The 57,223-nt window shown below is 63.0% G+C and carries 49 protein-coding genes (2 of these 49 cut by a window edge); 26 read left to right on the top strand and 23 right to left on the bottom strand.

The window, feature by feature from the left end; all coding sequences use genetic code 11:
* Positions 1–1,350 carry the 3' portion of a xanthine dehydrogenase family protein molybdopterin-binding subunit gene (locus ABEH28_RS01230; RefSeq protein WP_346628852.1) on the top strand. Its footprint begins 843 nt before the window's first position, so only the last 1,350 of its 2,193 coding nucleotides appear in the window; its start codon lies off the left edge, out of view; it ends in the stop codon at positions 1,348–1,350.
* Positions 1,351–1,360: 10 nt separating this feature from the next.
* On the top strand, positions 1,361–2,578 hold the full coding sequence (locus ABEH28_RS01225) for a cytochrome c (RefSeq protein ID WP_346628851.1): 1,218 nt from the start codon (positions 1,361–1,363) through the stop codon (positions 2,576–2,578).
* Between the two features lie 61 nt (positions 2,579–2,639).
* Here ABEH28_RS01225 and ABEH28_RS01220 read toward each other — a convergent pair whose 3' ends face one another.
* Complete coding sequence (locus ABEH28_RS01220; protein ID WP_346628850.1) at positions 2,640–3,041, bottom strand: ester cyclase; 402 nt, start codon at positions 3,039–3,041, stop codon at positions 2,640–2,642.
* Positions 3,042–3,292: 251 nt separating this feature from the next.
* On the opposite strand from ABEH28_RS01220, the gene ABEH28_RS01215 reads away from it, so the two are divergent.
* Together ABEH28_RS01215 and ABEH28_RS01210 are read left to right on the top strand one after the other, a co-directional pair.
* A complete protein-coding gene (locus ABEH28_RS01215; RefSeq protein WP_346628849.1) occupies positions 3,293–3,712 on the top strand; it encodes an NUDIX hydrolase in 420 nt (139 codons plus the stop codon).
* Positions 3,713–3,943: 231 nt separating this feature from the next.
* Complete coding sequence (locus tag ABEH28_RS01210; protein WP_346628848.1) at positions 3,944–6,367, top strand: glucose/quinate/shikimate family membrane-bound PQQ-dependent dehydrogenase; 2,424 nt, start codon at positions 3,944–3,946, stop codon at positions 6,365–6,367.
* A gap of 231 nt (positions 6,368–6,598) precedes the next feature.
* Here the strand turns inward: ABEH28_RS01210 and ABEH28_RS01205 are convergent, their stop codons facing one another.
* The gene (locus tag ABEH28_RS01205; RefSeq protein ID WP_346628847.1) at positions 6,599–7,288 is read right to left on the bottom strand and encodes an ATPase; all 690 of its coding nucleotides are present in this window, start codon (positions 7,286–7,288) and stop codon (positions 6,599–6,601) included.
* Positions 7,289–7,460: 172 nt separating this feature from the next.
* Positions 7,461–8,795 (bottom strand): PLP-dependent aminotransferase family protein, encoded by a 1,335-nt coding sequence (locus tag ABEH28_RS01200; protein ID WP_346628846.1) that lies wholly within the window; start codon positions 8,793–8,795, stop codon positions 7,461–7,463.
* A 147-nt stretch (positions 8,796–8,942) separates the two neighbouring features.
* On the opposite strand from ABEH28_RS01200, the gene ABEH28_RS01195 reads away from it, so the two are divergent.
* Positions 8,943–9,839 (top strand): DMT family transporter, encoded by an 897-nt coding sequence (locus ABEH28_RS01195; RefSeq protein ID WP_346628845.1) that lies wholly within the window; start codon positions 8,943–8,945, stop codon positions 9,837–9,839.
* A gap of 80 nt (positions 9,840–9,919) precedes the next feature.
* Here ABEH28_RS01195 and ABEH28_RS01190 read toward each other — a convergent pair whose 3' ends face one another.
* Positions 9,920–11,257, bottom strand: a complete 1,338-nt coding sequence (locus ABEH28_RS01190) for a sorbosone dehydrogenase family protein (protein WP_346628844.1) — start codon at positions 11,255–11,257, stop codon at positions 9,920–9,922.
* Between the two features lie 289 nt (positions 11,258–11,546).
* Between ABEH28_RS01190 and ABEH28_RS01185 the strand changes: the two genes are divergently transcribed.
* The 4 genes from ABEH28_RS01185 (at position 11,547) to ABEH28_RS01170 (ending at position 15,127) form a co-directional block, all read left to right on the top strand.
* Positions 11,547–12,737 carry a GAF domain-containing sensor histidine kinase gene (locus tag ABEH28_RS01185; RefSeq protein WP_346628843.1) on the top strand — a complete coding sequence of 397 codons (1,191 nt, stop codon included), beginning with the start codon at positions 11,547–11,549 and terminating at the stop codon, positions 12,735–12,737.
* Between the two features lie 109 nt (positions 12,738–12,846).
* The gene (locus ABEH28_RS01180) at positions 12,847–13,596 is read left to right on the top strand and encodes a creatininase family protein (RefSeq protein ID WP_282372686.1); all 750 of its coding nucleotides are present in this window, start codon (positions 12,847–12,849) and stop codon (positions 13,594–13,596) included.
* Positions 13,597–13,760: 164 nt separating this feature from the next.
* Entirely contained in the window at positions 13,761–14,126 is a 366-nt protein-coding gene (locus tag ABEH28_RS01175) for a hypothetical protein (protein ID WP_346628842.1), read from the top strand.
* Positions 14,127–14,761: 635 nt separating this feature from the next.
* The gene (locus ABEH28_RS01170) at positions 14,762–15,127 is read left to right on the top strand and encodes a glyoxalase superfamily protein (protein WP_346628841.1); all 366 of its coding nucleotides are present in this window, start codon (positions 14,762–14,764) and stop codon (positions 15,125–15,127) included.
* 12 nt (positions 15,128–15,139) lie between these two features.
* Here the strand turns inward: ABEH28_RS01170 and ABEH28_RS01165 are convergent, their stop codons facing one another.
* Positions 15,140–15,994 carry a LysR family transcriptional regulator gene (locus ABEH28_RS01165; protein WP_346628840.1) on the bottom strand — a complete coding sequence of 285 codons (855 nt, stop codon included), beginning with the start codon at positions 15,992–15,994 and terminating at the stop codon, positions 15,140–15,142.
* A gap of 74 nt (positions 15,995–16,068) precedes the next feature.
* On the opposite strand from ABEH28_RS01165, the gene ABEH28_RS01160 reads away from it, so the two are divergent.
* From ABEH28_RS01160 to ABEH28_RS01150, 3 genes are read left to right on the top strand one after another with little or no spacing between them, the layout of a single operon-like run.
* Positions 16,069–17,007 carry a DMT family transporter gene (locus ABEH28_RS01160; RefSeq protein WP_346628839.1) on the top strand — a complete coding sequence of 313 codons (939 nt, stop codon included), beginning with the start codon at positions 16,069–16,071 and terminating at the stop codon, positions 17,005–17,007.
* A 59-nt stretch (positions 17,008–17,066) separates the two neighbouring features.
* Positions 17,067–18,404, top strand: coding sequence for an ankyrin repeat domain-containing protein (locus tag ABEH28_RS01155; protein WP_346628838.1), 1,338 nt, complete (start codon positions 17,067–17,069; stop codon positions 18,402–18,404).
* 48 nt (positions 18,405–18,452) lie between these two features.
* On the top strand, positions 18,453–19,325 hold the full coding sequence (locus ABEH28_RS01150; protein ID WP_346628837.1) for an NAD(P)-dependent oxidoreductase: 873 nt from the start codon (positions 18,453–18,455) through the stop codon (positions 19,323–19,325).
* 42 nt (positions 19,326–19,367) lie between these two features.
* On the opposite strand, the gene ABEH28_RS01145 is transcribed toward ABEH28_RS01150, so the two are convergent.
* The 3 genes from ABEH28_RS01145 to yghX form a co-directional block, all read right to left on the bottom strand.
* Positions 19,368–20,018 (bottom strand): GntR family transcriptional regulator, encoded by a 651-nt coding sequence (locus ABEH28_RS01145; protein WP_346628836.1) that lies wholly within the window; start codon positions 20,016–20,018, stop codon positions 19,368–19,370.
* A gap of 111 nt (positions 20,019–20,129) precedes the next feature.
* Positions 20,130–21,959 (bottom strand): allophanate hydrolase, encoded by a 1,830-nt coding sequence (gene atzF / locus ABEH28_RS01140; RefSeq protein ID WP_346628835.1) that lies wholly within the window; start codon positions 21,957–21,959, stop codon positions 20,130–20,132.
* A 640-nt stretch (positions 21,960–22,599) separates the two neighbouring features.
* Positions 22,600–23,487, bottom strand: a complete 888-nt coding sequence (gene yghX, locus ABEH28_RS01135; RefSeq protein ID WP_192172306.1) for a YghX family hydrolase — start codon at positions 23,485–23,487, stop codon at positions 22,600–22,602.
* A 266-nt stretch (positions 23,488–23,753) separates the two neighbouring features.
* Here yghX and ABEH28_RS01130 point away from each other — a divergent pair, with 266 nt between their 5' ends.
* On the top strand, positions 23,754–24,185 hold the full coding sequence (locus tag ABEH28_RS01130) for a nuclear transport factor 2 family protein (RefSeq protein WP_346628834.1): 432 nt from the start codon (positions 23,754–23,756) through the stop codon (positions 24,183–24,185).
* A gap of 87 nt (positions 24,186–24,272) precedes the next feature.
* On the opposite strand, the gene ABEH28_RS01125 is transcribed toward ABEH28_RS01130, so the two are convergent.
* Positions 24,273–25,157, bottom strand: coding sequence for a LysR family transcriptional regulator (locus ABEH28_RS01125; RefSeq protein WP_346627865.1), 885 nt, complete (start codon positions 25,155–25,157; stop codon positions 24,273–24,275).
* Between the two features lie 117 nt (positions 25,158–25,274).
* Between ABEH28_RS01125 and argC the strand changes: the two genes are divergently transcribed.
* Complete coding sequence (argC, locus tag ABEH28_RS01120; protein WP_346628833.1) at positions 25,275–26,213, top strand: N-acetyl-gamma-glutamyl-phosphate reductase; 939 nt, start codon at positions 25,275–25,277, stop codon at positions 26,211–26,213.
* A gap of 6 nt (positions 26,214–26,219) precedes the next feature.
* Here the strand turns inward: argC and ABEH28_RS01115 are convergent, their stop codons facing one another.
* The 4 genes from ABEH28_RS01115 to eat form a co-directional block, all read right to left on the bottom strand.
* Positions 26,220–27,638 (bottom strand): CoA transferase, encoded by a 1,419-nt coding sequence (locus ABEH28_RS01115; protein ID WP_346628832.1) that lies wholly within the window; start codon positions 27,636–27,638, stop codon positions 26,220–26,222.
* 665 nt (positions 27,639–28,303) lie between these two features.
* Complete coding sequence (gene eutC, locus ABEH28_RS01110) at positions 28,304–29,122, bottom strand: ethanolamine ammonia-lyase subunit EutC (RefSeq protein ID WP_346628831.1); 819 nt, start codon at positions 29,120–29,122, stop codon at positions 28,304–28,306.
* Between the two features lie 35 nt (positions 29,123–29,157).
* On the bottom strand, positions 29,158–30,549 hold the full coding sequence (locus ABEH28_RS01105) for an ethanolamine ammonia-lyase subunit EutB (RefSeq protein WP_346628830.1): 1,392 nt from the start codon (positions 30,547–30,549) through the stop codon (positions 29,158–29,160).
* A 27-nt stretch (positions 30,550–30,576) separates the two neighbouring features.
* Complete coding sequence (eat, locus tag ABEH28_RS01100; RefSeq protein WP_346628829.1) at positions 30,577–31,929, bottom strand: ethanolamine permease; 1,353 nt, start codon at positions 31,927–31,929, stop codon at positions 30,577–30,579.
* A 487-nt stretch (positions 31,930–32,416) separates the two neighbouring features.
* On the opposite strand from eat, the gene ABEH28_RS01095 reads away from it, so the two are divergent.
* On the top strand, positions 32,417–33,493 hold the full coding sequence (locus tag ABEH28_RS01095; protein ID WP_346628828.1) for an AraC family transcriptional regulator: 1,077 nt from the start codon (positions 32,417–32,419) through the stop codon (positions 33,491–33,493).
* A 323-nt stretch (positions 33,494–33,816) separates the two neighbouring features.
* Here ABEH28_RS01095 and ABEH28_RS01090 read toward each other — a convergent pair whose 3' ends face one another.
* The 3 genes from ABEH28_RS01090 to ABEH28_RS01080 form a co-directional block, all read right to left on the bottom strand.
* A complete protein-coding gene (locus ABEH28_RS01090) occupies positions 33,817–35,766 on the bottom strand; it encodes a hypothetical protein (RefSeq protein WP_346628827.1) in 1,950 nt (649 codons plus the stop codon).
* Positions 35,767–35,905: 139 nt separating this feature from the next.
* Positions 35,906–36,160, bottom strand: a complete 255-nt coding sequence (locus ABEH28_RS01085; RefSeq protein ID WP_346628826.1) for a hypothetical protein — start codon at positions 36,158–36,160, stop codon at positions 35,906–35,908.
* Between the two features lie 78 nt (positions 36,161–36,238).
* Entirely contained in the window at positions 36,239–36,502 is a 264-nt protein-coding gene (locus tag ABEH28_RS01080; RefSeq protein ID WP_192175112.1) for a DUF2790 domain-containing protein, read from the bottom strand.
* A 303-nt stretch (positions 36,503–36,805) separates the two neighbouring features.
* Between ABEH28_RS01080 and ABEH28_RS01075 the strand changes: the two genes are divergently transcribed.
* Both ABEH28_RS01075 and ABEH28_RS01070 read left to right on the top strand, forming a co-directional pair.
* The gene (locus ABEH28_RS01075) at positions 36,806–37,546 is read left to right on the top strand and encodes a response regulator (protein ID WP_192175111.1); all 741 of its coding nucleotides are present in this window, start codon (positions 36,806–36,808) and stop codon (positions 37,544–37,546) included.
* Positions 37,543–38,883: an ATP-binding protein gene (locus ABEH28_RS01070; protein ID WP_346628825.1), complete on the top strand. Its 1,341-nt coding sequence runs from the start codon at positions 37,543–37,545 to the stop codon at positions 38,881–38,883. Before ABEH28_RS01075 ends, ABEH28_RS01070 begins: the two co-directional genes overlap by 4 nt.
* 192 nt (positions 38,884–39,075) lie before the next feature.
* Here ABEH28_RS01070 and ABEH28_RS01065 read toward each other — a convergent pair whose 3' ends face one another.
* From ABEH28_RS01065 to ABEH28_RS01055, 3 genes are read right to left on the bottom strand one after another with little or no spacing between them, the layout of a single operon-like run.
* On the bottom strand, positions 39,076–39,393 hold the full coding sequence (locus ABEH28_RS01065; RefSeq protein WP_282373232.1) for a hypothetical protein: 318 nt from the start codon (positions 39,391–39,393) through the stop codon (positions 39,076–39,078).
* On the bottom strand, positions 39,390–40,754 hold the full coding sequence (locus ABEH28_RS01060) for an acyclic terpene utilization AtuA family protein (RefSeq protein WP_346628824.1): 1,365 nt from the start codon (positions 40,752–40,754) through the stop codon (positions 39,390–39,392). Before ABEH28_RS01060 ends, ABEH28_RS01065 begins: the two co-directional genes overlap by 4 nt.
* Positions 40,755–42,224, bottom strand: coding sequence for a citrate:proton symporter (locus tag ABEH28_RS01055; protein WP_346628823.1), 1,470 nt, complete (start codon positions 42,222–42,224; stop codon positions 40,755–40,757). It abuts the gene before it with no gap.
* On the opposite strand from ABEH28_RS01055, the gene ABEH28_RS01050 reads away from it, so the two are divergent.
* The 5 genes from ABEH28_RS01050 to efeO (ABEH28_RS01030) all read left to right on the top strand — a co-directional run bounded on the left by ABEH28_RS01050 (position 42,223) and on the right by efeO (ABEH28_RS01030) (position 47,639).
* A complete protein-coding gene (locus ABEH28_RS01050) occupies positions 42,223–43,101 on the top strand; it encodes a LysR family transcriptional regulator (protein ID WP_346628822.1) in 879 nt (292 codons plus the stop codon). The two genes, ABEH28_RS01055 and ABEH28_RS01050, sit on opposite strands and share 2 nt — an antisense overlap.
* A gap of 202 nt (positions 43,102–43,303) precedes the next feature.
* The gene (gene efeU / locus ABEH28_RS01045) at positions 43,304–44,185 is read left to right on the top strand and encodes an iron uptake transporter permease EfeU (RefSeq protein ID WP_192175103.1); all 882 of its coding nucleotides are present in this window, start codon (positions 43,304–43,306) and stop codon (positions 44,183–44,185) included.
* A gap of 8 nt (positions 44,186–44,193) precedes the next feature.
* The gene (gene efeO / locus ABEH28_RS01040) at positions 44,194–45,405 is read left to right on the top strand and encodes an iron uptake system protein EfeO (protein WP_346628821.1); all 1,212 of its coding nucleotides are present in this window, start codon (positions 44,194–44,196) and stop codon (positions 45,403–45,405) included.
* Between the two features lie 65 nt (positions 45,406–45,470).
* Complete coding sequence (gene efeB / locus ABEH28_RS01035; RefSeq protein WP_346628820.1) at positions 45,471–46,787, top strand: iron uptake transporter deferrochelatase/peroxidase subunit; 1,317 nt, start codon at positions 45,471–45,473, stop codon at positions 46,785–46,787.
* Positions 46,788–46,814: 27 nt separating this feature from the next.
* The gene (gene efeO, locus ABEH28_RS01030) at positions 46,815–47,639 is read left to right on the top strand and encodes an iron uptake system protein EfeO (RefSeq protein WP_192175100.1); all 825 of its coding nucleotides are present in this window, start codon (positions 46,815–46,817) and stop codon (positions 47,637–47,639) included.
* Positions 47,640–48,848: 1,209 nt separating this feature from the next.
* On the opposite strand, the gene ABEH28_RS01025 is transcribed toward efeO (ABEH28_RS01030), so the two are convergent.
* The 3 genes from ABEH28_RS01025 to ABEH28_RS01015 are packed head-to-tail and all read right to left on the bottom strand — an operon-like array spanning position 48,849 to position 50,916.
* The gene (locus tag ABEH28_RS01025) at positions 48,849–49,619 is read right to left on the bottom strand and encodes a molybdopterin-dependent oxidoreductase (RefSeq protein WP_346628819.1); all 771 of its coding nucleotides are present in this window, start codon (positions 49,617–49,619) and stop codon (positions 48,849–48,851) included.
* Positions 49,612–50,235 carry a cytochrome b/b6 domain-containing protein gene (locus ABEH28_RS01020; protein WP_122622694.1) on the bottom strand — a complete coding sequence of 208 codons (624 nt, stop codon included), beginning with the start codon at positions 50,233–50,235 and terminating at the stop codon, positions 49,612–49,614. The genes ABEH28_RS01025 and ABEH28_RS01020 overlap by 8 nt, the downstream gene beginning before the upstream one ends.
* Positions 50,236–50,292: 57 nt before the next feature.
* Complete coding sequence (locus ABEH28_RS01015) at positions 50,293–50,916, bottom strand: hypothetical protein (RefSeq protein ID WP_346629179.1); 624 nt, start codon at positions 50,914–50,916, stop codon at positions 50,293–50,295.
* Between the two features lie 311 nt (positions 50,917–51,227).
* Here ABEH28_RS01015 and ABEH28_RS01010 point away from each other — a divergent pair, with 311 nt between their 5' ends.
* Positions 51,228–51,923: a heavy metal response regulator transcription factor gene (locus ABEH28_RS01010; RefSeq protein WP_346628818.1), complete on the top strand. Its 696-nt coding sequence runs from the start codon at positions 51,228–51,230 to the stop codon at positions 51,921–51,923.
* Complete coding sequence (locus ABEH28_RS01005; RefSeq protein ID WP_346628817.1) at positions 51,896–53,287, top strand: heavy metal sensor histidine kinase; 1,392 nt, start codon at positions 51,896–51,898, stop codon at positions 53,285–53,287. The genes ABEH28_RS01010 and ABEH28_RS01005 overlap by 28 nt, the downstream gene beginning before the upstream one ends.
* Positions 53,288–53,989: 702 nt before the next feature.
* On the opposite strand, the gene ABEH28_RS01000 is transcribed toward ABEH28_RS01005, so the two are convergent.
* On the bottom strand, positions 53,990–54,658 hold the full coding sequence (locus tag ABEH28_RS01000; protein WP_192174238.1) for a polysaccharide lyase family 7 protein: 669 nt from the start codon (positions 54,656–54,658) through the stop codon (positions 53,990–53,992).
* A gap of 567 nt (positions 54,659–55,225) precedes the next feature.
* Between ABEH28_RS01000 and ABEH28_RS00995 the strand changes: the two genes are divergently transcribed.
* The gene (locus ABEH28_RS00995; RefSeq protein ID WP_192174237.1) at positions 55,226–55,678 is read left to right on the top strand and encodes a MarR family transcriptional regulator; all 453 of its coding nucleotides are present in this window, start codon (positions 55,226–55,228) and stop codon (positions 55,676–55,678) included.
* Between the two features lie 5 nt (positions 55,679–55,683).
* Positions 55,684–57,223, top strand: partial view of an FUSC family protein gene (locus tag ABEH28_RS00990; protein WP_346629178.1) — the 5' portion only. 551 nt of this gene lie beyond the right edge of the window; the window shows 1,540 of its 2,091 coding nt (coding positions 1–1,540); the start codon lies at positions 55,684–55,686; the stop codon falls past the right edge of the window.

The raw sequence follows: 57,223 nt of genomic DNA, 5'->3' as shown, positions 1-57,223 counted from the left end.
TTCTGGTCCTGCCAGCAAGCGCTCAAGGCGCTGGACATCGACTGGGACCTCGGCCCCCATGCCGGTCTTGATTCGGCCCAGCTGGACAAATCGCTGTTCGAGGCGAGCGCTGGCGACGGTGTGTTCGCGCACCAGTCCGGTGACATCGCCGGGGCGTTGAAAAACGCCTCGAGCCGCTTCGAAGCGATCTACGAACAACCCTTCCTGTCTCACTCCCCTCTGGAGCCGATGACCTGCGTCGCCCATGTGCGCGCCGACGCGTGCGAGTTGTGGGTCGGCTGTCAGGCGCCGGGGATGGCCCAGGCGGGCGCCGCCAAAGTCTGCGGCATGCCGGTGGAAAAGGTGGTGATCCACAACCAGTTGATCGGCGGTGGTTTCGGCCGCCGCCTGGAGTCTGACTTCATCTTCCAGGCCGTGGACATCGCGCGCCAGTTGAGCTACCCGATCAAGCTGATCTGGAGCCGTGAAGAGGACATGACCCACGACCGTTATCGTCCGCACTACGTCGACCGCCTCAATGCGGCGCTGGACAAAGACCTGCGTCCGGTGGGCTGGGAGCATCGCATCGCCGGTGCCTCGGTGGTCGCGGCCTATATCGGCGCATTGCCGGCTGACGGCGTCGATGGCGATGCCGTGGAAGTGGCGAAGGACCCGATCTACACCCTGCCCAACCTGCAGGTGCGCTACATCCGTCACGACCCGGAAGTGATTCCGGTTTCGTGGTGGCGCGGCGTCGGACCGCTGCGCAGCACCTACGCCATCGAGTGCTTCATCGACGAGCTGGCGCACAACGCCAAGGTCGATCCGGTGAAATACCGCCTGGCGCTGATGCAGTCGCAACCCCGCGCCCAGGCAGTGCTGACCAAAGCGGCGCAACTGGTGGAGTGGGACAAGCCGCTGCCTGCCGGTTCCGGCCGTGGCGTGGCAGTGACGGCGGTGTTCGGCAGCTTTGTTGCGACCATCGTCGAGCTGGAGAAGCAAGGCGACAAAGGCCTGCGCATCAAGCGGCTGGTGACGGTCATCGACTGCGGCTTCGCAACCAACCCGACCTCCGTAGCGTCGCAGATGGAAGGCGGCACGCTGTTCGGTCTGTCGGCCGCGCTCTTCAACGAAATCCTTGTCGAGAAAGGCCAAGTGCAGCAGACCAACTTCCACGAGTACCGGCAGATCCGCATGAGCGACGCGCCACCGGTGGAGGTGCACATCGTCGACAGCGTCGAGACCCCTGGCGGTGTTGGTGAAACCGGGGCCGTGCCCGCTGCGGCCGCGCTGGTCAATGCGGTGTACGCCGCGACCGGTGTGCGTGAGCGTCGTTTGCCGTTGAGCCGCTTTGGCTATTTCACTGTTTGAGGAGCGCGTCATGAACGTTTTCAACACTGCGCTCGGACTTGTGGCCGGTTTGCTGGCTAGCACTGTTTACGCGAGCGACGCCCCAGCGATGAGCAAGGGCGAATACCTGACCCGCGCCGCTGATTGCGTGGCCTGCCACGTCGTGCCGGGCGGCAAGCCGTACGCCGGCGGGCTGGAATTCAAGTTGCCGTTCGGCAGCCTGTATTCGCCCAACATCACCCCGGACAAAGAAACCGGGATCGGCAACTGGACCGACGACGAATTCGTCGACGCCCTGCAGAAAGGCGTGGGCAAGGACGGCAAGCATTACTACCCGGCCTTCCCTTACACCTCCTACACGCTGATGTCCCGGGAAGACATTCTGGCGATCAAGGGCTACCTGTTCAGCCTTGAGCCGGTGAAACAGATGCCGCCTGAGAACAAGATTTCGTTCCCGTTCAATCAGCGCTGGGGAATGATGTTCTGGAACGCGATTTTCGCCGGCAACGAACGCTTCGTCCCGGACAGCAAGCAGTCGGCTGAATGGAATCGTGGCGCGTATCTGGTGCAGGGCCCGGGCCACTGCGGCGAATGCCACACCCCACGCAACATCTTCCAGGCGATGAGCACCGGCAACTCTCTGGCGGGTGCGGAACTGGGCAACTGGATGGCCTACAACATCAGTTCCGACGCCAAATACGGCATCGGCGCCTGGCCGGAAGACGCCATCGTCAGCTACCTGTCGAAGGGCTACGCGGCCGGTTTCGGCGGCGCGGGCGGGCCAATGGGTGACGCGGTCGAGCACAGTCTGCGCTACCTCGATCCGGCGGACCTGAAAGCCATCGCGGTGTACCTCAAGAGCACGCCGGCCAGAAGCGAAGGCATCCCCCGCCCAACCATGGCAGTGAACGATGCCGCGCTGCAAAAGGGGCTCGGCCAGAAGCTGTTCAATGACACCTGCGTGGCCTGTCACCAGATCGACGGCAGCGGCCGGCAATCACCGGCGGGTGGGTTGGCCGGCTTGAAAACCGTCAACGACCCCAAAGGCCGTAACCTGATGGCGACGTTGCTGGAAGGTCACACGCCAACGGCGGCACGGGTCGACCAGCGCATGCCTGATTTCGCCCGCAGTTACAGCGACGCTGAACTGGCCGCCGTGAGCACCTTCGTGCTGCGTCGATTCGGTCAGAGCGACGGCGAGATCAAAGCCGAAGACGTCGCGAAGAACCGCGCCAGCGCGTTGCATTGATGGAGTGGTGGCGCCGCTGATTCTCCTCTGAGTCAGCCGCGCTGCCAGGCCATTCGGCGGTTCAGGGCTTCGGCTTTGGCACCTGCGCCGCCACCGCTGCCTTGTCGATCACCGACGCGACGTTGACGATACGCGCCGCCTCAAACGTGTAGAACACGTTCTCCGTAAACTGCACCCTCCTCCCGTTCACCGCCACCTCGAACAGCTCGCCCACCGGCGTGCAATCGAACGTCAGCCGCGCGGCAATGTGCGGTGGCTCGGCAATCAGCAGATCGATGACGAAACGCAGGTCAGGAATGGCGCGGAAATCCCGCTCCAGCATTTGCCGGTAGCCGGCCAGGCCGACGCGCTCGCCGTTGTAATGCACGTCCTCGCCGACGAAGTCTCCCAAGGCAGCCCAGTCCTGACGATTGAGGCAGGCGATATAGCCGGTGTAGGCGTCTTTGAGTGTCCGGTGGTCCATGGTGTCTCCCGGGGTGGGTAGGGCAAATGAATGTTAGTCCCACTGCAAACAGGCGATGCTTTTAGTGGGACTGGCTTTAGCCGGGAAAAGGCCAGTGTAAACACCATTAAATTTGCAGTGTGACGACTGATGCCTTCCCGGCTGAAGCGGTCCTACTGAATGACTGCGGTGTGTCAGTGCTACTGGCTGCAAGAAGATGCCTCAGCCAGGAAGTGCTAGGTTATCCGCACTGACTCCATGAAGGCGCAATCATGTCCTCTCACCCTCCCTTCTCCGGTGCGAAAGTTGCGATTCTGTGCAACGGTTCGCTGCTGACGTACCAACGCGATGACAAGCCGGAGATCCCTTGGCCGAATCTGTGGGACCTGCCCGGCGGCGGCCGCGAAGGCGACGAGACCCCGGAAGAGTGCGCCGTGCGGGAGACGATGGAAGAATTCGGCATCGTCCTCGACCCCGCTTCCTTCATCCACAAACGGGTCTACCCGGGTCAGGGCGTCAACGGGCTCGACACCTGGTTTTTCGTCGCTGAAGTGGCTGACAGCCTGTTCGATCAGGTGGTGTTCGGCGACGAAGGCCAGCGCTGGCAGGTGATGACGGTCGAGGCGTTTCTTGCGATGGACAATGCGGTTGACCGCCTGCAACACCGTTTACGCGCGTTCATGGATCAGTAGCGTTGACACGTCCAGCCCCGAAGAACGCCCGCCCCGACTCACCCAAGCAGAGACAAATTGACGCAGGCATGGCGTTTTTTTGCTATCGTCGCCGGAATTAACTAACCGGTTAATTACGCGACGGATAATGCCGGAAGAACCCCATCTGGCAGCCATCACGCTCTAAACCCTTGTCCTCACCTCACTTGATCGGTCATCCACGACCCTTCTTCGCGTCAGCAGGAATGCCTCATGAATCACTCACAACCTTCTGCAGCCGTCAGCCGCTGGCCCATTCGGGTCGTCGCGCTGGGCGTGCTGGTTTTCGGATTACTCTTCGCAGCGGGCGGCGGCTATCTCGTCACGCTAGGCGGCAGTGCGTATTTCCTGCTGGCCGGTCTGGGCCTGATTATCTCGGCCGTCCTGCTGTTCCGGCGTCGCCTGTCAGGCGCGTGGCTGTTTACGGCGGTGATGCTGCTGACGCTGATCTGGGCGCTGGTGGACGCCGGGCTGGTGTTCTGGCCGCTGGTTTCCCGCCTGTTTGCGCTGGGCGTCCTGAGCCTGCTGGTCGCACTGATCTACCCTTCCCTGCGCAAGGCCAATGGCCTCGCGGCCGGTCGCGGCGGTTACCTCGTTGGTGGTGTGCTGGCGGTGGCGCTGGTCGCCGGGTTCTGGGGGATGTTTCAGCCCCACGCCTCGGTGTCGCCGACGGGGGATGGCCCGGCGCTGACCAAGGTCGATCCGGCCCACGCGCAGAAAGACTGGGCCCATTACGGCAACGATGAAGGCGGCAGCCGTTTTGCGGCGCTGGACCAGATCAACCGCGACAACGTCAGCAAGCTGGTGCCGGCCTGGACCTACCACACCGGCGACGTCGCCATCAGCGACGGCAATGGCGCCGAAGACCAGATGACCCCGTTGCAGATCGGCGACAAGGTGTTCATCTGCACGCCCCACAACAATGTCATCGCGCTGGACGCCGATACCGGCAAGCAGCTGTGGAAAAACGAAATCAACGCCAAGTCCGCCGTGTGGCAACGCTGCCGCGGGCTGGCCTATTTCGATGCCAGCGCCGCCGTCGCGCCACCCACCGATGACAGCACCCCCGCCGCGCCGGTCGCAGTGCCGGCCGGCGCCAACTGCCAGCGTCGTTTGCTGACCAACACCATCGACGCGCGCCTGATTGCCGTGGACGCCGACACCGGCGAGTTCTGCCAGGGCTTCGGCAACAACGGCCAGGTCGACCTCAAGGCCGGTCTGGGCAACGTGCCCGATTCCTACTATCAACTGTCATCGGCGCCGCTGATGGCCGGGACCACCGTGGTCGTCGGCGGACGCGTGGCCGACAACGTACAGGCCGACATGCCGGGCGGCGTGATCCGTGGCTTTGACGTGGTCACCGGGCAGATGCGCTGGGCGTTCGATCCGGGCAATCCCGAAGACAAGCAGGCCCCTGCCGCCGACAAAACCTATGTGCGCAGCACGCCGAACAGTTGGGCACCGATGTCCTACGACCCGGCCATGAACACGCTGTTCCTGCCGATGGGCAGTTCGTCCACCGACATCTATGGCGTCAAGCGCACGGAGCTCGACCACACCTACGGCGCCTCGGTGCTGGCATTGAACGCCACCACCGGCGTGCAGAAGTGGGTGTACCAGACGGTCCACAACGACCTCTGGGATTTCGACCTGCCGATGCAGCCGAGCCTGATCGACTTCGCCAAGCCTGACGGCAGCAAGGTGCCGGCGCTGGTCATCGGCACCAAGGCCGGGCAGATTTTCGTCCTCGATCGCCACACGGGCCAGCCGCTGACCGAGGTCAAGGAAGTCCCGGTCAAGGCGTCGAACATCCCCAACGAACCTTACTCGCCGACCCAGCCAAAATCCGTGGGCATGCCGCAAATCGGCGCGCAGACCCTGACCGAATCGGACATGTGGGGTGCCACGCCGTTCGACCAGCTGCTGTGCCGGATTTCGTTCAAGAAGATGCGCTACGAGGGCCTGTTCACGGCGCCCGGCACCGATATTTCGCTGAGCTTTCCGGGCTCCCTGGGCGGGATGAACTGGGGCAGCCTGTCGACCGACCCGGTGCATGGCTTCATCTTCGTCAATGACATGCGCCTGGGCCTGTGGATTCAGATGGTGCCGCAACTGAAGGACGCCATTGCGGCGTCCGGCGGTGAAGCGCTGAACACCGGCATGGGCGCCGTGCCGCTGAAAGGCACCCCGTACGCCGTAAACAAAAACCGATTCCTGTCTGTGGCCGGCATTCCGTGCCAGGCGCCACCGTTCGGCACGCTGACCGCCATCGACATGAAGACCCAAAAGATTGCCTGGCAAGTGCCGGTGGGCACCGTGCAGGACACCGGCCCGATGGGCATCAAAATGCACCTGCCGCTGCCGATCGGCATGCCGACGCTGGGGGGCACGCTGTCGACCCAGGGCGGTCTGGTGTTCATCGCCGGCACCCAGGATTACTACCTGCGCGCGTTCAACAGCGCCAACGGCGAAGAAGCCTGGAAAGCCCGCTTGCCCGTTGGCAGTCAGGGCGGCCCGATGACGTATGTGTCACCGAAGACCGGCAAGCAGTACATCGTCATCACCGCAGGCGGCGCCCGTCAGTCGGCGGATCGCGGTGATTACGTGATTGCCTACGCGTTGCCTGACAGCAAGTAACCGCTCCCACAAAAAAACCGCTGACGCCTTGATGAGGGGCGCAGCGGTTTTTTTTGCATCAGGGGAAAGGCTCAGGCCGGATTCACCTCGGGAACTGCGTTTACCTTGTGGGACCGGCTTCAGCCGGGAAGGCGTCGGGCGTCACGCTGCAAAATCGAGGGCGATTACACCGGCCTCTTCCCGGCTAAAGCCGGTCCCACTATCGAGCCGCGTTCGCCTTGTAGGCAGCGATCAATTACTCGCCACTTCCGCCGAACTACCTGTGGTCACCAGCGCTTTGAGCGAAGCATCGAACTGCTTCAGGGCGTTGATCTGCAGATCGCGCTGCTGGTTGATCTGCGCGGCGATCTCCGGAGCGGCCTTGTCGTGGACCCACACCGAGGTCAGCTCTTTGGCGCCGAGGCCTTCAGCCTTGCCGATGTATTGCAGGTTCGAGTCGTAGAACTTCGCAATAAAGCGCGCTTCCACTTGAGAATTACGCTGGGACATCAGGCGGCTGTAGGTGTCGAGCATGACCACCACGTCCGGCCGCGCCTGCATCAGCGCGTCGAGATTGTCATACACGGTCACCGATGCGAACTGTTTCTCCAAAGAACCTTTCAGCCAGTCCATCGCCAGTTTCGGATCGGAGCTGCTCACGAACGCCTCACGAATACGCGAATCCAGCCCGCCATTCTTGACGCCTTTCAACGCCACCGCGTGATAACGCTCAAGGTATTCGAGGGTGCTGACGGTGTTTTCGCTGTAGAGCACACCAACGCTTTGAGAAGACTGCAACGCCACACGGCTTTCAACCACCGGCAGCAAATGGCACGCCTCGGCGTCTGCCGCCGAAACAGTGACCGCCGCTGCAGCAGAACCCGTAGCGACGAATCCGCTGGACAGCACGGCGACGAGGGTCAGCAGGGTTGAAATTTTCATCGCGTGGCGTCCTTCTCAAGCAAGTTCGGTATGGGGCCATCCTCCTCTCTTCCGAGAAAAAGAGAACTCGCCTACCGTGATGGTCACTATCGATTTCAGGAATGGTAGGCGGAGTGAGAAACACCTTTACCGATGCTTCAACAAAGCCCGCTGCCCTCTCCTCTTGAACCCTTCAATACACGTAACGCCCAACTGCCCGACGTACTGCCTGTAACGCTACCCGCAATGCATCCAGATCCAGAGAGCCCAACGCCAGGCGGATCCCGTGGGGTACAATGCTGGACGTGGCGAAGGGTTCGGCAGTCGAGACCGCCACCTTGTCCGCCAGCAACGCCATGGCCACCTGATCGGCCCTGGCATCCTCCGGCAGGTGCACCCATAAAAAATAGGACGCCGGGTGACTGATGACGTTCAACCCGATTAACAGCTCTCGGGCGAGCGTTTGTCGGGCCCGTGCGTCGAGGCGCTTTTCCGCCTCAAGGCGCGCGACGGTGCCGTCCTCGATCCAGCCGCAGACCAGCGACGTCATCACCCCCGGCGTGTTCCAGACCGTCGCCCGGATCGCCCGCTCGATGGCCGACACCCACTGCAGCGGCGCGACCACGTAGCCCACCCGCAGCCCGGTGGCGATGTTCTTCGAGAACCCCGAGACGTACACGGTCAGCTCCGGCGCTAACGCTTTCAACGGCGCGGGCGGCTCGTCGGCCAGAAATGCGTAGGCCGCGTCCTCGATCAACAGCAGGCCGTGCTGCCGAGCGATGCGCACCAAGTGCTCGCGCCACGACAGGTCCATCACCCAGCCCATGGGATTGTGCAGCGTCGGCATCGTGTAGACCGCCTTGACTCGCCGTCGCTGGCAGAGCTTTTCAAGGGCGTCCAGATCAGGACCATCATCAGCATGGGGGATCGCCACCAGCTCCAGCCGATGCGCATCAGCCACCACTTTGAACCCCGAATAGGTCAGCGCATCCACCGCGACCACATCACCCGGTTTGAGCAAGGCCATCACCGTGACCGCCAGGCCATGCTGCGCGCCGCTGACGATCACTACCCCCTCGGCCTCGACCGTTAATCCCCGAGCAGCAAGGTGCCGCGCCATGCAAGCGCGCTCATGGCTTCGGCCGGCATGGGGCTGATAGCGCAGCAGTGCCTCCAGATCACCCGACAACGCCAGCTGGCGAAGGCCGTTGCGCAGCAGCTCGGCCTGACCCGGCAGGGTCGGGTAGTTGAAATTGAGATCAAGTACGCCGGGCGCGCTGCTTTGTTGATCCACGCCGTGGCTCAGCGGCAGGGCGATTTCCCGGACAAAGGTGCCGCGCCCGGTTTCGCCGCTCACCAGGCCCATGGCTTCCAGCTCGGCATAGACCCGAGACGCCGTGACCAGCGCCAAGCCTTCAGCTGCCGCCAACTGACGATGGGTCGGCAGGCGCGTCCCGGGAGCCAGTTCGCCAGCTGAGATCTGCGCGGCGAATCGGTCGACAATAGGTTTGTAGCGGGCGCGGGGCATAAGCGCTGTATCCATGACAATTTTTTGATTGTGCTGATTCTGCTCTTTAGGCTGCTCCTTACGCCACCTCGGCGGCCACCACGGTGGGCAACACACCATCAACCGGCAACAGCGTTCTCACGCCTGCGCCCCAGGAGTCCGCATCGCATGGAAATCTCTTCAAAGGCCCAGCCCCTGACGGCAAAACCCTCCACTGCCGGATGGCTGAACGGCCTGATCGGCGTGATCATTTTCAGCGGTTCACTGCCTGCCACGCGCCTCGCAGTGCTGGAGTTCGCGCCGCTTTTCCTGACCGTCGCCAGAGCGTCCATTGCCGGCGCGGTTGCCCTGTGCCTGTTGCTGGTGCTGCGAGAGAAACGCCCCAACCGCCGTCAACTGATGCCGCTACTCATCGTCGCCAGTGGCGTGGTGATCGGCTTCCCGTTGCTCACCGCACTGGCGCTGCAATACGTTACGTCGGCGCACTCCATCGTTTTTGTCGGCCTGTTGCCGTTGGCGACTGCCGTGTTCGCCGTTCTGCGCGGCGGCGAGCGCCCGCGTCCGGTGTTCTGGGTGTTCTCGTTGCTGGGCAGTGCGCTGGTGGTGGGATTCGCCTGCGCTCAGGGGCTGTCGGCGTCACCAGCGGGGGATCTGCTGATGTTGCTGGCGATTGTCGTCTGCGGCCTGGGTTACGCCGAAGGCGCCACGCTGTCCCGAACCCTCGGCGGGTGGCAGGTCATCTGCTGGGCGCTGGTGCTGGCGTTGCCGCTCATGCTGATCCTGACCCTGCTCAGCGCGCCGCCAGCCCTGTCCACCATCAGCGCACCGGCGTGGGTGAGCCTGGGCTACGTGTCGCTGTTCAGCATGTTGATCGGCTTCGTGTTCTGGTACCGCGGTCTTGCCCAGGGCGGGATCGCTGCGGTGGGACAACTGCAGTTGCTGCAGCCCTTTTTTGGTCTGACGCTGGCCGCGACCCTCCTGCATGAACGCGTCAGCGTGGGCATGCTGGTCGTAACCGTCGGGGTGATTCTCTGCGTGGCCGGTGCGCGGCGATTTTCACGCTAGCTGCAGGCACGCCCAAGGGGCGGCCCAAACGAAAAATGCCGGTGATCATCACCGGCATTTTTCATTTCATCGCTGCGCCATCACTTGGCCTGACTGACGCGCCAGACCTTGTTGCCCACATCGTCTGCGACCAGCAACGCGCCCTGTTTGTCGAGGATCACGCCGACCGGACGGCCCTGCGCGTCGCCGTCGGCGTTGAGGAAGCCGGTCAGGACGTCCACCGGCAGGCCGGTTGGGCGGCCATCCTTGAAGCCGACGAAGACGACTTTGTAGCCGGCCTGGGGATTGCGGTTCCACGAACCGTGCTCGCCGACAAACACGCCGTCAGCAAATTTGGCCGGCATGCCGCGCGGGTCGGACCAGGTCAGGCCCAGCGGCGCGACGTGGGTGCCGAGGGCGTAATCCGGGGCGATGGCCTTGGCGACCATGTCCGGGCGCGGCGGCTGCAAACGGCTGTCGACGTGTTGGCCGTAGTAGCTCCAGGGCCAGCCGTAGAACGCGCCGTCCTTGACCGAGGTGAGGTAATCCGGCACCAGGTCGCTGCCGATTTCGTCACGCTCGTTGACCACCGTCCACAGCTCGTTGCTGCCCGGCTTCCAGGCCAGCCCGTTGGGGTTGCGCAGGCCGCTGGCGAACAGGCGTTTCTGCCCGGTCTTGACGTCGACTTCCCAGACCGCCGCGCGACCTTCTTCGGCTTCCAGACCGTTCTCGCCCACGTTGCTGTTCGAGCCAACGGTGACGTACAGCTTGGTGCCTTCGCGGTTGGCGATGATGTTCTTGGTCCAGTGGTGATTGATGCCCGCTGGCAGGTCGGTGACTTTCACCGGCTTGGCGGTGCTCTCAGTCTGGCCGTCGTTGTACGGGATTTTGACCACGGCGTCGGCATTGGCGATGAACAGCTCGTTGCCCACCAGCACCATGCCGAACGGCGAGGTCAGGCCGCTGATGAACACCTTCTTCATTTCCGCGCGGCCATCGCCGTCGGCATCACGCAGGATGCTGATGCGGTTGGCGCTCTCGGCTTCGGCGCCCACCCGGCTCATGACGATCCCGGTGGCGGTGCGCTTGATCCAGGCCATCACGCCCGGCCCGCCGTCCGTCGCGCCTTCAGGCTTGGGCGGTTTGTTGCTTTCGGCCACCAGGATGTCGCCGTTGGGCAGGCTGTACAGCCAGCGCGGGTGATCGAGGTTCTCGGCCAGCGCGCTGACCTTGAAGCCCTCGGCGGCCTTGGGCGTGTCGGTGCCCTTCCAACCGACGGCCTTGGACACCTTGACCGTCGGAATCAGCGTGCTGTTCGGCTCGGGCAGTTGCGGCTGCGCGCCTACACCCGCCTGGAACGGCAGCTTGGCGGTCTCGCCGCAGGCACTGAGCATCGCAGCAGTGGTCATCAGCAGTGCAAATCGGTGCATCGCAATCATCGTTCAACCTCGCGGCGGCCATCCATGGGCCCATTGTTTTGAGAATTAGAAGCTGGGAGAAGCAAACGCTTCAAGAGACATAAGGCTGACAAGTATCGCCACGTCGACCGACAGCAAACAGCTCATGGGACGCAAATGACATTTGCCCTTGGGGCATCAATAAAACGACCACTGCGCGAGGCTCAGGGTTCAATAATCTGCGCCGACACGTCCCGTACGGGGCCGAGGGGTTAGCCATATCGGCCGATTTTAGCTACGCTGCCCTCCCACCACCCCAGAGCCAGATCCGATGACCCGCCCAGAGTTTGCTTTGGATGTTGAGGCGATCAGTGCGATCCCTGCCGTGCCCGTCATTCTGAGCATGGTCAAGCACATCACCGGCATGCGCTTCGCGGCGATCGCCAGGGTCACGGAAAGCAACTGGGTGGCCTGCGCCGTCGATGACTCGATCAATTTCGGCCTCAAGCCGGGCGGCGAGTTGGTGCTGGAATCGACCATTTGCCACGAGATCAGGCAGCATCAGCAACCCGTGGTCTTCGGCCACGCCAGCGCCGACCCGCAGTTCGCCACCCATCACACGCCCAACATCTACGGGCTGGAAAGCTACATATCGATCCCCATCGTTCTGGCCGACGGCCGCTTCTTCGGCACGCTGTGCGCGATCGATTCAGTGCCGGCCAATCTGGGCGATCCTGCCATCGTCAAGACGCTGACCCTGTTCGCGCAGTTGATCGCCATGAGCCTGGACACCCAAGGTCACCTGGAGACCGCCCGCGCCGAGCTGACCGACGCCAACGAACACGGCCGGCTGCGCGAACAGTTCATGGCGGTGCTGGGCCACGACCTGCGTACGCCGTTGAGTGCGATCCGCATGAGCGCCGACCTGTTGGCGACCAAAACCGAAGACAAGCGCTCGCTGGGGCTGGTGGCGGCCATCCGGCAGAGCTCGATCCGCATGGGCGTACTGATCGAGAACGTGCTGGATTTTGCCCGGGGCCGAATGGGCGGCGGGATTCCGGTGAAACGCCACATCACCGACGAACTTCCCGAGGTGTTGACAGCGACTGTGGACGAGATCCGCGCGTCGCACCCGCAGGCGAGCTTCATCGAGGCCATCGACCTCAGCGGCACCGTCTACTGCGACCCGCTGCGCATCAGTCAGTTGCTGTCCAACCTGCTGGGCAACGCCGTCACCCACGGGTCGCCCACGACGCCGATCCATCTGCACGTCTGGCAGGAATGCGATCAAGTCATCATTTCCGTCATGAATTATGGCGCGCCCATTTCGCCACGGCTGATGCCGCTGCTGTTCGAGCCCTTCACCCGATCCGAAGCCGGTGGTCGCGGGGAAGGCTTGGGACTGGGGCTGTACATCGCCTCACAGATCGCCACTGCCCATGACGGGATCCTGACCGTGAGCTCATCGGCGGAACTGGGCACCTGTTTCATCGCGCGTTTTCCTTCTGAGCCGCCCGCCTGAGCGCCGATTGCCGATTTCGGCGAGGCCACCCGGCGGCGCTGCGCTGCACATTGATTTTTCGCCATCACCCGGTTTTCTGAAGCCCCCTTCCCTGAGGAGAGCACCTGACATGCTTCTGCACCAGTCCACGTGGATCGAGATCGAGCAGTTTCTCAAACGCAGCCGCACGATCGTCGTGCCCATCGGCTCGAACGAACAACATGGCCCCACCGGCCTGCTCGGCACTGACTGGATGTGCCCGCAGATCATCGCCCACGAAGCGCAGAAGAGCGCCGATATCCTGATCGCGCCGACCTTCAATATTGGTATGGCGCAGCACCATCTGGGCTTTCCCGGGACGATCTCGCTGCGCCCCTCGACGTTCATCGCCGCCATTGGTGACTGGGCGCGCTCGCTGGCGGGTCATGGCTTCGAAAAAATCCTCTTCCTCAATGGGCACGGCGGCAACGTCGCGTCGATCGAGGCAGCGTTTTCCGAGCTGTATGCCGAGGCCAGTTTCGCCGGGCGGTCTGCCGGCTTCGCCATGAAGCTGATCAACTGGTGGGACCTGGAAGGCGTTGGTGAACTCGCCCATCGGCAGTTCCCGGTGGGCCACGGCTCCCACGCGACGCCGTCCGAGATCGCGGTGACCCAGTGGGCCTACCCGGAGTCGATCAAATCAGCGGACTACTCGCCGCAGATTGCCCCGACCGGTCCGATCCGCGAAGCGAAGGATTTTCGCGCGCGCTTCCCCGATGGGCGCATGGGCTCCGACCCTGCGCTAGCCACGCCGGAAAAGGGCGGAGAACTGGTGGCGCTGGCCGCCAAAGGGCTGGTGCGCGCGGTTGACGCGTTCAGTCGCGAACCAGCGCTGCATTGATATCGCTGCGTTGACGTGGCTTGGCCGTGCGGCAATAGCGCGCGGCGTTGAACTCGTCCGCCAAACGGCGGCCATAGTGGTATGCGCTTTTTGAAACGGTATGGGACCTGGGGCAGTCTGCAGCGCAACGACCTCGCCCGGTCCCCTTGGCTGACAGGTGATATGTGAATACGTTTATCCCACTGGACAAAGTTGAAGAAATCGATCTGCAGGATTACTACGAGGTCTGGCTGACCACGTCAGAAACCTGGCCACAAGACCCGGCGACGGTCCACCGCAAGTGCCTGTGGCGCCAGGATCGCGAGATGACCTCCGATGTGGAAATCGACGGCGTGTACTTTGAAAACCTTCCGCACCTGTGGCTGCGGGTGGACGACCTTGATGATCAACAGGACATCGACCTGGTCATCGAAGAGCTCAAGACGCGCATTGCCGCACTGAATCTCAAAGGTGAGTTCTATCCTCCCGAGCTGCCGACAGCGGCGCCTCACAAAGACGAAGACGAAATCAAGAAAGACCTGCGCAGCTAATTCGCTTTACCCCCGCTTCTCTGACGTGCGCCGTTGCTGATCTTCAGCACGGCGCCGTTTTTGTTTCTGCCTCGCGCCTTTCCCGTCAGTGGGACCGGCTTTAGCCGGGAAGAGGCCAGTGTGAACACCCTCGATCTTGCAGCGTGGCATCCGACGCCTTCCCGGCTAAAGCCAGTCCTACGGGAACACGCAATCCGTCAGTGGGACCGGCTTCAGCCGGGAAGAGGCCAGTGTGAACACCCTCGATTTTGCAGCGTGGCATCTGACGCCTTCCCGGCTAAAGCCAGTCCTACGGGTGCACGCAATCCGTCAGTAGGACCGGCTTTAGCCGGGAAGAGGCCCGCGTGAACACCATCAATCTTCCAGCGTGGCATCCGACGCCTTCCCGGCTAAAGCCAGTCCTACGGGAACACGCAATCCGTCAGTGGACCGGCTTTAGCCGGGAAGAGGCCCGCGTGAACACCATCAATCTTCCAGCGTGGCATCCGATGCCTTCCCGGCTAAAGCCAGTCCTACGGGAACACGCAATCCGTCAGTGGGACCGGCTTTAGCCGGGAAGAGGGCCGTGTAAACACCAACCGTTATTGCACTCTGGGCTAGAATCGCCCGCTCAGACCATCAAGGAGTGAACCCCTGTGCAGATGTCCCCGGCAATACCGCTGATTCGTATTTTTTCCGAAGCCAAGGCGAAAGAGTTCTACGTCGATTTTCTCGGCTTCAGCCTGGACTGGGAGCACCGCTTTGAACCGGGTCTGCCGCTGTATGCCCAGGCCCGCCGCGACCAGCTTGTGATCCACCTGACTGAACACCATGGCGACGCGACGCCGGGCTCGACGATCTTCGTGCCGGTCAGCGACATCGCTGAACTGCAGCGCGAACTGCTGGCGAAAAACTACGGCTATTCGCGCCCCTGCATCCAGGACCTCGACTGGGGCAAGGTCATGGAAATCGCCGATCCGTTCGGCAACCGCCTGCGTTTCTGCGAGCGCTCCGAGGACTGAACCGCGCCGCCGTCAGAGGCGGAAATACTGCCCGATCGCCCGCCGCAGCAGGTCCACCGCGTCATCGCCGTGGGAGGCTGACGAGCGCACGACGATGATGTCGTGGTCGGCGATCAGCGGCAGGCCGTCCAGAATGCGCATGCCGTCGGTGACCCGGGCCCGGTCGATCACGCTGATCCCCAAGCCTGCTTCGACGCAGGCCTTGACCGCCTGATTGGACGAACTCTCGAGCACGATGCGCATGCGGTGGCCGCTGCGCTTGAGTGACTCGATCATCGCTTGCCGGTACGAGCATTGCGCGGCATGCACGGCCAGCGGCAATGGGTCCGGTAAATCCCCCGAGTGATGTGCGGCGCCGACCCACACCGGCGTGGTCGGCACCAGCAGTTGATCGTCCGCACCCAACTGGCCTTCGGGCAGGGCGATGACTGCCACTTGAAGACGACCCCGCCGCACCTGATCGCGCAGGATGAAGCTGGGCGCGGTCTTCAACTCCAGAACAATGTTCGGCCACGCGGCGGTGAAAATCGGCAGCACGTCGCGAATCAGGTGGGTGGCGTATTCATCCGGCACGCCGAGGGTGATGCGCCCCGCCATCTGCGTGCCCTGCAGCTCGGCCAGCACTTGATCGTGGGTGCTCAGCAGCGCAGCGGTGGAGGTTAGAAACCGCTTGCCCAGCGGCGTCAGCGACACCGACTGATTGTCGCGGTTGAGCAGCCGCCCGCCCGCCACCGCTTCCAGCCGCTGCACGTGCACGCTGACCGCCGCCGGGCTTTTGTGCAGCTGTTCCGCCGCCGCGCTGAACTTGCCAATGCGCGCCACGGCGTGAAAGGTGCGGACCTGTTCGATATCCAGAATGGCGCTCATGGTTCACTGATCCCGAAGCACTGCTGTCGTTTATTTTGATTTATTAGACTACGGCGGTTGGGTACGTTGGGTCCATGAACACTTCAAACGACATGACCAACGTGAGCCTTCCCCTTCCGTCGCGACGCCGGGCAATGCCCTTGCCGCTGCTCGAAGCCGGGCTGGTGATCATCTGGAGCTCGGGCTTCATCGGCGCGCGCTTCTCCATCGATTTCGCGCCGGCTTCGCTGGTGGTGTTCTGGCGTTGCCTCCTGGTCACGCTGATTCTGTTTCCCTTCGTCGCCCGGCAACTGCGCCAGACGCCGCCGGCGGTGCTGTTGAAAAACGCCGGCATCGGCCTGCTGGCCATGGCCGGTTATCTGTTCGGCGTGACCGAGGGGATTGCCCTTGGCGTGCCCGCCGGGCTGGCAGCGCTGTTCGCCGACCTGCTGCCGATCGGCATGGCCGTGCTCGCGGCCGTGGTGCTGCGCCAGCGGTTGGCCCGCAGCGTATGGATCGGTTTGCTCATCGGCCTGGCGGGCGTAATGCTGGCGACCCACGACGCGCTGGCCTGGGGCAGCGCACCCCCATGGGCCTACGCCCTGCCGGTGCTGGGCATGCTGTCGCTGGCGGTCGCCACCCTGTGGCAAAAACATTCACCGGACCCGAAGGCGCTGGGCCTGCTGCCCAACCTGTGGCTGCAGTGCTTCGTCTCGACCTTCGTGTTTGCCCTCGTTGCGGGACTGCACGGAAGTCTCGCCCCCGTCCCCAATTCAGGCTTCGCGATGAGTGTGCTATGGACGTCGGTGTCGACGGTCGGCGGTTACGGGCTGTACTGGATGTGCCTGCGTCGTGCCACGCCAACGCGGGTTGCCAGTGTCCTTTACCTCAGCCCGCCGCTGACGCTGCTGCTGGCCTGGGCCCTGTTCGACGAACCGCTGTCGTGGCTGATGGCCCTGGGCATGGCGGTCTCGGGGGTCGGCATCGGTCTGGTGATACGCGGCGAGGCGCGGCAGGCGGCAAAGCATGGGTGATGTGGAACCGTTAGGCGCGCCGGCTCCACTCAGGCGTTTTTAACCATAAGCGCGCCCTTATGACTCCTATCCGAACTTCTTCGCCTTTCATCCCGGCTGTCCCCTCACACAGCCCTTCGGCCAACGCTGAAACGTCCGAGGCCAGCCCGACGCTACACGCGGCCGTGGCCAATCGCGACGCCGAAGCGCTGGCGCGGTTGCGCAAGGACGGCCAGCGCGCCAACACCTTGAACGCCGAAGGCCATTCGCCGCTGGATGTGCTCGACAGAATGCGCGACATCGACGAGCGCAGCCGCTCAGGTTTGCGCATGGCCCTGCTGCAGTCACTCAACCCGACGGCACCCCTGGCCTATGCCAAGCCGGAGGCGTTGCACGGCACCCCGTGGGGGCTGGAAATCCTGCAGTCCGGGGCGCTGAAGGGCGGCGTCAATGATGCCAAGGGCGGCACCCAGTCTCTGGAAGGCAAAGTGTTTTTCTCCGATCGCACCCGGGAGAGCTCGACCGACACGACCACCCGGCCCAACCTGCGCGGCAAGGCCCGGGTCTATGCGGCAGGCGACGGTATCAATACCAGTAATGCACACTCGCGGGCGCTGCAACACCGCATGGCGCAGGTCATCCTCCATGCCCTGGATAGCGGCAAGACGTTGCCAGGCAATGACATGGCGCCCACGATCAACGTCGCCAATCCCGAACAACTGCCTGCCGAGGGTGCCGCATGGCTGCAGCGTTTCCTGCACGCCAGCTACATCAACAAGCTGAGCGGGCGGAAATTCATCGGCACGCCGCTGGAAGAGCACCTGGAAGACCTTAAAATGCCGGGCTCCATCGCCCTGCGTTCCGGCACAGAGGTCAAGGAGCTAAGGGGTGAGGACCTGAATCGTTTTTATCACCAGGCGGCCAGCGAGTTGCAGCGCTCCCTGGAGGATGGCAAGGCTCCTTATCTGGGCGTGTTGAATCAGGGTGGGATTGTTCCGCTGGTGTTCGGCTTCGAGAAGATCGACAACCTGTCCACTCACGAGATCCAGTACCGCGCGGGGACCAAGCAATATTCCTATCAGCATGGTGAACACCCGCTGTCGGGGAGCCCGGAAAACGGCGGCAAGCTCAAGGAAATGGAAGTGCGAGGCCTGGATGACCTCGCGACGGTGTGCCTGGGCTGCGCCATCAAAGGTGTCGAACTGCCCGCCGATCTGGTCGTGCGGGTGAAAGCCCGAAAGAGTGAAAAAGCCCAGTACCTGGACGCCTCCCAGACCGCGCTGTTCAGGCAGAAGCTGGCGGCTGAAGTGGCCGAACAGGCGGGAGATAAGCCACTGGGGACCCTTGACCTGTCCCAGTTGCAGCGGATCAATTCCGACATACGGGCCAAGGATTTAAGTGAATGGCTCCCGGTTTGATGATACGAGTGTGCGCCCCACACCCACCTTCTACTGGAGCGCATCCCCATGAAAATCGGCTTTTTGGGCCTCGGCAATATGGGTCAGGCCGTGGCTGGCAATCTGTTGAAAGGCGGTCATGAACTGCTGGTCTGGAACCGTTCTCCCGACGTGGCGAAGCCATTGGTCGAGCAAGGCGCCACGGCGGTCACCGAGCCTGCGCAAGCGTTCGCCGCCGACGTGGTGTTCAGCATGCTCGCCGACGACAAGGCCCTGCGCGCGGTGCTGCTGGATTCCGGTCTGCTCAAGTCAATCCAGGGCCCGCTGATCCACATCAACATGGCGACCATTTCCGTGACCTTCGCCGACGAGTTGGCCGAGTTGCACGCCGCGCAGGGCATCGACTACATCGCCGCGCCGGTGATGGGCCGCCCCAACATGGCCGCCGCCGCGAAGCTGAACATCATGGCTGCCGGCTCCGCTGAAGCCATCGAGACAGTGCAGCCGTTGTTCGACCTGATCGGCAGCAAGACCTGGCGCATGGGCGACAAACCCTCCAGCGCCAACGCCATGAAACTGGCCATGAACTTCATGCTGGTTTCGGCCATCGAGGCGATGAGCGAAGCGGCCGTGCTGGTCACCCGCCACGGCCTGAAATCGGCGGACCTGGTGGAACTGGCAGCGGGGACGATCTTCCCCGGCCCGGTGTACGCCGGTTATGGCGCGCTGATCGGTGAACGCACGTACGAGCCGGCCGCGTTCAAGGCAGTGCTTGGGCTCAAGGACGTGGATCTGGTGCTGGCGGCGGCCAGCCAGGTGTCGGTGCAGATGCCGAGCGCCGACATGATTCGCGCCCACTTGCAGGACGCCATCGACCATGGTCAGGGCGAGATGGACCTGGCGGTATTGGCCGAAGTGGCGGAGCGGCGCAACCCGCGCTGAGTGCTTCGTCGTTTGCCGTTGATGTGAGGTCCAGACGTCAGCTCAAGGCCGGGCGACATGGAGCCGGTGCAGGGTAATCTTGCGCACCTCCTGCTTGCTGACTTCGATGTGCCGCGTGAGCAACTGCTGCGCCTGCCCTGTGCGGCCGTTGAGCACGGCGTCGAAAATTTGAGAGTGCTCGTCATAGGTCGCCTCGATGCGCGCCGCCTGGGTGAAATCCAGGCGGCGAATGATGCGGATCTTCTCGGTGATCTCCAGGTGCAGCCGCGCCATTTCGGTGTTGCCTGCCGCCTCCAGCAGTGCGCAGTGGAAACGCTCATCCAGCGCTGACACCTGCTGGGCATCTTGCAGGCGCTCGGGGGGCGTGACGAGCCAAGTGCATTTCAGCTCGTCGATGACCGGATGTTGCTCCAGATCCAGTGCCTCCAGACGCATCATTGCCGCGCACTCCAGCACGATGCGCACGTCGTAAAGCTCTTCGAAATAAGTGAAATCGAACGCCCTCACCCGCCAGCCGCTGCGGAAATGCACCTCCAGATAACCTTCGCGCTCCAGCCGATACAGCGCCTGCCGCACCGGCGTGCGGCTGGCCTGCACGCGTTCGGCCACCTCGCCTTCGCTGAAGCGATCCCCCGGCAGCAGGCGGAACTCGAAGATGTCTTCCTTGAGCTGCTGATAGATGCGCTCGGCCATATTGTCCGGGCGCAGTTTGGGTTTCTGTGAAGGGATGATGGCCTGGGTGCTCCTTCGAAGAATGGTGGGGCGTGACGCAGTGGTTTTCCTGGGACCGCGTCAGGCGTCGGGTCAGGCTTTTTTCAGGCTGGCGATGTACGCGCGCCAGCCACCGAACGAGGTGATGTCCAGCGCGCCATCAATCGCCCAAGGCTCGCAGATGAAACCCTTGACGCTGCGACCGTCCTTCAGCGTCAGGTTGCCGATGCCCAGCGGCGCGGGGATCTCGGCCACGAACTCGCCAAAGCGCGCCAGCGGTATGTCCCACAGCTCGACGATGATCGACGCTCCGCCTGGGGATTTCACCAGCCCCGGCTTGGGCGGCACGGTGCCAGGCAAAGCGTAGAGCCGGTAATCACCTGCGGTCAGGGTTTGTTCGACGAGCACGGCATCGCGGCGGGTGAGCTGCACGTTCAGCGGCATGCCGGTCAGGTGCGCGCCCACCACGGCAACGCGCACACTGCCGCGCGGTGCAGTCGCTGGCGAAGGTGTCGGCGCTGGCGACGCTGGCATTGCGCGGCCGGTTGCGCCCATGGGCAAGCCGATGCTTTCCTGCCAGCGCTGGCCAAACCGGGCAAGCGCGGTGTCGTGCCACGCCGGTGCAATCAAGGTGATGCCCGACGGCAAGCCATCGGCACGCATACCGGCAGGCAATGCCAGGGCCGAGAGGTCCGCCAGGTTGGTGAAGTTGGTGTAGAAGCCGAACTGCGAGTTGTACAGCACCGGTTCGGCGGCCATTTCTGCCTGGGTGCGCAAGGTCGCGGACGTGGGTACGACCAATGCGTCGAAACCGGCCAGCGCGTCGTTGATCTGCCGGCTCAGCGTGGCGCGCAGGTACTCGGCGCGGTAGGCGTCACAGGCGCTGTAAGCCAGACCGCTTTCGACAATACCGCGCACTACAGGATTGATGGCGTCGGGGTTGGTTTCCAGCATCGAAGTCAGGGCCACCGTGCGTTCGGCGACCCACGGGCCGTAATACAACTGCTCGGCCAGGGCCTTGAACGGGGCGAAGTCGATGCGGGTGATCTCGGCACCCATGCCGCTCAAACGGTGCAGCGCCTGCTCGAACACCGCCTGATTCTGCGCATCACCGAAGAACTCCAGAGTATCCGGCACGGCCAGCTTCATCGCTGCGCGAAAGCCCACCGGCGCAGTGCCGGGGTTGTGCCGAGAATAGGCGTCATCGCCATCGAATCCTTCAGCGAGACTGGCAACTTTCTGCGCGTCGTCCACCGTCAGCGCGAAGATCGAAATGCAGTCCACTGTCTTGCACGCCGGCACCAGCCCGGTATTGGGCAAACGGCCCTTGGTCGGTTTCAGGCCGACGATGTTGTTGAAGCCCGCCGGCACCCGGCCAGAGCCTGCGGTGTCGGTGCCCAGCGAAAACGCCACCAACCCCCGCGCCACCACCGACGCCGATCCAGAGCTGGAGCCGCCGCTGACGTAATCAGGGTTGAAACTGTTGGGCACGGCGCCGTAGGGCGAACGCGTGCCGACCAGGCCGGTGGCGAACTGATCAAGGTTGGTCTTGCCCATCAAAATCGCCCCCGCTGCGCGCAGTCGGGCCACCACGGTCGCGTCCTTGTTCGCGGTGTAGGCGAATTCCGGGCACGCCGCCGTCGTCGGCCAGCCCGCTGCGTCAATGTTGTCCTTGATCGCGAACGGCACGCCGTACAGCGGCAATTGGGTGAGGTCGCCGTTCAACGCCGCGAGCCGCTCGGCGAGGGCTTCGAGCTGCTCGCTAACCTGCGCCTGACTGGCCCGGGCGATCCACGCGGTATCGGTTTCCGGGTAAGCGCTGGGGAGCGTGAGCAGGACTTCCGGGGACAACTGCCCGGTCTGATAGGCCGTCAGCCATTCGTTGATCGTCCAGCCGATATGGGGGTGTTGGAGGTCATGCATGGGAGGCTTCCATCTTGTATCCAAGTTTGGATTCAACAAAAGCAAAAGCCGGGCCACGGGGGTGAAAGCCCCGGCCGCCCTGGGTGGATGGTTTCTTACTCACTGTTGAAAGAGCCTGCGCTCGCCTCAAAAAAGCACACCGTGCAGGGTTTTGGTGCCAGCTGGCACACCACGATCACCCAGTGTGACCGGAGACGCGGAGCGTCAGGGGATGCATTCCCACGCGGAGCGTGAGGAACGATCGGAAAGTGGTGGCGAACACACCGGCCTCTTCCCGGCTAAAGCCGGTCGCACTAAAAGCAGCGCGTGTCCGTAGGACCGGCTTTAGCCGCGAAGCTGTTGATCTTGATCTTCGAACACAAAAGGCCCAGTCACCGCCAAACGCGACTTGGGTGCAGGCCGAACGTAGACGACGCGCAGTGGGCCGAGCCGCATGGATGCGGCGAGAGCGCCGTCAGGACATGGATGTCCGTTCGGCGCGGGCCCACGGAGCGTCGTCGGAGTGAGGGTATTCCGACGAAGGAGGAACCCAACCAGGAGCAAGCACCCTTGGTTACTTGGGGTGCTCTTCCAAGTAACTCGCCGAAGGCGAAATGTCTGCCCTTAGGCAGACCCCTCTCAGCTGCACTGCGCTCTCCACTCAGACCAGATACTTTTTGAACCATGCGACCGTCCGGTCCCACGCCAACGTCGCAGCAGCATCGTCATACCGCGGCGTCGAATCGTTATGAAAACCATGGTTGGCGCCCTTATAAATATGCGCCTCATACGTTTTGCCCGCCGCCTTCAACGCCGCCTCATACGCCGGCCAGCCATCAGTGATCGGCTTGTCGAGCTCTGCGTAATGCAACAACAACGGCGCCTTGATCCGGCTCACATCCTCGGCCCTGGGCTGACGGCCATAAAACGGCACCGCCGCCGCCAACTCCGGATAAGCCACGGCAGCAGCATTGGCTACGCCCCCGCCGTAACAAAACCCGGTGATCCCGACTTTCCCGGTGGAAGCGTGATGAGCCATCAGCCACTCGATGCCGGCGAAAAAGTCATTCATCAGCTTCTCGGGATCGACCTTCGCCTGCAGCTCGCGACCTTGGTCATCGTTGCCCGGATAGCCCCCGACCGAAGACAAACCGTCAGGCGCCAGGGCGATAAAACCGGCCTTGGCCACACGCCGGGCGACGTCTTCGATGTAGGGATTGAGGCCGCGATTCTCATGCACCACCAGCACCGACGCGAGTTTGGCATCGGCCTTCGCCGGCCGCACCAGATACCCGCGCACCTGACCATTGCCCTTGGGCGACGGATACGTGATGTACTCGGCGATGATGTCCGGGTCGGTGAACTTGACCTGCTCGGCCAGCGCGTAATTGGGGCTCAGCGAAGCCAGAATCGTCGTCGCGGCAAGCCCGCCCACGGCGAACACCGCCGCGCGATCCAGAAACTCCCGGCGGTTGATCTTGCCGTGAACGTAATAGTCGTAAAGCTCAAGCAATTCAGGGGCGAAGTCTTTGGCGGTGAGACGGGTCATCTGTGCGCATCCTCATCGATTGTTCAACGGGCACAGGCGTAGAACCGAGCGCCTGAACGTGCCGCAGCGAGCCCTCAGTAAAGCAGTATTTAGGGCGAGTGCGTCACATCGCGCGCTGTCGAACAGCATCTTTCCACGGCGCGCTTTCCAACTGTCTCGTTGTGGGCTAGCCTGAGCGGCGCAGTTGTACGACGACGTACAAAGCCACTTTTCGACGAAAATGGCCCTGCATGCCGCTTCCATCAACAATAAAAAAGGATGCACTCATGACCCGACTCAAACTGACCCTCGGCTTCTTGTGCCTGTTTTCAGGCTTCGTGGCCGCCGCCCCTTCTGCCGATGAACAAGCCGTCGCCAAGGCCGTCGACAACATGACCCAGGCGATGCTGCACAAGGACATCGCTGGCCTCAAAGCGTTGACGTCCGACAACGTCACCTACGGGCACTCCAGCGGCAAGGTGCAGAACAAGGATGAATTCATCGCCGACATCGAAACCGGTCGCAGCGGATTCAACACACTGGAAATGAAAAACCAGACAATCAACATGAATGGCGACACTGCCCTGGTGCGCAACCACTTCTCTGCCGAAGCCGTGAACAGCGGCAAGGTCGTGCCGACCGAGATCGAAAACTTTCAGGTCTGGCAAAAACAGACAGGCCACTGGCTGCTGATCGGGCGCCAGGCGTTCAAATTCTGATGGCATGACTTCAACGTTGTAACCGACCGGGCGCCTGACAGGATCAAGCCCCGGTCGGCTACACGTCTGTTTTTAACTCCCGTTGCGCTACAGCGCTTCCAACTCCTGCAACACCTCCAGCACATAACGGGTCGAGCGTTCGACGCTTCCGGCCCGGTGCGCAATGCCTAACTCCCGCCACAGCGCCGGCTGCAAAGGACGCATGACAATGCGGCTTTCCGGCGCGGGCGTGGACGCCTCATGGGGCAGCAAGGTCGCGCCATAGCCCGCCCCCACCAGACTCTTGATCGCGTCGTTGTAATTGAGCTGAATGCGCGGCGTCGGCTGCGGCCCCTCACCGGCAAACCACTCGGCGACTTGGCGGGACAGCCGCGTGGTGGCGTCGTTGAGAATCAACGGCTGACTGGCGAGCCATGACGGCGTGATGGCCGACGGGCAGTCCCAGCGCGCCGGCAAAAACGCCATCACCGGGTCCCGGCGCCACGGCTGAATCGACAAGCCCTTCACCGGCGCTTGAGGCAGCGCAATCACGCCGATGTCCAGGCTGCCGTCCGCGAGCTTTTGCAGCGTCTGTTGCGACGTCAGCACCGCGACCTGCACGTCGATGCCCGGGTGTAACTGCTCCAGGGTTTCCAGCGCCTGGGGCAGCAATTGCGCGATGACCCCCGTCGATGCACCCAATCGCACCCGCCCGGCCAGTCCCTGAACCTGGCGCTCGACGTCTTCCAGCGCCTGCTCGGCATCGGCCAACAAGCGCCGCGCGCGCTCGATCAGGGTGTCGCCGATGGCCGAGGGCTGAACCCGGCCCCGCGTGCGCGAGAGCAACACGCCGCCCACTCGCTGCTCCAGATCAGCGATGTGCAGGCTCACCGTCGGCGGCGCGAGGTTGAGCACCCGTGCGGCTTCAGCAAATGAGCCGTGGTCGGCGATGGCCACAAGAGTGCGCAAACGATCCAGACTGATTTCCCGCACCCTGATGCTCCTCCTTCAGAAAAACTGAAGTTTACCGTCAACAAATTCAACTTTCTCTATCCACGAGCGGGCTGGAAGATGGTTGGCATTGACGACCTTCTGCGGAATTCAAATGCCATGTCTTTAAAACAAGCGCCCCTCCCTATCGTGTTCATCGACGGCGACCAAGGGACCACCGGCCTGCAAATTCACCAGCGTCTGCAAGGCCGCACCGACCTGCAGGTGGTGACGCTGCCCGCCGAGCATCGCAAAAACCCGGAAAGCCGAGCTGCCGCGATCAACGCGTGCGACATCGCGGTGCTGTGCCTGCCCGACGAGGCCGCCCGCGACGCAGCGGCGAGCATCACCAACCCGGACGTGCGGGTGATCGACGCCAGCTCTGCGCACCGTACCCATCCCGACTGGGTCTACGGTTTCGCGCAGATGAGCGAAGCACAGAAACAACGCATCGCCACAGCCCGCCGCGTCAGCAATCCAGGCTGCTATCCCACTGGGGCGATCGGTCTGTTGCGGCCGTTGCTGGAGGCGGGACTGCTGCCGCGCGATTACCCGATCAGCATCAATGCGGTGTCGGGCTATTCGGGCAAAGGCCGCGCGGGGGTCGACGAATTCGAAGGGCCGGACGCTGCTCAGGCGGTGCCTTTTCAGGTCTACGGCCTGAGCCTTGCGCACAAGCACGTTCCGGAGATCCAGCAGTACAGCGGGCTGAGCGAGCGGCCGGTGTTCGTACCGGCTTACGGCGCGTTTCGTCAGGGCATCGTGCTGACCATCGCGCTGCAAACGCGCTTGCTGCCCCACGGCGTGACGGGCACGACGCTGCATGCCGCGCTGGCTGAGCATTATCGAGGCAGCGGGTTTGTCGAAGTGCTGCCGATGGAGCAGTCGCGCGCGCTGAGCGGGATCGACCCGCGCCAGCTCAACGGCACGGATAACCTGCGGCTGATGGTGTTTGAAAACGACGGGCATGTGTTGCTGGCCGCCGTGTTCGATAACCTGGGCAAAGGCGCGGCCGGGGCGGCGGTGCAGAACCTGGATCTGATGATTGCGGGTGGCTGACGCGCGTTACAGCCATCTCGCGTCGCCACTGCCCAGTGCGCTCGCCGGTAAATCCCAGTGGGTCGGCGTGCCGTCGAGCTGCCCGGCGGGTTTGAGGCGCAGCGCCGGGCCCCAGGCGGTGTGCTCGACGGCGGCGGAGTAATCGCTCGGATTCAACGGCAGCAGCGCTGCAGGCTGGGCCTCGGTTGGGGTGAACGACATCAGCGATAACGCGGTGCGCGCCAGGGATGCCTGCACCTGAACGCCCTGTCCGGTAATCCGTCGCTCGGTCAGACCGCGCACCGCTGCCGCCGCCATCAGATACCCGGTGGCGTGATCCAGCGCCTGCACGGGTAACGGCACCGGCCGATCACCGCCCGCTGCGACCATGCCAGCGTTGGCGATGCCGCAACTCATTTGCACCAGACTGTCGAAACCCCGTCGCTCCCGCCATGGGCCGGTCCAGCCGTAGGCGTTCAGCGATACATCCACCAGACCCGGATTGAGCGAGCGGCGGCGTTCTGCGCTGAGGCCCAGTCGCGCGAGGGCGTCGGCGCGGTAACCATGGATCATCACGTCTGCTTCGCGGATCAGGCCCTCCAGCACTGCGCGATCGGCGGAGTCGCGCAAATCCAGCCGCGCACAGCGTTTGCCAAGCACCACCTCCGGGACGGTGCCGGGCTCGTCCCAGCCAAGAGGGTCGATGCGCAGCACCTCGGCGCCGAACCCGGCGAGAAACCGCGTCGCCACGGGGCCGGCCAGAATACGCGTGAGGTCGAGCACGCGAATGCCGCGCAAGGGCCGCTCACGCGGGACGATCCATTCGGGTCGTGCGGGGTTTGAATGATGCGATGGAGCCGGTGCCGCTGTGGCCTGCGCACGATGCAGCAAAGGTTCGGCAGCGACGGCGCGACCCTGAGGATGTTCGCGCCAGGCCGAAGCGCTGAGCATGGCGGCGGCACAACCGTGATGGTCGACCACCGCGCTATCCAGCTCACTGGCCTTCCAGCCCAGCACCGCCTGGCTGACGGCGTCGCGCTGGGGGGCGGTTTTCAGCACGGCGAGCGCGGCCTGACGATGGTGCGGTGCGTTGGTGTGCAACCGGATCCATCCATCTGCCGCGCGGTAATCCCCTGCCACCGCGTCCCACTGCGCCGGCAGCGACCAGCCTTGGGGCTGAAGGGACGTTGCGAACCAGAACGAGGCCAGGCGCCGATCGACAGTAACCAGCGGCAACGTGCCGTGGGCCTGATCAATCAATTCGCCCACCGCCAGGTGCGCCGCAGCGACGGCGGCAGTGGCGAAATCGGTGACCGGGAATGCCGACGCCAGGGCGCCTTCGCCGATGGTCTGGAGGTGGCCCAGATAGCGAGGCGGCCCGCCGAGGGCCAACCAGAATTCGCGCAGGAAATGCGTGCAGGCATTGTCGGACTGGGCAATTGGCATGGGGCAGCGCTCTCGGGAGTGGTGGGAGCAGCCTAGCAAAAGAGTCTGGAAAGGGGGGGCGAAGGCGGCGTGTTTGCCGTTGGAAATGCAGCGAATGCACTGGCCTCTTCCCGGCTGAAGCCGGTCCTACTCACACCGCACGCGCACCTCGCAGGACCGGCTTTAGCCGGGAAGCCGGTGTCTCTGCCGGTGGAGATGCAGCGGCTGTACTGGCCTATTCCCGGCTGAAGCCGGTCCCACTAAAAGCACCGCGCGCATCCTGTCAAACTGGCGGTGACCTGAAATGTGGGACCGGCTTCAGCCGGGAAGACGGTGTATCTATTGTCAGAAATGCAGTGGCTGCACTGGCCTCTTCGTGAGCAAGCTCACTCCCACAGGTTCCGCAGGCTGGCTCAGATCCGGCGTCGACAACGATTATGTGGGAGCGAGCTTGCTCGCGAAGGGGGCGTAACTGCCGCAGGAGATGCAGCGGCTGTACTGGCCTCTTCCCGGCTGAAGCCGGTCCCACTAAAAGCACCGCGTGCCTCCAGTCACACTGGCGGTGACCTGAATTGTGGGACCGGCTTTAGCCGGGAAGGCGTCAAAGAACACACCGAATATTCAAGCCGTGCACAAGGTGACGCCGAGCGTCACGGGAGGCATGTGCACGCGGAGCGTGGGCACGATCAAGGTCCCAGCAGAAAATTCCCCGGCCGGGTGCCCTCGCCCGCTTCCAGCACCGGCACTTGCGCGTCGTCCTTCAAGCTCACGCCGGACAATTGCCGGCGCCAGGCCTCGCGCATCAGGTACAGCAGCTTGTGCGCCGCCATCGCGTAACTCATGCCTTCAAGACGCACGTTGGAAATGCAGTTGCGCGCGGCGTCGTTCAGGCCCACGCGCGGTGCGTACGTAAAGTACAGGCCGAGGCTGTCCGGCGAACTGAGGCCCGGTCGTTCGCCGATCAGGATTACCACCATGCGCGCCTTGAGCAGTGCGCCGATTTCATCGGCAACGGCGACGCGGCCCTGTTCCACCAGCACCACCGGCGCCAGGCTCCAGCCTTCCGCCGCTGCCATTTCGTCGATGCGCTCCAGCATCGCCGGGCTGTGGCGTTGCACCGCCAGCGCAGACAAGCCGTCTGCGACCACCAGCGCCAGATCAAATCCGTCAGGATGCGCCGCCGCGTAATCCTTCAGCTGGGCAGCCGACCCCTCGGACAAACGCCGCCCCAGATCAGGCCGTTGCAGATACATATGGCGGTCAGTTGCCGAGCTTTGCAGGGTCAGCGTTTCCCGGGACCGGCCCGTCAGTTGCTCGGCCAGCGCCCCGTGATCGAACGCCAGGTGCACGGCGTCGCGGGCCTGGGCGTGGGCGAACTGGAAATCCAGCTGCGCCGCCGTCGGCAAACTCGTGCCCGCATGCCCGAGGGCGATTCGCGCCGAGGTCAATGCCCGCAACTGCTGCCAGGCATCGGCGTGTGCGGGTGATTTCTTGTCATCGCTCATGGCTCAAGCCCTTGTCTGGAACTGCTGATCAGCGACTAATTCAGTTGCGCCAGCGCCTTGCGGAACAACGGCGGCACGCCCTGCCCCAGCCGCACGCCGCCGTCGTCCTGGCGCAGGATGTCCATGCGCGTCAGCCATTCCTCGAACTCCGGCGCCGGGCGCAGGCCGATGGTTTTGCGTGCATACAAAGCGTCGTGAAACGAGGTGGTCTGGTAGTTGAGCATCACGTCGTCGGACCCCGGAATGCCCATGATGAAGTTGATGCCCGCGACGCCGAGCAAGGTCAGCAGCACATCCATGTCGTCCTGATCGGCTTCGGCATGGTTGGTGTAGCAGATGTCGCAGCCCATGGGCACGCCGAGCAGCTTGCCGCAGAAGTGATCTTCAAGCCCGGCGCGAATGATCTGCTTGCCGTTGTACAGGTATTCCGGGCCGATAAAGCCGACCACGGTGTTGACCAGAAACGGATTGAAGTGCCGCGCGACGGCGTAGGCCCGGGCCTCGCAGGTCTGTTGATCGACGCCGTGATGCGCGTTGGCCGACAAGGCGCTGCCCTGGCCGGTTTCGAAGTACATCAGGTTGTCGCCCAGCGGGCCGCGCTTCAGGCTCAGACCCGCTTCGTAGCCTTCACGAAGGATTTCCAGGCTGATGCCGAACCCGCTGTTGGCCGCTTCGGTGCCGGCGATGGACTGAAACACCAGGTCCAGCGGCACGCCCTTTTCGATGGCCGCCACCGATGAGGTGACGTGGGTCAGCACGCAGGACTGGGTGGGAATCTCGTAATGACGAATGACGCCGTCGAGCATTTTCAGTAGCTCGCTGATGGCGCTGACGCTGTCGCTGGCCGGGTTGATGCCGATCATGGCATCGCCGTTGCCGTACAACAGGCCGTCCAGCACGCTGGCGGCAATGCCGGCCGGGTCATCGGTGGGGTGATTGGGTTGCAGTCGGGTGGACATGCGCCCGCGCAGGCCGACGGTGTTGCGAAAGCGAGTGACGACACGAATTTTCTGCGCCACCAGCACCAGATCCTGCACGCGCATGATCTTCGACACCGCCGCCGCCATCTCCGGGGCCAAGCCCGGTGCCAGGGCCTTGAGGCTGGCCTCGGTGGCGTCGTCCCCCAGCAGCCAGTCGCGAAAGCCGCCGACCGTGAGATGGCTGACCGGGGCGAAGGCGGCGCGGTCATGGCTGTCGACGATCAGGCGGGTGACTTCATCCTCTTCATAGGGAATCAGCGCTTCGGTGAGAAATTGCTTGAGCGGCACATCGGCCAGGGCCATTTGCGCCGCCGCGCGTTCGGCATCGCTGCTGGCAGCGACTTCTGCGAGAAAGTCACCGGAGCGTGCGGGGCTGGCCTTGGCCATGAGTTCCCGCAGGCTGTCGAAGCGCCAGACCATGCCACCGATGCTGTGGGAAAAACTCATGCACACCTCTTTTATCGAACCGCGTGATTAACCGGCGACCGCGACCGCCGCACTGCGCCCGCGGACCATTTTGCAGAACACCGCGCCCACGGCCATCAGGCAGATGAATATGGCGCAGATCAGCAGGTTGAACCAGACCATGGCGACCAAACACACCACCGCCAGCACCAGGGCGATGCCCGGCACGATCGGATAGCCCGGGGCGCGGAAGCTGCGCTCAAGGTTCGGTTCGCTGCGGCGCAACTTGAACAGGCTGAGCATGCTGATGATGTACATCACGATGGCGCCGAACACCGACATGGTGATCATCGCCGCGGTCAGCGTCATGCCTTGCAGGTTGATCACGCCGTCGCTGAGGATCGCGATGATGCCGATCACACCGCCCGCAAGAATGGCGCGGTGGGGCGTCTGGAAGCGCGACAGTTTCGCCAGGCTCGGTGGCAGAAAGCCCGCCCGGGCCAGGGCGAAGAACTGCCGCGAGTAACCGAGGATGATGCCGTGGAAACTCGCCACCAGACCGAACAGGCCGATCCACACCAGCATGTGCATCCAGTTGGAGTTACCGCCGACCACCGCTTTCATCGCCTGTGGCAGCGGGTCATTGATGTTCGCCAGCGTACGCCAGTCGCCCACGCCACCGGCGAAGATCATCACGCCGATCGCCAGCACCACCAACGTCAGGATGCCGCCCACGTAAGCGCGCGGAATGGTGCGTTTCGGGTCCTTGGATTCTTCGGCCGCCATGGCGGCGCCTTCGATGGCGAGGAAAAACCAGATGGCAAACGGGATCGCCGCGAACATGCCGCTGATGGCCGGCAGGCCGAAGGTGTCGGAACCGGCCCAGCCGCCGAGGACGAAATTGCTGAAGCTGAAGCCCGGCGCGACGACGCCCATGAACACCAGCAGTTCGGCGACCGCCAGGATCGTGACCACCAGTTCGAAGGTCGCTGCGATGCTCACGCCCAGGATGTTCAGGGTCATGAACACGAAGTAAGCGCCGATGGCCGCAACCCTTGGATCAAGGGACGGGAACTGCACGTTGAGGTAGGCACCAATGGCCATGGCGATGGCCGGCGGGGCGAAGACGAATTCGATCAGCGTTGCCAGCCCCGCGATCATCCCGCCGGTCACGCCGAAGGCGCGCAAGCTATAGGCAAACGGTCCGCCGGCGTTGGGAATCGCGGTGGTCAGCTCGGTGAAACTGAAGATGAAGCAGGTGTACATCACCGCGACCATCAGCGTGGTCACCAGAAAGCCCAGCGTCCCGGCGGTGCCCCAGCCGTAACTCCAGCCGAAGTATTCGCCGGAAATCACTAGGCCGACGGCCAGTCCCCACAAGTGCAGGGTTCCCAAGGTCGGTTTGAGTTGTGAAGCAGTCATGAGCGTGTACCCCGGTAGCCAGGCGACGGTATTTGTCTGACGTCGAGCATAGTCACAGCTGACAGGCCAAGGCTTGACCGTACGGCGCGCGGTCTGTCGTCTGCGGTCAAGTTTTCCGGGTATCTGCCGGGGGTGCGCCACACTGGCGCGTGAAAACGGCCCGGTGCTTTATTGAGGGTCACGCAATGCCTGTGTTTGCTGACCGCAGTGGCACCAGACTTCCCAACAGCTTGGGCAGCAGATGAGTCGTCGAGTAGCACCGGTGCCCATGTAGGAGTGACCGGGGTGGCGCTCCACCTTGCTCGCGAAGAGGTCGGTACATTCGCCGAGTATGCAGCGGCTGGAATGCAGTCTTCTCGAGCAAGGTGGAGCGCTACCCCGGTCCCTCCCACAGGACCGTTGATTTCCCCCGACGATGCATGTGGCTGACACAAGGTACGACATTTGCTTGCACGATAGGCTTACACACCGTCAGAGCCCTCACCCCATGCTCCAGACCCTCGTCCCCGCCGCCGCATCGAACTCGCCCGCCGCCAGCAATCGCGGCGTGCTGTCGGCTGCGGCCAACGGGCTCGATGGCTTTATCGTGCAACACGGCGGTGATCTGGACCGGGTATTCGGCCGCTCCGGCATCGACCCCGAGCAGCTGCTGCACCCGACCCTGAGCCTGCCGCTGACCAACTACTGCAAAGTGCTGGAAGAAGCCGCGAGCCAGACCGGCTGCGACAATTTCGGCCTGCGTTACGGCCAGCAATTCCGGCCCCAGGCGCTGGGCCTGCTGGGCTACATCGGCCTGTGCTCGGCGACGCTGGAAGACGCGCTGATCAATTTCTCCGCCGCCTTCCCGTTCCATCAGCACAGCACGCTGATCGAACTGGTGGATCAAGGCGAGTGCTACCGTTTCGATTATCAGGTGCGCCACGGCGCGATCAACGAACGCCGCCAGGACGCCGAGCTGACCATGGGCATGGCGCTGAACCTGGTGCGGCACGTGCTCGGCCCGGACTGGGCACCTCGGCAAGTGGCCTTCGAACACGCCAAACCCCAGGGCTGGCACGAACACCGCGACGTGTTCCGCGCTGACGTGCGTTTCGGGCAGCGCTGCAATTCACTGCTGATTCCCAAGTGCGATGTCGTGGGCAAAGCCATGCCCGGCAGCGACCCGATTCTGCTGATGCTGATCAAGGACGCGATCCGCCAGCTGGGCGATAACGGCAGCAGCACAGGCAATGGTCCCGAGGCCACGCTCCTCGACCGCGCCCGCCAGACCATCCTCGCCATCCTGCACCTGGGCGAACCGGCGCTGGAGGACATCGCCCACACCCTCGGCCTGTCCGAATGGACCCTGCAGCGCAAACTGCGCGAACACGGCTTCAGCTTCACCCAACTGGTCGACCAGATCCGCCAGGACTCGGCCCTGAATCACCTGAAACAGCAGAACCTCAGCATCACCCAACTCGCCTCGCTGCTCGGCTACTCGGAAACCAGCGCGTTCTCCCGGGCGTTTAAACGATGGTTCGGGGTGAGTCCGAAGCAGTGGCGTGGGGGTGATTGCCGGGTTTGAAACGCTGGCGGCCGGCTTTCCTTGTTTTCCCAGACAGCACCGTGATGTGGGAATTAGCTTGCTCATGAAGGGGCCCGGACATTCAGCCACCTTATCTGGTGACTGACAGGAAGCCTTCGCGAGCAAGCTCGGCTCCCACGGGATAGTGGATTCACTCGATATTTTGGTCGGTTCGCTGGGACTGTGGGAGTGAGCTTGCTCACGAAGAGGCAGGAACAGCCGTTACATCTTCAGTGCCTGAACTGCCGTCTTCGCGAGCAAGCTCGCTCCCACAGGTAAATCAGTTCCAGCGGGCAGCGCGGCGTCTGGATCAGAAGCGCCCCCTACTTACGCCCCAAATCCTGCAACCAGTCATTCATGTTCCCCGGCAGCAGCAGTTCGTGCCGGGCGCGGGAGCTGGCGGTGTAGAGCAGTGAGCACACGCTGGCCAGTGAATGCGTCGAACCCTCGCGCGGTGGGCGCATGAGGTCGCGGGAGAGCAGCACGGAGTCGAATTCCTGGTTCTTCACGTCTTCGACTTTCGCCAGTTTGAGAATGGCGGCCGGGTCGTTGCAGAACCGCTGGGTGGCATCGAGGAAGTCCTGCAGCCGGTTGCCCTGACCGAGCCACTCGTGCATCGCCTTGAATTCGTGGCTGCCGCCCATGGCCGAGGCCAGCGCGTCCCAATAGGCAAACCGGAAGATCAGCCGGTGCTGCGGGCGCAGGTCTTCGCGGTAGAGCAGGTCCAGGCCTTTGACGAACAGCGTGAGGCTTTCAAAGGTGCGCAGGGGCATTTGAAAGCGCGCGCCGGCTTCGGTCAGGCGCTTGAACCAGGCAAACAGGCCCCATTCGTTGGCGACCAGAATTGTCGTGGGTTTTTCCGGAATCGGCATGATGCCGTGGCCGATGATCCGCGTCGGGTGAGGCGCGCGGCCGACGAAACCTTCCTTGATGTCGCTGGGGTGCAATTGAATCATCGGGTTGAGCACGTCGGCCATTTGCTTGCCGGCGCGGATCGACTGGGTCATGAAACGCTGGCGAATGAAGCCGCCATGGCGTGGAGTCTTGCCGCTGAGCTGCTGGAATTCGTCGCCCAACGTAATGACCGCCTGGGGGCTGCGGTCGAGGATCTGCACCATCGGCGCCGTCAGTTCATGGCTTTCGTCGATGATGATGTGGCTGTAATTCTCGGGGATCACTTCGCTGGTCAGCGCCAGAAACTTGATCCGGTGGCTGTTGCGGATCGGCAGACGAATATGCGGCGCCGACGGCCTGACCGTCTCGCGCCAGAGCAGGCGACTGTATTCCAGCAGCAGAGCGATGTCCGCCTGACTCGCCGCGTGGCCCAACGACGGCAAGTGCCGCGCCTCGATATTCGCCAGTGGCGACAGGCTGAAACTGTGCACGGTGCTGCGGCAGACCCGCGCCACGTCACGGGGCTGCAGCTTGCCCACCGCCTGCAAATTCAGCCACTGCGCCACTTGCCGGTCATCGACCAGCGAGCTGGCGCCGGTGCGCTGAATGTCGGTGTTGCGCCAGCCACGCGCGGTCAGGTCGCGGTTGAGCAGCAGGTTGGCCATGTGGCCGAAGGTGCAGGCGTTGATCCGCGCGTCGGGGTTGGCCTGACGCACCCGCGCCTGAAGCGCGCTCACCTGACCCGGAAAGGTCGCCATGAGCAGGGTTTTTTCCGGGACCAGGACCTCAAAGAACTTCGCCAGCAGGTAGGTCTTGCCCACCCCGGCATAGGCCTGCAAATGGAACGACTCTTCGTTGCAGACCTTGAACTCGTCGAAGATCCGGCTCTGCTGATCGCTCAGGCGCAGGACGTCGCCGGACGGCATCACGATCTCCCGGGTCAGTGGCTCCAGTTTGGCGCGATGACGCAGGCCAAAACCGAAGTCCCACTGCCCTTCCCCGTCGAGGTAATCCTGCTGCTCGATATCAGCGTCGTCGAGCAGACTGACGCCGGCAATTTCAAGCACCGAGAGCCCTGCGGCCAGATGGTCGGCGGTGAACCTGTCCCGCACCAGATCGGCAAATCGACCGCCCGCTTCTTCGACGGAAGCGGCCGCGCGCAGGACATCATCGAGCATGCGTTCGAGCTGTTCGACGGCGGTGTTTTGCGCGACCAGTGCGTTGAGATTGAGCAGCAGCATCAGCGCAGCGAGTTGCGGCCGGCCGGCTTGACTCAGGAAATCGTCCAGCGATTCGCCAGCGGCCAGGCCCTTGCACACCTCTTCGGTCAGGGGCAGAAACAGCGACGGCGGTGGCGCGAAGGCAGCGGGTGATCTCATTGCGGGCGTCAGGTCCTGAGCGGCGCGTGGGCGCGGGCAGTCAAAAAGGAGCACAGCTTACTCCTGCCGCCCGATCACCGCCCACTTGCGTGTCGCCGTTACCACGCACGGCCCGTAAGACCGCCGCCTGAATCGGGCCTCACACTCGGCTCTGCTGCTCACCCGCCATGCCGGCGCGGGTGTGTTCCGAGCCGCCTTCCGCCACCATCTGTCCGCGGCTTTCAATCCACATCACCAGCGGCGTTTTGTCAGAGCCGTTTTCAGCGACTTTCGGCGCGAGCTGGAAGCAGGCGCTGTCATCGACGCCGGTGTGCTGCACCGCTGCGTTGGCGTGCACGGCGAAACCGGCGAGTGCGAAAGCAACGGCGGACAGGGTGGTCTTGATCGGTGTCATGGTGTGATCCTCATAAAATCTTCAACGGTAATGAGCGAACCGGGCGGCCGGTGACACGTCACCCGCCCGAGCCTGGACTCAGTTGTCCTGCGGGCAGTTCTGGGCCACGGTCTGGTAGTTCAGGGTCTGTTGCTGACCCTGGGAATCGAGGTAGCGCAGATGGGCGTTGACCACGCCGCAGGTCGGGGTTGAGTCGACTTCGGTGGACAGTGCCTTGGCGATGTCCAGGTGGTCGCCGTACATGTAAGTGTGGGCTTGGGCGACGGGCTGGGCGTGTGCAGTCAGGGCGCCGAGGCTCATGGCGGCAAACAGGGTGGCGATGCTGAGGTTCTTCCAGTTCATGGTGTTCTCCGGTATCCAAGGTTGTTCGGTTGGGGTTCGAGGCGGTGTGTGTCTGTCGTCTCGATGGGTCCCATTGAACGCCCCGCAGGTATCTCGCTTGTGTCGCGAACGGCCGGAAAATCATCCTTACGTGTCAGAGCCCGCTGCAGATACACAGCGATACATTCGCGCCGAAAAAACCGCCTTTTGCATGCGCATGTATGCCCGGCAGCGCCAGATACAGTGCAATACAAACCCCGGCAGGCAAGTCACGCGCGACTGGTTAAGATGCGCCACACACACATGAATACGGGAGCTGCGGCAATGGAGCACGTCGATCACATTCTGATTGTCGATGACGATCGCGAGATTCGAGAGCTGGTGGGCAATTACCTGAAGAAGAACGGCCTGCGCACCACCGTGGTCGCGGATGGCAGGCAGATGCGTTCGTTTCTGGAATCGACGCCCGTCGACCTGATCGTGCTCGACATCATGATGCCGGGCGACGATGGCCTGCTGCTGTGCCGCGAGCTGCGCACCGGCAAGCACAAGACCACCCCCGTGCTGATGCTCACCGCCCGCAGCGACGAAACCGACCGCATCATTGGCCTGGAAATGGGCGCAGACGATTATCTGGTCAAACCCTTCGCCGCCCGCGAACTGCTCGCGCGGATCAACGCCGTGCTGCGCCGCACCCGCATGCTGCCGCCGAACCTGATCGTCACCGAAGCCGGTCGTATGCTGGCGTTCGGCAAATGGAAACTGGACACCACCGCCCGCCACTTGCTCGACGCCCAAGGCACGGTCGTTACCCTCAGCGGCGCTGAATACCGCCTGCTGCGCACCTTCCTCGATCACCCGCAGCGGGTCTTGAGCCGCGATCAGTTGCTGAACCTGACCCAGGGCCGTGACGCCGATCTGTTCGATCGCTCCATCGACCTGCTGGTCAGCCGTCTGCGTCAGCGCCTGGCCGACGACGCCCGTGACCCGGCCTACATCAAGACCGTGCGCAACGAGGGCTACGTGTTCACCTACGCCGTGGAAATTCTCGGGGAAAGCCCATGAAGCTGAGCGTCGGATGGCCGCGCACCCTGGCGTCACGGCTCTCGCTGATTTTTCTGATCAGCCTGGTGCTGGCCCACGGGTTGTCGTTCGGCCTGCAATTCTATGAGCGCTATGAAAGCGCGATGACCACGATGCTCGGCAATATGGAGCGCGACCTCAGCACCACGGTCGCCGTGCTCGAGCGCCTGCCGGCCGACGAGCGTCAGGCCTGGCTGCCACGCTTCGAACACCCGACCTACGGCTACATCCTCGGTGCCGGCCAGACCGGGACGCCGGTGGACATGGACAAGGCGCCGATGTCAGTGCATTCGATGCAGGAAAGCCTCGGTCACGATTACGAACTGACGTTCAATAACATCGCCGACAGCCGCCCGCACTATCAGGCGCATCTGACGCTGAAGGACGGCAATCCGCTGACGATTGACGTGCGCCCGCAGATCACCCCGCTGTCGCCCTGGCTGCCTTTGTTGTTGATTGGCCAACTCGTGCTGCTGTTTGTCTGCACCTGGCTGGCCGTACGCACGGCCATTCGCCCGCTGACGCGCCTGTCCCACGCGGTCGACAACCTCGACCCGAACGGAGAAGGCATTCGCCTGGATGAAAGCGGCCCGACCGAAGTGGCCTTCGCCGCCGTGGCGTTCAACACCATGCAGCAACGGATTTCGACCTACGTGAAAGAGCGCATGCAACTGCTGGCGGCGATCTCCCACGACCTGCAAACCCCCATCACCCGCATGAAACTGCGGGCCGAGTTCATGGACGATGGCGTCGAGAAAGACAAACTCTGGAGCGACCTGAGCGAGATGCAGCACCTGGTCCAGGAAGGCGTCGCGTATGCGCGAAGCGTGGACACCTCGACCGAGACAGCGCGGCGCGTGGACATGGATTCATTCCTCGACAGCCTGGTGTTCGACTACCAGGACGTCGGCCGCGACGTGCAGTTGAACGGCAAGACCGGCGCCGTCATCGACACCCGCACCCACGCCCTGCGCCGGGTGCTGGTCAACCTGACTGACAACGCGTTGAAGTTCGGTGGAGCGGCAGAGATCCAGGTCATTGCCCACCCCGACCAGAGCCTCTCGCTCCAGGTGCTGGACCGCGGGCCGGGAATTGCCGAAGGGGAATTGTCCGAGGTCATCAAACCCTTCTACCGCGTCGAAAGCTCGCGCAACCGCGATACGGGGGGGACAGGGTTGGGCCTGGCGATTGCGCAGCAATTGACGATCGCACTGGGCGGCACCTTGACCCTGACCAATCGCGAAGGCGGCGGGTTGTGCGCGCAATTGAAGCTGCCCGCGCGGTTGGCGACGGGGGTGGTGAAGATCACGGATATCTAAGGGGTGGTGACGAGAATCATCCCTAGTGGAACCGGCTTCAGCCGGGAAGAGGCCGGTGTGAGCACCGAACATTCTGCAGTGTGACGCCTGACGCATTCCCGGCTAAAGCCGGTCCCACTAAAGGCTCGCGGGCACCCCGTAGGACCGGCTTCAGCCGGGAAGGCGTCGGCCGCTATAGCAACACTCTCGATCCTAAACCTCAATATCCAGCAACGCCGCCCCCAGCGCTTTGCCGTGGGCATCCAGCGCCAATGACCGTGTAACGCCCCCCTTCAAAATCCCCGGCAGCACAAAATTCAGCGCGTGTACGTTTGGCAGTTCGTACCGACGCACCCGCAAAACATCGTCTCCCAGCAACTCGGCAAAATGCTCCGCCACCCGTTCGGCCGTCAGCACCTCCAACAATCGCGGGTAGTCTTCCGCCTTGAAAGCGATCACCGAAATATTCGAGGTGTCGCCCTTGTCGCCGGTCCGGGAATGGGCCAGTTCGCGCAATTTCACGGTGCTCACAATGCGTCCTCCAGATGAACCTGCGCCTTGACGACATCCCGCGGCATCAGCAGCGACGCCACGGCCACCACTTGCCGCACGCCCTTGGTCGCGCCGCCGCCGCCATAGGGCCCGTTGGTGTAGAGGGTTTCGACTTCATTGCCGATGCGCACGGCTTCGGCCTTGTCTGCACAGCGCGCCGCGACCCGCAGGCGCACCTCCCACGGCTCGGCCGCCGTCCGCGAACCCAGCGCCGCACCGTGCAATGCGTCGACGCCAATCAGCTCGGCGCGCACGTCATCGAAGACCACGCCGGTCAGTTGCAGACGTTCCAGCACCACGTCCCGCGCCAGTTGCGCGCGGGGCAGTGCGCCGGGGCCGCCATAGGAAATCTGCCCTTCGCCGATCCAGCCGTCGAGATAACCCACCGAGACCTTGAGCGTCTCGGGTCGCGCGCGGCCATCGGCGCCCTCAGCCCGTACTTCGTTGGTGGCAACTGGATGGAACGACACGCCGGAAAAATCCGCCGTCACGTCCGGGGTCAGGTACGCCGCCGGGTCGTGCACTTCATAAATCATTTGCTCGGTGCAGGTGGCGGTGTCGATGCGCCCCCCAGAGCCTGCGACCTTGCTGATCACCGCCCTGCCCTCGGCATCGACTTCCGCCAGCGGAAACCCGAGGCGGGCCAGATTCGGCACCTCTTTAACGCCCGGATCAGCAAAGTAACCGCCAGTGATCTGCCCGGCGCATTCCAGCAGATGGCCGATCAGCGTACCGCGTCCCAGCCGCGTCCAGTCGTCCTCGGCCCAGCCGAATTCGAACAGCTGCGGCGCAAGAAACAACGAGGGATCGGCGACCCGACCGGTGATGACCACATCAGCATCGGCCTTCAGCGCCTCGACAATCCCCTCGGCACCCAGGTAGGCATTCGCCGAGATAAACCGATCACCTAACGAAGCAATCGTCGCGCCGTTATCGAGCACCTGTTCAGGACTCGCCTTTAGAACAGCGAGCACGTCATCCCCTGTCACCGCCGCGACCTTCAGCCCGTGCAGCCCCAACTTGATCGCAATGCGCCGCACTTCCCGCGCCGCCGCCAGCGGATTGGCCGCGCCCATGTTGCTGATCAGCCGAAGCCGACGTTGCCCTGCTTCCCGTCCACGCCCCACAAACGGCAGCACGCGACGCATGCGCTCACTCAGCAGCGGGTCGAAACCGGCCTCGGGATCGCTGAGCCGCGCTTGTTGTGCGAGGGCAATGGTGCGCTCGGCCAGGCACTCGAAAACCAGGTAATCCAGTTCGCCCTTCTCAGCCAACTCAACGGCGGGCTCGATACGGTCACCGGAATAACCGGCGCCAGAGCCGATACGTAATGTCTTCATTTAAAACACTCCCAGCAACAGTGCGGTCAGGGTCATCAGCACCGATGCGGCAAACAGAAACGGAATGGTGAAGCGCTGGTGGTCGGCCAGTTCGACCTTGCACAGCCCGACCAGCAGGAAGGTGGCCGGCGTCAGCGGGCTGACCGGGAAGCCGGTGGTGTGCACGCCCAGCAGCGAGGCCTGGGCCACTTGCAGCGGATCAACGCCCAGGGAGCGACCGACTTCGGCAATCACCGGCATCACGCCGAAATAGAAGGAATCGGGATCAAACAACAGGCTCAGCGGCATGGACAGGAAGCCCACCACCATCGGAATCAACTTGCCGTGGCCGGCCGGGATTTGCGCCACCGCCACTTCGGCCATGGCCTTGAGCATGCCGGTGCCCTGCATGATCCCGGTGAAGACCCCCGCCGCCAGAAGAATGCTGGCCATGGTCAGGGCGGTCTTGGCGTGGGCATCGATGCGCGCGCGCTGGGCGTCGACGTTGGGGTAGTTGATGCACAGCGCCAGCACCGTGCCGACCATGAACATCACCACCGGATCGACCCAGCCGGAAATCATCACCGCCATGACCACAATGGTCAGCACCAGGTTGAGCCAGAACAGACGCGGCCGGCGCAGCACCGCTTCCTGCTCGGTGAGCACACGCTGCGGCACCACGTCGATGTGCTCGGCCGTGGTTTGAAAGCGGCCCAGCCCCAGGCGCTTTTCCTCACGCCGCCCGAGCATCCAGGCGCAGAAGAAAACAAAGGCCAGGCCGACGATCTGCACCGGAATCAGCGGCTGGAACAGTTCGGACACGGGTACATGCAGCGCCGCCGACGAACGCAGCACCGGCCCGGTCCACGGCAGGAAATTTACCCCCGCCGCCATGGCCGCGACGCAGGCCAGGATCCGCCGATCAATACCCAGCCGCGTGTACAGCGGCAGCATTGCCGGGATCGTCACCAGAAAGGTCACCGCGCCGGAACCGTCGAGGTGCACCAGCAACGCCAGCAGCGCAGTGCCGACGACAATCCGCGTAGGACGCGTGCCGACGGTGCGCAGGATGCGGTCGATGATCGGGTCGAGCATGCCGGCGTCGGTCATCACGCCGAAGAACAGAATGGCGAACACGAACATGCCGACCACCGGGGCGACGTTCTTGATGCCGGTGATGATGAAGCCGCTGGTTTGCAGACCGAATCCGCCGATCAACGCGGCGATGATGGGCAAGGCAATCAGGGCAACCAGGGGCGAGAGGCGCTTGCTGATGACGGCAGCGAGCAGGCAGAGGACGGTAATGACACCAAGGGTGGCGAGCATGGTTTGATCCTTCGTCATCCCTGACCGGCGGGCGGCGGGACGAGCTGTTGTTGTTTTCAGCGAGTATCGAAACGGGGGTAAGCTTTGTAAATTGAAATGTTCGGCGCCCTGCGTTCGGAAAAACCGAATGACGCCGCGACAAGAAGCATTGGAAATCAGCGCCATGAAAAACTCGATTCAGCACATCCGCGCGTTCCTGACCGTTGCCAACACCGGCAGCTTTGCCAAGGCGGCGCTGGAGCTGAACCTGTCGCCGTCCGCCCTGACCGTGCAGATCCAGCAGCTGGAAGAATGGCTCGGCGTTGCCCTGCTGGAGCGCAGCCCGCGCCAGGTCAGCCTGACCGCTGCGGGTCAGAACAATCGCGGGCCCATGGAGAAACTGCTGCTGGAGCTGGACAACATCGTCAGCGGCTCGCGGGATCTGGCCGCGCTGCGTCGGGGGGTGGTGACCGTCGCTGCCCTGCCGTCGATGTGTTCCGGCACGCTGCCGCCCATTCTGAAAACCTTCCGCGAGCAGTTCCCCGGCGTCGAAGTGCGCTTGCGTGACGTGGTCGCGCAGCGGATCGATGCGCTGGTGCGCGAGGGCGAAGTGGATTTCGGGCTGGGGGTGCGGGCGCGCATGGGCCACGGGCTGGCGTTCGAGGTGGTGATGGTCGACCGGCTGAGCCTGTTCGTTCCCGCTGACCATCCGCTGGCACGGGAGCGTTCGATCACCCTGCAGGCTCTGGCCGGACAGCCGATCATCCTCACCGGTCGCGACAGCAGCGTGCGCGAGCGGGTGGAACGGTTATTTGCCGAAGAAGGGCTTGTGCTGACGCCCGGGCTTGAAGCGAACTACATGTCGACGGTGATGGCGCTGGTGCGGCAGGGACTGGGGATGACGTTGCTGCCGGAGTCCGCCGACGAAGGCCGCGGCGATTTGACGCAGGTGCGGGTCGAGCATCCTGGCGTGTGTCGGGAGATCGGGCTGATTACCCGTGCTGGATCGGACCCGAGCCCGGCAGCGCTGCGATTCGTCGAGACCCTGAAAGCCGCGCTGTGAACGCTAAAACGCTCTGGCCGCTTGCGCGCTTAAAGCTTCCAGCTCCCTCACTGCCTGAACCCCGGCTGAACAAGCAGGGTTTTGCAAAAAAACCAGTGCACGCATTCAATAATGAGTATCATTATGTTACACAGTGGCTGAATGCGAATGGCTACCCGACGCATTCACGTCGCACACCCTATCAGATATGCACCGGTGATAAATGCTCGTTCCTTTTTTGATCATGCTGCGCGAAGGGATTGAAGCCGCGCTTATCGTTGGCATCATTGCCAGTTACCTGAGACAGACCGGCCGCGGCGAGTGGATGCCTGCGGTGTGGATCGGCGTGTTCCTGGCGGTCGCCCTGGCGCTGTTCGTCGGCGGTGGTCTGGAGATGGTCAGCGCTGAGTTTCCGCAAAAGCAGCAGGAACTGTTCGAAGGCATCGTCGGCCTCGTCGCCGTGGTCATCCTCAGCTCGATGGTCGTGTGGATGCGCAAAGTCGCGCGCTCGGTCAAGCATGACCTGCACCAGTCCCTGGACGCCGCTCTGGCCGGGTCGAGAAACCAGACCTACGCGCTGATCGGCATGGTGTTCTTCGCCGTCGCCCGTGAAAGCCTCGAAACCGTGTTCTTCCTGCTTGCCGTGTTCCAGCAGAGCGAAGGCGTGTCCGGCCCGCTGGGTGCGCTGTTCGGCCTGATCATCGCGGTGTGCATCGGCGTCGCGATCTATAAAGGCAGCATGCGCCTGAACCTGAGCAAGTTCTTCCGCTACACCGGCCTGTTCATCCTCGTCGTCGCGGCGGGCATTCTGGCCAACTCCGTGCGTTCGCTGCACGAAGCCGGGGTCTGGAACCACTTCCAGGACGTGGTCTTCGACATCAGCGCGATCCTGCCGATGGACGGCCCGACCGGTTCGGTGCTGGCCGGCATGTTCGGCTATCAAGATGCGCCGACCGTCAGCGTGCTGGTGGCGTACCTGGCGTACCTGGTCTTTGCGCTGTTCCTGTTCTTCAAGCCCCAGGCGCGGGTGGTGAGTCTGCCCACCCGCCCGGCCCATGAACACGGTCACACTTCTTCGGTTACGCATTCAGTTACGAACAAATAAGGGCTCCCATGAACTCCACTGCCAACGGCCTTCCTCCCAAGAAAGCCAAGCCCCCTCGCGCCTTGCAGTTCGCCGTTGCAGGCTCGGTGATTTTGATGATTGCCGCCGGCGCCATGTTTTATTTCGCCTCCCAGGCCGCGCAGCAAAAGCGCATCGCCAACAGCGGCAATGAAACCGTCGTGACCATCAACGCCAAAAGCTGCGAGCCGAATTCGATCACCGTGCCGGCCGGGAAGAACGCTTTCCGCATCGTCAACGCTTCGGATCGCGCCGTGGAATGGGAAATCCTCGACGGCGTGCTCGTGGTGGAAGAACGCGAAAACATCGTTCCGGGCCTGAGCCAGATCATCAACGCCAACCTGCAGCCGGGCGACTACGCCATCACCTGCGGCTTGCTGAGCAACCCGCGCGGCACCCTGCACGTGACGCCGACCGCTGAATCCGATGCCGCTGCCAAAGCGCGTCCGTCAATGGTCGCCTTCATTGGCCCGCTGTCTGAATACCGCGTCTACCTGAGCACCCAGAGCAGCGCGTTGATCCGCGCGGTCAACGATTTGCAGCAGGCCATCGACAGCGGCGATCTGGCCCAGGCGCAGAACGCCTACGCGCCGGCCCGTGCTGCCTATCAGCGCATCGCCCCTGCGGCGCAGCGCCTGTCCGAGTTGGACAACGCGATCAACGCCCGCGCCGATTACTACGAAAAACGCGAACAGGACCCGGGCTTCGGCGGCTTCCACCGCCTGGAATTCGGCCTGTTCTCGCAGAAATCCGTCGAAGGCCTGACGCCGGTCGTGCAGAAGCTGCAAACCGACATCGCCAGCCTGAAACAGCAATTGCTGGCCCAGAGCATTGCTCCGGAACAGCTGGCAAGCATGGTCGTGCGCAACATGCGCAGCATCGCCGAGGTGCGCAGCAACGGTGAAGAAGAACGTTACAGCCACCTCGACGTGAACGGCTTTGCCGCCAACCTGGAAGGCACGCGCAAGGTCATCGACCTGCTGCGTCCGCTGCTGGCCAAGTCCTCCGGCGACGTGCTGAAAAAGATCGACACCGCGAGCACCGCCCTGGATGACCAGTTGCTGATGCTCAAGACCGCCGACGGCTTCAAGCCGTACGACCAGGTCAGCACCGAACAACGAAAACAAATAGCAGACAAGGCCAAGGCACTGGCCGACGCACTCGATGGAATCGATCCGGCCCTCGGCCTCTCAGGCCTGTGAGCGTGCCCAGGCGGGTGCCCCATGCACCCGCCCGGCCCTGAAACCAGAGCGAAGACAGCATTCACATGAAAGACTCCGATTCAAAAAACGCGCCGATCTCCACTGACCGTCGCCGCGTCCTGCTGGGCCTTGGCGCTGCGGGCGCAGCGGTGGCCGGTGCCAGCCTGACCGGCAACGCGTTCGCCGCCACCGCGCCGGCGCAGGTCACCGAAGCACCGAAAAGCGAAAAAACCCAGGACCACAACGAGTTTCACGGCCCGCATCAGAGCGGCATCGTCACCCCGCGCCCAACCGCCGGGATGATGGTCTCCTTCGACGTGCTGGCCCAGGACCGCGAAGACCTTGAGCGCATGTTCCGCACGCTGAACGAGCGCATTGCGTTTCTGATGACCGGCGGCCCCGTGCCCCAGGTCGATCCGAAACTGCCGCCACTGGATTCCGGCATCCTCGGCCCGGTGGTCACGCCGGACAACCTGACCATTACCGTGTCGGTGGGTGACTCGCTGTTCGACGACCGCTTTGGCCTCGAACCCGTCAAGCCCAAGCGTCTGCAGCGCATGGTCGGTTTCCCCAACGACGCGCTGGAAGCCGATTGCTGCCACGGCGACTTGAGCATTCAGTTCTGCTCGAACGCCCCGGACAGCAACATTCACGCCCTGCGCGACATCGTGAAAAACCTGCCGGACCTGCTGCTGGTGCGCTGGAAACAGGAAGGCACCGTGCCCGCGCAAGCCCCGCTGAAACCGGGCCAGCCGCCGGAAAGCGCGCGCAACTTCCTGGGCTTCCGCGACGGCTCGGCCAACCCCGATTCGAACAACCAGAAGACCATGAACGAGCTGGTCTGGGTGCAACCGGGCAGCGACGAACCGGCCTGGGCCGCCAACGGCAGCTATCAGGCGGTGCGCATCATCCGCAACTTCGTCGAGCGCTGGGACCGCACCCCGCTGCAGGAGCAGGAATCGATCATCGGCCGGGTCAAAACCACTGGCGCGCCGATGCATGGCAAGACCGAAACCGACGTCCCGGATTTCCAGAACGATCCGGAAGGCAAGATCACCAAGCTGGACTCCCACATCCGCCTGGCCAACCCGCGCACGGCCGAAACCCAGCGCAACCTGATCCTGCGTCGCCCGTTCAACTACTCGAACGGCGTGAACAAGAACGGTCAGCTGGACATGGGTCTGCTGTTTATCTGCTATCAGGCGGATCTGGAGAAAGGCTTCATTACTGTGCAGACGCGCCTGAACGGCGAGCCGCTTGAGGAGTACCTCAAGCCGGTGGGCGGCGGGTATTTCTTCACCCTGCCGGGCGTGGTCGACAGCAACGATTTCATTGGCCGGTCCTTGCTGGCCGCCTCTGCCCACACAACAAAAACTGCCTGACAACCCTTACCTCACAGGAAGAGCTCTATGAAAAAGTCGCCCCTCGCTTTGTTGCTGACCTTTGGCCTGTTGCAGACATCGATGTCCGCGTTCGCCGCCACCGCGCCGCTGGATCTGGTCACGCCGGTTTCGGATTACAAGATCTACGTGACCGAAAACGTCGACACCCTGGCCGCCGACACGCAGAAGTTCACCGACGCGATCAAGAAGGGCGACCTGGCAACGGCGAAAAAGCTGTTCCCGACCACGCGTTTGTCCTATGAGTCGATCGAGCCGATCGCCGAACTGTTCAGCGACCTGGACGCGTCGATCGACTCCCGTGAAGACGATCACGAGAACGGCGTGAAGGCCGACGATTTCACCGGTTTCCACCGTCTGGAATATGCGTTGTTCTCGCAGAACACCACCAAGGATCAGGGCGTGTTCGCAGACAAGCTGTTGGCTGACGTGAAGGAGCTGCAGTCGCGTATCGCCGGCATCACCTTCCCGCCAGAGAAAGTCGTGGGCGGTGCTGCTGCGCTGATGGAAGAAGTCGCGGCGACGAAGCTGTCGGGTGAGGAAGATCGTTACAGCCATACCGATCTGTATGACTTCCAGGGCAACGTTGACGGTTCGAAGAAGATCGTTGATCTGTTCAAGCCGCAGTTGGAGCAGTCGGACAAGGCGTTCGTGGCGAAGGTCGAGAAGAACTTTGCGACCGTGGACAAGATCCTGGCGAAGTACAAGACCAAGGACGGTGGCTACGAGACGTACGATAAGGTGAAGGAGCAGGATCGCAAGGCGTTGGCAGGTCCGGTCAATACGTTGGCTGAAGATCTGTCGCAGATGCGCGGGAAATTGGGCCTGAACTGATTCGTCAGGTACTCAAGAGCCCGCTTGCCGAGAGATCGGCAGGCGGGCTTTTTTGTTGTTGAGGATTGGGGACATATCCGTAATTTGTGGTTGCTGAAATTATGGTTCCGCCCTTACGGCGGGTCACTTTTGGCAAAAGCGCCCGGATTGCCGGCCCAGCCAAAAGTAACCAAAAACGCTTTGCTCCCGGTTGGGCCCGACTTCGTCGGGTTCCTTCACTCCGGTCCCGCTCCGTGGGCCCGCGCCGAACGTACATCCATGTCCGCAACGGCGCTCTCGCCGCATCAAGGCGGCTCGGCCCACTCCGCGAAACCTGCGTCCAGCCTGCACCCAAGTCGCGATTGGCGGTGTTTGAGCCTTTTGTGTCCGAAGATCAAAAGCACATCAAGAGCAGATCAAGGGCTTCCCGGCTGAAGCCGGTCCTACGGTGACCGCGGTGTTTTTAGGACTGGCTTTAGCCGGGAAGAGGCCGGAATGTTCGCTATCAGTTTGCGGCATGACGATCGACGCCTTCCCTGCTGAAGCAGGTCCTACAGGACACCGCGTGCATTCAGTGGGACCGGCTTCAGCCGGGAATGGACGCGGAGCGTCCTGGGATGCATACCCACGCGGAGCGAGGGCACGATCAGCAAAGCAGGTCCCACGGGGTGTACGCGGTGCATTCAGTAGGACCGGCTTCAGCCGGGAAGAGGCCAGCCCAGGCGCCAGCATTTTTGCTGATCGCACACCCATCCTGTGGGAGCGAGCTTGCTCGCGAATGCTGCATTTCAAACACCAATTATTCGGCGGATGTACCAATGCCTTCGCGAGCAAGCTCGCTCCCACAAGTCCCCAGCATCCTTAGCCCGCAATCCGCCCTTGATCCGCTCTTGATCTGCTTCTGATCTGCTCTTGATCTTCCTACGCAAAAAGATCAAACACCGCCAATCGCGACTTGGGTGCAGGCCGAACGCAGACGACGCGGAGTGGGCCGAGCGGCATGGATGCCGCGAGAGCGCCGCTAGGACATGGATGTCCGTTCGGCGCGGGCCCACGGAGCGTCGTCGAAGTGAGGGTATTCCGACGAAGGAGGAACCCAACCAGGAGCAAGCACCCTTGGTTACTTGGGGTGCTTTTCCAAGTAACTCGCCGAAGGCGAAACCCGAGGCCGTTAGGCCGACGCTTTAGATCTTGATCTTGATCTTGATCTTGATTCTGAAACGAACGGGATCAGATCCCGCTAAACCAGTTGTACCCCTGATCCTCCCAATACCCCCCGGGATTCTCATTACTCACCACAATCTCGACAATATGCTTCGGATTCTTGAAGCCCAGCTTCGTCGGCACCCTCACCCGCAACGGATAACCATACTCCGGCGGCAGCGCCACCTCGGCAAAGTCCAGCGCCAGCAACGTCTGCGGATGCAACGCCGTCGGCATGTCCAGACTCGAGTAATACCGATCCGCGCACTTGAACCCGACAAACTTCGCCGTCGTGTCCGCCCCCACATGCTCCAGAAACGTCCGCAACGGCACACCGCCCCACTGCCCGATCGCGCTCCACCCCTCAACACAGATCAGGCGCGTGATATCGCTGCGCTGGGGCAACTTGCGCAACCCCTCCAGCGTCCACGGCGCCTTGTCGCGCACCAGCCCCGACACACCCAGCTTCCAATCCGCCGTGTCCAGTTCCGGAATATCATCCTCGCTGTAAAACGCATTGAACGGAAACGGAGTGCGGACCTGATCCTTGCTGAACGTCGGCGCCAGCTTTTGCCCGCTGAACAGCCACGCCTGAACCCGGTCGTTCCAGCGCGACATGCTCCACAGCACCTTATCCACCTGATCGCCGTCCTGCAGGTTGCAACCGGTGAGCATCGCCATCGCGCCCACGGTCAGCCCGCCCTTGAGGAAATGCCGACGCTGCAGGCTCTCCAGCTGGATCTGCTGGGCTGGCTCCAGTTTGATGCGCGCAATGGCGCGTTTTTTAGGCTCAATCATGCTCGACCTTCCCGCTCTCAATCCCACGCGTACCGCCAGTGATCATCGGCATCAGGGTTTTCGGCACCATCAGCACCAGGGCCAGATGCACCACCACGAACGCGCCAATGAACGCCATCGCCGCAAAATGCACGTAACGGGCGAAGTCGTATCCGCCGAACACAGCGGTCAATTCCTGCAACTGAATCGGCTTCCAGATCGCCAGCCCCGTGAGCACGATCAACACGCCGGCGGCCAGCACCAGCCAATACATCAGGCGCTGCACGGCGTTGTAGACGCCCTTCTCGTGCTTGAGACGAAAACGCAGCGCGTCAAGCATGTCGCGCTTGACCGCTGTGGGGGTGACCGGCAGGAAGTCGCGCTTGAAATGCCGCGTGAACAGGCCATACAGCACGTAGATCAGGCCGTTGATCACCAACAGCCACATCACTGCGAAGTGCCACGCCAGCGCGCCACCCAGCCAGCCGCCCAGGGTGAAATCCCGGGGGAAGGAGAAGCGAAACAGCGGCGAAGCGTTATAGATGCCCCACCCGCTCATGAACATGCAGACCATGCCGAAGGCATTGATCCAGTGCGTCAGGCGGATGGGCCATGGATGAATTCTGGTTTTTTTCATGGTGCGCGACTCATCACGGATTCGGTGAAAGCGGCGCCGTGAGACGCCGCAACCCGCTTACATCGGCGGCTGGAAGCCGTCTTTGCCGACCGCGACACCGCGTGCGGTCTTGCCGTCTTCGCCCGGGAACACGACGATTTTCGCGCCCTTGACCAGCTCATCGACCTTGCCCGGCTGCACGTAGGCAATGGGCACGTCTTCCGGCACGACCAGCTGCTTCTCGCCGCCTTTGTAGCCGACGCTCAAGGTACGACCGTTGGCCTTGCCGCTCAGCTTGCCAACGGTGCCATTGGTCATGGTGCCGGTGCTGCCGTCCGCGTTTTCCCAACCGTAGTGGCCTTCACCGCTGCCTTTCAGGCTGGGTTCGAACACCGTCACTTCCAGGGCTTTCAGCGTGCCGTCGGCCTGTGGGGTCGCGGCGGAACCGATGAAGCTGTCCGCTTTGATCGATGCGATGTCAGTCTTGGAGACCAGACGGATGCCGGTCTTGTCGGTCAGGCCGATGCTCTGATGGGCGCCGGAACGGGTGGTGAAATTCAGGGTGTTGCTGTCGACGCTGTCGACCGTCCCGCGCAGTGGCTTGACCACAGGCATGTCACCCGCCGCCATGCCGGCGGCAGAGGCCATGACGGCGGCGCTGAGCATGAGCATGCCGAACGTAGTGGTCAGGGCTATCTTCATCTTCATCGGTGGATTCCTTCAGGCAGTTGGGAAAGTTGAAGCTGAACGTCATGTGTTGCATGACCACCATCCTGTACCCGTAACCGGCACCCGACAATGACCGCCCGATTACATTTTTGTCATTCGGGCGGCAGGTTCGTCACGACGCCGATCAATGACAAAAATGTAACCGACCGCGCGCCATCCGTTGGTTACACTCCACATCCGGCGCGGCCTGCAGCCCCTCGCGCCTGTTCTGACCCAATCTGATGAATCATCCGACACCCCACGCCGGCGACGCTGCCAATGACGTGAAGCGAGCCTGACCGACGATGCACATTCTGCTTATCGAAGACGACACCAAGACCGGCGAGTACCTGAAGAAAGGTCTTACCGAGTCCGGTTACAAAGTCGACTGGACCCAGCACGGCACCGACGGCCTGCACATGGCCCTTGAGCACAGCTACGATTTGCTGGTGCTCGACGTCATGCTGCCCGGCATCGACGGCTGGCAGATCATCGAAATCCTGCGGGCGAAGCAGGATGTGCCGGTGCTGTTTCTCACCGCCCGGGATCAGTTGCAGGACCGCATTCGGGGCCTGGAACTGGGCGCCGACGATTACCTGGTCAAGCCGTTTTCCTTCACTGAATTGCTCTTGCGCATCCGCACCATCCTGCGTCGCGGCGTGGTGCGCGAGGCCAATCATTTTCATCTGGCCGATCTGGAACTCGACCTGCTGCGCCGTCGGGTCACGCGCCAGCAACAGGTCATTACCCTGACCAACAAGGAATTCGCGCTGCTGCATCTGTTTCTGCGCCGCGAGGGTGACGTGCTGTCGAGGGCGCAGATCGCTTCGGAAGTGTGGGACATGAATTTCGACAGCGACACCAACGTCGTCGACGTGGCGATCAAGCGCCTGCGCAGCAAGGTCGACACGCCCTACCCGATCAAACTCATCCACACCGTGCGCGGCATCGGTTACGTCTGCGAGGTGCGGCCATGCGAGCCCGACGCCAGCCATCCCTGACCCTGCGCGCGACCCTGGCGTTTTCGGTGGTGGCCATGCTCGCCGTCGCCAGCGCCGGCATGTACCTCTACGAGACCATGAAGGGCGCGGTCATGACCCGCAGCGACCATGCGGTGCTGGCGCGGCTGGACCACTTTCGCAAACTGCTGCAGTACGACCTGACCCTGACCACGCTGCAAAGCAGCCCGCAGCTGTTCGAGAACATGCTCGACAGCGAGGACGACATTTTCATCATCGCCGAGCCGGGCAAGCCGGCGGTGATCATGGTCAATCCGCTGCACGCGCCGCTGCCGGAGATGCCGGTGGTGCAGGCCAACAGGCCGCTGAGCGTGGCCGACATGCGCAGCGGCATGCTGGACTCAGGGGTGCCGATGCGCGCGGCGACGGTCGAAGCCGTGTCCGGCGGCAAGATTGTGCATCTGACGGCCGCGCACATCGCGGTCAAGGAGATGGCCACTCTGGCGGGTTTCCGTAACCGCATTCTGTTCGCCGTGGCGCTGGCGTTCGTGTTCACCGCGCTGCTGGGTTACATGTTGCTGCACCGGGGTCTGCGGCCGCTGCGCAGGATGGCCAGCCACGCGGCGGCCATCACCCCGGCGCAACTGGACAGCCGCATGGACAACCGCGACACGCCGGTCGAGCTGCAGCAACTGGGCGAGGCGTACAACGCGATGCTCGACCGGCTTGCCGATGGCTATCAGCGGCTGACGCAGTTTTCCGCCGACCTGGCCCATGAAATCCGCACGCCAGTAGGTTCGCTGATGGGGCATTGCCAGGTGGCGCTGCGGCAACCGCGTACGGAAGATGAATATCAGGCGTTGCTGGCCTCGAATCTGGAGGAGCTGGAACGCATCTCGCGGATGGTCGAAAGCATCCTGTTCCTCGCGCGCGCCGATGAAGCGCAAGCCGCGCTCAATCGCCAGACGCTGGACCTGGCGGACGAGATGCAACGGGTTACGGGCTATTTCGAAGGGCTGGCGGAAGAACGGGACATCGCCCTGCACACCGAAGGCGACGCTCGGATTGAGGCTGATCCCCTGTTGCTGCGCAGGGCGCTGAGTAATCTGGTGGCGAACGCGATTCGCTACGCCGATGAAGGCAGCGTCATCGATGTTCGTGTGGTTGAAAGTGCCAGGCACTGCCGGATCGAAGTAGAGAACCAGGGCCCGACGCTGGACGACGCGACCCTGGGCAAACTGTTCGACCGCTTCTACCGCGGCGATGCCTCACGCCACCAGAGCTCCGACTCCAATGGACTGGGCCTGGCGATCGTCGCCGCGATCATGCAGCTGCATGGCGGCGAAGTGACGGTCAACCAACCGACGCCGGGACGGATCTGTTTCGGGCTGGTGTTTCCACGATAGCGCGCAGCGCAGACTGTCACCTGCCGGCGGATGATCTGTAGGAGTGAGCTTGCTCACGAAGAGGCCGGTACATCCGCTAGATCTTCAGCGGTTGGAATTAAGTCATCGCGAGCAAGCTCGCTACCACGGGATCGGTGATCGACTCGGAATCTTGGTCACGCTGCGGGACCTGTAGGAGTGAGCTTGCTCACGAAGAGGCCGGTACATCCGCTGGATCTTCAGCGGTTGGAATTAAATCTTCGCGAGCAAGCTCGCTCCCACCGGATCGGTGATCGACTCGGGATTTTGGTCACGCTGCGGGACCTTGAGGAGTGAGCTTGCTCACGAAGAGGCCGGTACATCCGCTAGATCTTCAGTGGTTGGAATTAAGTCTTCGCGAGCAAGCTCGCTCCCACGGGATCGGTGATCGACTCGGAATCTTGGTCACACTGCGGGACCTGTAGGAGTGAGCTTGCTCGCGAAGAGGCCGGGGCATTCAGTCGCGTCCTCCGGCGGCTGAAAGTAAGCCTTCGCGAGCAAGCTCGCTCCCACCGGATCGGTGATCGACTCGGAATCTTGGTCACGCTGCGGGACCTGTGGGAGTGAGCTTGCTCACGAAGGGGCCGGTACATCCACTACATATCCAGTGGTTGAAATACCGTCTTCGTGAGCAAGCTCCCACAAGGGCGGTGTTTAAGGCGAGACAGCAGTCTGCCCCAAGCCTCACGCTTTCTTGTCGTGGGTCGCCTGCAGTTTGTAGAACGTCGCTGCCCCGCCTTCGGTGGCGTAGCCGGTGTTGTCCTGGGTGTACACGCCGGCCTTGAAGTACAGCGGCTTGCCGCTCCACGACGGATCGAGCTTGGTGCCCCATTGCATTTCATGGGCGTTGACCGTGAGGTTGCCGGCGGCGGTCAGGTGGATGGTGTAGGTGAAGCGCTCCTTGAGCAGCACGCCGGTCGCGACCTGGATCACCTCGGGCTCGGAGGTCGGCGTCAGGCGAAACTTGACGACGATGTTGCCGCTCTTGAGTTTTTCCTTGTACTGGTACTCAAGCTTGATCAGCGGCTCGGTGCTGCCATAGCAGTGGATCTGGCCGATGACGATCTTGCCCGTCGAGGGCACCTGGTCCACGGTCAGCGCCGCGCGCAGGAAATTGTCCGCCTGGGAGTAAACCCAGTTGTGCACCGCACCGTTGGCGTAGGTCTCACGCAATTCGGTACGGGGATAGATCGCGTTGTCAGTCCTTGACCCGGTCACCGGTGCCCAGAAGAACAAAGTGTCCCCTGAACGGAAGTAACCATCCTTGTAGCCGGCCACCAGTTTTGGCGTGTCGATGGTGGCGGCTGGGATACCGACCGGTACAGAAAGATTCCAGATGGCGAGATCAATCATGGTGCACTCATGGTGCGCGATGCGCACAGCAAAGGAGGTGTCTGGAACAGGCCTGTCACTGCCGTTCCCGTCATCTTTGCTATCGGCTGAACCGTTTGATCTTTAGTCGTCCCCGGAGTCAAGAAACCGCCGAGCCGCCTGAAGAGGCGTATAAGGCCAGCACAATGCCAGCACTGGGCAAAAGTGGCCCTTTGCCTTCCAGATTTGCCCAGCCAGCGTAAACCGGGCGATGAAGGCTAATTATTTGGCGCCATTTTTTTGGTGGACGCTTAGACGGCCCTCAAAAAAATAGTTCAGCTGGCGAGCACCCACCCGACAGACGGTACGATAAATTCCTTCACACGTGCCCTCTTCCATCGTGCTCCGCGGTCCTGAGCGCCTGGCGCGTCCCTCCCGTTCAACCGAAAATCCGGACACGCCGGGCTGCGACAATCCGCCGGGCAGGTCTGCCCACATTCCATTTGACGAGACCAGGGTGTAACAAGATATTATTAGTTAGCAGCCTAATAATGCAGCGCCTAATCATTCAGCTCCTAACCAAACCCACACCGCCCCAATGGCCTTTTCATGAACCCTGACACCCTGCAAATGCGCATCACCGGCGGCGTCGTCGCGGCCTCCCGGCAGTGGCGCCGCGTCTGCCAGACCACGTTGATGAACGTCGGCGTGAGCGAAGCCTGCGCGGGCCCGTTGCTGATGATCGCGCGCCTGGGTGAGGGCGTGCGCCAAGTGACGGTGGCCCAGGCCTGCGGGCTGGAAAGCCCGTCACTGGTGCGCCTGCTAGATCAACTGTGCAAAGCCGGGCTGGTGCAGCGCACCGAAGACCCCACTGACCGCCGCGCCAAGGCCTTGAGCCTGACCGACGCCGGCCGCGCTTTGGCCAATTCCATCGAGGAAGAGCTGATCCGCCTGCGCCGCGACATCTTCAGTCACGTCGACCCGGCGGATCTTGAGGCGACGTTGCGCGTGTTCAACGCCATTGCCCAGGCCACACCGATGGCGCCGGAGTCGTCATCTTGAGCGGCCTGTTCAAAGGCTTTTTCGACGGAGTACCGCCGGGCCGCGACTGGTTCTACGGCGTGCGCACGTTCGCGGCTTCGATGCTGGCGTTGTACATCGCGCTGATGATGGAACTGCCCCGCCCTTACTGGGCGATGGCGACGGTGTACATCGTCTCCAGCCCGTTCGTGGCGCCGACCAGTTCCAAGGCGCTGTACCGCGCGGCCGGCACGTTGCTCGGCGCCGCCGCTTCGGTGGTGCTGGTGCCGATGTTCGTGCAGACGCCGTTTTTGCTGGCGGTGGTCATCGCGCTGTGGACCGGCACCCTGCTGTTTCTGTCCCTGCATTTGCGCACCGCCAACAGCTACGCGCTGATGCTGGCGGGCTACACCATGCCGCTGATTTCCTTTCCCGTGGTCGACAACCCCCAGGCGGTGTTCGACATCGCCGTCTCGCGCACCGAGGAGATCTTTCTCGGCATCGTCTGCGCCGCCGTGGTCGGTGCGATGTTCTGGCCACGTCGGCTGGCGCCGGTGCTGGTCGATGCGATGGGCAAGTGGTTCAAGGACGCCTCGGCCTACAGCGATCTATTTCTCTCCCGCAGCGCCACGCCGGAACCGGTCGGCGGCCTGCGCACGGCCATGGTCGGCACCTTCAACAGCCTGGAGCTGATGATCGGCCAGTTGCCCCACGAAGGCGCCCATCGCCAGACCGTGCGCAACGCCAAAGAGCTGCGCGGCCGGATGATTCACCTGCTGCCGGTGATTGATGCCCTGGACGATGCACTCTGGGCGCTGGAGCGGCGTTCGCCCGAGCACGTCGCTGACCTTGCCCCGCTGTTGATCGAGTGCCGCGACTGGGTCGAGCAGACCGCCGAAGGCGCGCCGATCAAGTATTGGAAAGCGCTGCACGCCGAGCTCGACCGCCTGCAACCGACACCCGCGCAGATCGACGATCGCCGGCAACTGCTGCTGTCGAACGCGCTGTATCGGCTGCGCGAATGGATCGACTTGTGGCAGGACTGCCGCAGCCTGCAACACGCCATCGAGACTGACGACCACTCGGCATGGCGCGCCGTGTACCGCCATTGGCGGCTGGGGCGACTGTCGCCGTTCCTCGACCGCGGGATGATGCTGTATTCGGTGGCGACCTCGGTCAGCGCCATCATCGTCGCGTCAGTGCTGTGGATCATGCTGGGCTGGCAGGACGGCGCGAGCGCGGTGGCGCTGGCGGCGGTGTCGTGCAGCTTCTTCGCGGCGATGGACGACCCGGCGCCGCAGATCTACCGCTTCTTCTTCTGGACCATGATGTCGGTGATCTTCGCCAGCCTCTATCTGTTCGTGGTGCTGCCCAACCTGCACGACTTCCCGATGCTGGTACTGGCGTTTTCGGTGCCGTTTATCTGCGTTGGCACCCTCACCGTGCAGCCGAAGTTCTACCTCGGCACGCTGCTGACCATCGTCAATACCTCGTCCTTTATCAGCATCCAGAGCGCCTACGACGCCGACTTCGTGAATTTCGTCAATTCCAACCTGGCCGGGCCGGCGGGTCTGGCCTTCGCCTTCG

Source organism: Pseudomonas sp. Ps21-P2 (assembly GCF_039672565.1).
Taxonomy (GTDB): domain Bacteria; phylum Pseudomonadota; class Gammaproteobacteria; order Pseudomonadales; family Pseudomonadaceae; genus Aquipseudomonas.
This window is presented reverse-complemented; position numbering and strand designations above follow the sequence as displayed.

Excerpts from the sequence above, each read along its gene's own strand:
- ABEH28_RS01155 (WP_346628838.1), top strand. The coding sequence starts at position 17,067 with ATGACTCCTATCCGAACTTCTTCGCCTTTCATCCCGGCTGTCCCCTCA.
- ABEH28_RS01015 (WP_346629179.1), bottom strand. The coding sequence starts at position 50,916 with ATGAAGATAGCCCTGACCACTACGTTCGGCATGCTCATGCTCAGCGCC.
- eutC (WP_346628831.1), bottom strand. The coding sequence starts at position 29,122 with ATGAGCGATGACAAGAAATCACCCGCACACGCCGATGCCTGGCAGCAG.
- ABEH28_RS01070 (WP_346628825.1), top strand. The coding sequence starts at position 37,543 with ATGAAGCTGAGCGTCGGATGGCCGCGCACCCTGGCGTCACGGCTCTCG.
- efeB (WP_346628820.1), top strand. The coding sequence starts at position 45,471 with ATGAAAGACTCCGATTCAAAAAACGCGCCGATCTCCACTGACCGTCGC.
- ABEH28_RS01210 (WP_346628848.1), top strand. The coding sequence starts at position 3,944 with ATGAATCACTCACAACCTTCTGCAGCCGTCAGCCGCTGGCCCATTCGG.
- ABEH28_RS01205 (WP_346628847.1), bottom strand. The coding sequence starts at position 7,288 with ATGAAAATTTCAACCCTGCTGACCCTCGTCGCCGTGCTGTCCAGCGGA.
- ABEH28_RS01060 (WP_346628824.1), bottom strand. The coding sequence starts at position 40,754 with ATGAAGACATTACGTATCGGCTCTGGCGCCGGTTATTCCGGTGACCGT.
- ABEH28_RS01080 (WP_192175112.1), bottom strand. The coding sequence starts at position 36,502 with ATGAACTGGAAGAACCTCAGCATCGCCACCCTGTTTGCCGCCATGAGC.
- ABEH28_RS01225 (WP_346628851.1), top strand. The coding sequence starts at position 1,361 with ATGAACGTTTTCAACACTGCGCTCGGACTTGTGGCCGGTTTGCTGGCT.
- efeU (WP_192175103.1), top strand. The coding sequence starts at position 43,304 with ATGCTCGTTCCTTTTTTGATCATGCTGCGCGAAGGGATTGAAGCCGCG.
- ABEH28_RS01005 (WP_346628817.1), top strand. The coding sequence starts at position 51,896 with ATGCGAGCCCGACGCCAGCCATCCCTGACCCTGCGCGCGACCCTGGCG.
- ABEH28_RS01220 (WP_346628850.1), bottom strand. The coding sequence starts at position 3,041 with ATGGACCACCGGACACTCAAAGACGCCTACACCGGCTATATCGCCTGC.
- ABEH28_RS01085 (WP_346628826.1), bottom strand. The coding sequence starts at position 36,160 with ATGACACCGATCAAGACCACCCTGTCCGCCGTTGCTTTCGCACTCGCC.
- ABEH28_RS01185 (WP_346628843.1), top strand. The coding sequence starts at position 11,547 with ATGACCCGCCCAGAGTTTGCTTTGGATGTTGAGGCGATCAGTGCGATC.
- ABEH28_RS00995 (WP_192174237.1), top strand. The coding sequence starts at position 55,226 with ATGAACCCTGACACCCTGCAAATGCGCATCACCGGCGGCGTCGTCGCG.
- ABEH28_RS01025 (WP_346628819.1), bottom strand. The coding sequence starts at position 49,619 with ATGATTGAGCCTAAAAAACGCGCCATTGCGCGCATCAAACTGGAGCCA.
- ABEH28_RS01075 (WP_192175111.1), top strand. The coding sequence starts at position 36,806 with ATGGAGCACGTCGATCACATTCTGATTGTCGATGACGATCGCGAGATT.
- ABEH28_RS01055 (WP_346628823.1), bottom strand. The coding sequence starts at position 42,224 with ATGGCGCTGATTTCCAATGCTTCTTGTCGCGGCGTCATTCGGTTTTTC.
- ABEH28_RS01195 (WP_346628845.1), top strand. The coding sequence starts at position 8,943 with ATGGAAATCTCTTCAAAGGCCCAGCCCCTGACGGCAAAACCCTCCACT.
- argC (WP_346628833.1), top strand. The coding sequence starts at position 25,275 with ATGTCTTTAAAACAAGCGCCCCTCCCTATCGTGTTCATCGACGGCGAC.
- ABEH28_RS01180 (WP_282372686.1), top strand. The coding sequence starts at position 12,847 with ATGCTTCTGCACCAGTCCACGTGGATCGAGATCGAGCAGTTTCTCAAA.
- eat (WP_346628829.1), bottom strand. The coding sequence starts at position 31,929 with ATGACTGCTTCACAACTCAAACCGACCTTGGGAACCCTGCACTTGTGG.
- ABEH28_RS01105 (WP_346628830.1), bottom strand. The coding sequence starts at position 30,549 with ATGAGTTTTTCCCACAGCATCGGTGGCATGGTCTGGCGCTTCGACAGC.
- ABEH28_RS01165 (WP_346628840.1), bottom strand. The coding sequence starts at position 15,994 with ATGAGCGCCATTCTGGATATCGAACAGGTCCGCACCTTTCACGCCGTG.
- ABEH28_RS01020 (WP_122622694.1), bottom strand. The coding sequence starts at position 50,235 with ATGAAAAAAACCAGAATTCATCCATGGCCCATCCGCCTGACGCACTGG.
- ABEH28_RS01050 (WP_346628822.1), top strand. The coding sequence starts at position 42,223 with ATGAAAAACTCGATTCAGCACATCCGCGCGTTCCTGACCGTTGCCAAC.
- ABEH28_RS01215 (WP_346628849.1), top strand. The coding sequence starts at position 3,293 with ATGTCCTCTCACCCTCCCTTCTCCGGTGCGAAAGTTGCGATTCTGTGC.
- ABEH28_RS01000 (WP_192174238.1), bottom strand. The coding sequence starts at position 54,658 with ATGATTGATCTCGCCATCTGGAATCTTTCTGTACCGGTCGGTATCCCA.
- efeO (WP_346628821.1), top strand. The coding sequence starts at position 44,194 with ATGAACTCCACTGCCAACGGCCTTCCTCCCAAGAAAGCCAAGCCCCCT.
- yghX (WP_192172306.1), bottom strand. The coding sequence starts at position 23,487 with ATGACCCGTCTCACCGCCAAAGACTTCGCCCCTGAATTGCTTGAGCTT.
- ABEH28_RS01010 (WP_346628818.1), top strand. The coding sequence starts at position 51,228 with ATGCACATTCTGCTTATCGAAGACGACACCAAGACCGGCGAGTACCTG.
- ABEH28_RS01150 (WP_346628837.1), top strand. The coding sequence starts at position 18,453 with ATGAAAATCGGCTTTTTGGGCCTCGGCAATATGGGTCAGGCCGTGGCT.
- ABEH28_RS01160 (WP_346628839.1), top strand. The coding sequence starts at position 16,069 with ATGAACACTTCAAACGACATGACCAACGTGAGCCTTCCCCTTCCGTCG.
- ABEH28_RS01090 (WP_346628827.1), bottom strand. The coding sequence starts at position 35,766 with ATGAGATCACCCGCTGCCTTCGCGCCACCGCCGTCGCTGTTTCTGCCC.
- ABEH28_RS01145 (WP_346628836.1), bottom strand. The coding sequence starts at position 20,018 with ATGGCCGAGCGCATCTATCAGCAGCTCAAGGAAGACATCTTCGAGTTC.
- efeO (WP_192175100.1), top strand. The coding sequence starts at position 46,815 with ATGAAAAAGTCGCCCCTCGCTTTGTTGCTGACCTTTGGCCTGTTGCAG.
- atzF (WP_346628835.1), bottom strand. The coding sequence starts at position 21,959 with ATGCATGACCTCCAACACCCCCATATCGGCTGGACGATCAACGAATGG.
- ABEH28_RS01095 (WP_346628828.1), top strand. The coding sequence starts at position 32,417 with ATGCTCCAGACCCTCGTCCCCGCCGCCGCATCGAACTCGCCCGCCGCC.
- ABEH28_RS01115 (WP_346628832.1), bottom strand. The coding sequence starts at position 27,638 with ATGCCAATTGCCCAGTCCGACAATGCCTGCACGCATTTCCTGCGCGAA.
- ABEH28_RS01130 (WP_346628834.1), top strand. The coding sequence starts at position 23,754 with ATGACCCGACTCAAACTGACCCTCGGCTTCTTGTGCCTGTTTTCAGGC.
- ABEH28_RS01190 (WP_346628844.1), bottom strand. The coding sequence starts at position 11,257 with ATGATTGCGATGCACCGATTTGCACTGCTGATGACCACTGCTGCGATG.
- ABEH28_RS01200 (WP_346628846.1), bottom strand. The coding sequence starts at position 8,795 with ATGCCCCGCGCCCGCTACAAACCTATTGTCGACCGATTCGCCGCGCAG.